This window comes from Rhodoferax sp. GW821-FHT07G04 (assembly GCF_059418585.1).
The window spans coordinates 1,270,959-1,325,839 of the sequence record NZ_JBWKQD010000002.1 but is presented as its reverse complement, the minus strand read 5'-3'; the positions used below and the strand labels follow the sequence as shown (position 1 = coordinate 1,325,839).

General features: G+C 61.9%; 59 protein-coding genes (2 of these 59 cut by a window edge). 43 read left to right on the top strand and 16 right to left on the bottom strand.

Annotated features, from left to right (window positions below):
- On the bottom strand, positions 1-193 hold the 5' portion of the coding sequence (locus tag AC07OO_RS15360) for an exodeoxyribonuclease III (protein WP_495082953.1). Its footprint begins 599 nt before the window's first position; only the first 193 of its 792 coding nucleotides appear in the window; the start codon lies at positions 191-193; the stop codon falls past the left edge of the window.
- A gap of 10 nt (positions 194-203) precedes the next feature.
- Here AC07OO_RS15360 and pyrE point away from each other — a divergent pair, with 10 nt between their 5' ends.
- Positions 204-881, top strand: a complete 678-nt coding sequence (gene pyrE / locus AC07OO_RS15355) for an orotate phosphoribosyltransferase (RefSeq protein ID WP_495082952.1) — start codon at positions 204-206, stop codon at positions 879-881.
- Positions 882-883: 2 nt separating this feature from the next.
- A complete protein-coding gene (locus AC07OO_RS15350; RefSeq protein WP_495082951.1) occupies positions 884-1,546 on the top strand; it encodes a DUF4124 domain-containing protein in 663 nt (220 codons plus the stop codon).
- A 57-nt stretch (positions 1,547-1,603) separates the two neighbouring features.
- Here AC07OO_RS15350 and gatB read toward each other — a convergent pair whose 3' ends face one another.
- Genes gatB through gatC form a run of 3 tightly spaced genes read right to left on the bottom strand, consistent with a single transcriptional unit; the run spans position 1,604 to position 4,966 of the window.
- Positions 1,604-3,112 (bottom strand): Asp-tRNA(Asn)/Glu-tRNA(Gln) amidotransferase subunit GatB, encoded by a 1,509-nt coding sequence (gene gatB / locus AC07OO_RS15345; protein ID WP_495082950.1) that lies wholly within the window; start codon positions 3,110-3,112, stop codon positions 1,604-1,606.
- 2 nt (positions 3,113-3,114) lie between these two features.
- Positions 3,115-4,650 carry an Asp-tRNA(Asn)/Glu-tRNA(Gln) amidotransferase subunit GatA gene (gene gatA / locus AC07OO_RS15340; RefSeq protein ID WP_495082949.1) on the bottom strand — a complete coding sequence of 512 codons (1,536 nt, stop codon included), beginning with the start codon at positions 4,648-4,650 and terminating at the stop codon, positions 3,115-3,117.
- 16 nt (positions 4,651-4,666) lie between these two features.
- Positions 4,667-4,966, bottom strand: coding sequence for an Asp-tRNA(Asn)/Glu-tRNA(Gln) amidotransferase subunit GatC (gene gatC, locus AC07OO_RS15335; RefSeq protein WP_495082948.1), 300 nt, complete (start codon positions 4,964-4,966; stop codon positions 4,667-4,669).
- A gap of 204 nt (positions 4,967-5,170) precedes the next feature.
- On the opposite strand from gatC, the gene AC07OO_RS15330 reads away from it, so the two are divergent.
- The 6 genes from AC07OO_RS15330 to AC07OO_RS15305 all read left to right on the top strand — a co-directional run bounded on the left by AC07OO_RS15330 (position 5,171) and on the right by AC07OO_RS15305 (position 11,223).
- Positions 5,171-6,214, top strand: coding sequence for a rod shape-determining protein (locus AC07OO_RS15330; protein WP_209393263.1), 1,044 nt, complete (start codon positions 5,171-5,173; stop codon positions 6,212-6,214).
- A gap of 15 nt (positions 6,215-6,229) precedes the next feature.
- Entirely contained in the window at positions 6,230-7,153 is a 924-nt protein-coding gene (gene mreC, locus AC07OO_RS15325; RefSeq protein WP_495082947.1) for a rod shape-determining protein MreC, read from the top strand.
- A gap of 46 nt (positions 7,154-7,199) precedes the next feature.
- Positions 7,200-7,730, top strand: coding sequence for a rod shape-determining protein MreD (gene mreD, locus AC07OO_RS15320; RefSeq protein WP_495082946.1), 531 nt, complete (start codon positions 7,200-7,202; stop codon positions 7,728-7,730).
- A gap of 30 nt (positions 7,731-7,760) precedes the next feature.
- On the top strand, positions 7,761-9,830 hold the full coding sequence (gene mrdA, locus AC07OO_RS15315) for a penicillin-binding protein 2 (RefSeq protein WP_495082945.1): 2,070 nt from the start codon (positions 7,761-7,763) through the stop codon (positions 9,828-9,830).
- Between the two features lie 208 nt (positions 9,831-10,038).
- On the top strand, positions 10,039-10,476 hold the full coding sequence (locus AC07OO_RS15310) for a hypothetical protein (protein ID WP_495082944.1): 438 nt from the start codon (positions 10,039-10,041) through the stop codon (positions 10,474-10,476).
- A gap of 30 nt (positions 10,477-10,506) precedes the next feature.
- The gene (locus AC07OO_RS15305) at positions 10,507-11,223 is read left to right on the top strand and encodes a YkgJ family cysteine cluster protein (protein ID WP_495082943.1); all 717 of its coding nucleotides are present in this window, start codon (positions 10,507-10,509) and stop codon (positions 11,221-11,223) included.
- Here AC07OO_RS15305 and AC07OO_RS15300 read toward each other — a convergent pair.
- Positions 11,215-11,973, bottom strand: a complete 759-nt coding sequence (locus AC07OO_RS15300; protein WP_495082942.1) for a sulfite exporter TauE/SafE family protein — start codon at positions 11,971-11,973, stop codon at positions 11,215-11,217. The genes AC07OO_RS15305 and AC07OO_RS15300 overlap by 9 nt on opposite strands.
- A gap of 207 nt (positions 11,974-12,180) precedes the next feature.
- On the opposite strand from AC07OO_RS15300, the gene AC07OO_RS15295 reads away from it, so the two are divergent.
- The gene (locus AC07OO_RS15295) at positions 12,181-14,421 is read left to right on the top strand and encodes a glycoside hydrolase family 99-like domain-containing protein (RefSeq protein ID WP_495082941.1); all 2,241 of its coding nucleotides are present in this window, start codon (positions 12,181-12,183) and stop codon (positions 14,419-14,421) included.
- Positions 14,422-14,439: 18 nt separating this feature from the next.
- Here the strand turns inward: AC07OO_RS15295 and AC07OO_RS15290 are convergent, their stop codons facing one another.
- Both AC07OO_RS15290 and AC07OO_RS15285 read right to left on the bottom strand, forming a co-directional pair.
- Positions 14,440-14,916, bottom strand: coding sequence for a hypothetical protein (locus tag AC07OO_RS15290; protein ID WP_495082940.1), 477 nt, complete (start codon positions 14,914-14,916; stop codon positions 14,440-14,442).
- A gap of 235 nt (positions 14,917-15,151) precedes the next feature.
- Positions 15,152-16,870 carry a GMC family oxidoreductase gene (locus AC07OO_RS15285; protein WP_495082939.1) on the bottom strand — a complete coding sequence of 573 codons (1,719 nt, stop codon included), beginning with the start codon at positions 16,868-16,870 and terminating at the stop codon, positions 15,152-15,154.
- A 183-nt stretch (positions 16,871-17,053) separates the two neighbouring features.
- Here AC07OO_RS15285 and AC07OO_RS15280 point away from each other — a divergent pair, with 183 nt between their 5' ends.
- From AC07OO_RS15280 to AC07OO_RS15265, 4 genes are all read left to right on the top strand, one after another.
- Positions 17,054-19,492 (top strand): HzsA-related protein, encoded by a 2,439-nt coding sequence (locus AC07OO_RS15280; RefSeq protein ID WP_495082938.1) that lies wholly within the window; start codon positions 17,054-17,056, stop codon positions 19,490-19,492.
- 316 nt (positions 19,493-19,808) lie between these two features.
- Entirely contained in the window at positions 19,809-20,882 is a 1,074-nt protein-coding gene (locus tag AC07OO_RS15275; RefSeq protein WP_495082937.1) for an alkene reductase, read from the top strand.
- A gap of 12 nt (positions 20,883-20,894) precedes the next feature.
- Positions 20,895-21,503 (top strand): TetR/AcrR family transcriptional regulator, encoded by a 609-nt coding sequence (locus AC07OO_RS15270; RefSeq protein ID WP_495082936.1) that lies wholly within the window; start codon positions 20,895-20,897, stop codon positions 21,501-21,503.
- Between the two features lie 37 nt (positions 21,504-21,540).
- Positions 21,541-21,828, top strand: coding sequence for a YciI family protein (locus AC07OO_RS15265; protein WP_495082935.1), 288 nt, complete (start codon positions 21,541-21,543; stop codon positions 21,826-21,828).
- 116 nt (positions 21,829-21,944) lie between these two features.
- Here the strand turns inward: AC07OO_RS15265 and AC07OO_RS15260 are convergent, their stop codons facing one another.
- On the bottom strand, positions 21,945-22,739 hold the full coding sequence (locus AC07OO_RS15260; RefSeq protein WP_495082934.1) for an enoyl-CoA hydratase/isomerase family protein: 795 nt from the start codon (positions 22,737-22,739) through the stop codon (positions 21,945-21,947).
- 128 nt (positions 22,740-22,867) lie between these two features.
- Here AC07OO_RS15260 and AC07OO_RS15255 point away from each other — a divergent pair, with 128 nt between their 5' ends.
- The 5 genes from AC07OO_RS15255 to AC07OO_RS15235 are packed head-to-tail and all read left to right on the top strand — an operon-like array spanning position 22,868 to position 28,967.
- A complete protein-coding gene (locus AC07OO_RS15255; RefSeq protein WP_495082933.1) occupies positions 22,868-23,995 on the top strand; it encodes an MlaE family ABC transporter permease in 1,128 nt (375 codons plus the stop codon).
- On the top strand, positions 23,992-24,900 hold the full coding sequence (locus AC07OO_RS15250) for an ABC transporter ATP-binding protein (protein ID WP_495082932.1): 909 nt from the start codon (positions 23,992-23,994) through the stop codon (positions 24,898-24,900). Before AC07OO_RS15255 ends, AC07OO_RS15250 begins: the two co-directional genes overlap by 4 nt.
- A gap of 28 nt (positions 24,901-24,928) precedes the next feature.
- A complete protein-coding gene (locus tag AC07OO_RS15245; RefSeq protein WP_495082931.1) occupies positions 24,929-25,897 on the top strand; it encodes an MlaD family protein in 969 nt (322 codons plus the stop codon).
- Between the two features lie 39 nt (positions 25,898-25,936).
- A complete protein-coding gene (locus AC07OO_RS15240; RefSeq protein ID WP_495082930.1) occupies positions 25,937-26,611 on the top strand; it encodes an ABC-type transport auxiliary lipoprotein family protein in 675 nt (224 codons plus the stop codon).
- A gap of 37 nt (positions 26,612-26,648) precedes the next feature.
- The gene (locus tag AC07OO_RS15235) at positions 26,649-28,967 is read left to right on the top strand and encodes a hypothetical protein (protein WP_495082929.1); all 2,319 of its coding nucleotides are present in this window, start codon (positions 26,649-26,651) and stop codon (positions 28,965-28,967) included.
- A gap of 6 nt (positions 28,968-28,973) precedes the next feature.
- On the opposite strand, the gene AC07OO_RS15230 is transcribed toward AC07OO_RS15235, so the two are convergent.
- The 4 genes from AC07OO_RS15230 to AC07OO_RS15215 are packed head-to-tail and all read right to left on the bottom strand — an operon-like array spanning position 28,974 to position 32,571.
- The gene (locus AC07OO_RS15230) at positions 28,974-29,606 is read right to left on the bottom strand and encodes a MarC family protein (protein WP_495082928.1); all 633 of its coding nucleotides are present in this window, start codon (positions 29,604-29,606) and stop codon (positions 28,974-28,976) included.
- A gap of 42 nt (positions 29,607-29,648) precedes the next feature.
- The gene (locus tag AC07OO_RS15225; RefSeq protein ID WP_495082927.1) at positions 29,649-30,395 is read right to left on the bottom strand and encodes an SDR family oxidoreductase; all 747 of its coding nucleotides are present in this window, start codon (positions 30,393-30,395) and stop codon (positions 29,649-29,651) included.
- Between the two features lie 12 nt (positions 30,396-30,407).
- The gene (locus tag AC07OO_RS15220; RefSeq protein WP_495082926.1) at positions 30,408-31,709 is read right to left on the bottom strand and encodes a M20/M25/M40 family metallo-hydrolase; all 1,302 of its coding nucleotides are present in this window, start codon (positions 31,707-31,709) and stop codon (positions 30,408-30,410) included.
- A 58-nt stretch (positions 31,710-31,767) separates the two neighbouring features.
- Positions 31,768-32,571 (bottom strand): substrate-binding periplasmic protein, encoded by an 804-nt coding sequence (locus AC07OO_RS15215; RefSeq protein ID WP_495082925.1) that lies wholly within the window; start codon positions 32,569-32,571, stop codon positions 31,768-31,770.
- Positions 32,572-32,703: 132 nt separating this feature from the next.
- On the opposite strand from AC07OO_RS15215, the gene AC07OO_RS15210 reads away from it, so the two are divergent.
- From AC07OO_RS15210 to AC07OO_RS15200, 3 genes are all read left to right on the top strand, one after another.
- Positions 32,704-33,393 carry a dienelactone hydrolase family protein gene (locus AC07OO_RS15210; protein ID WP_495082924.1) on the top strand — a complete coding sequence of 230 codons (690 nt, stop codon included), beginning with the start codon at positions 32,704-32,706 and terminating at the stop codon, positions 33,391-33,393.
- 94 nt (positions 33,394-33,487) lie between these two features.
- Entirely contained in the window at positions 33,488-34,372 is an 885-nt protein-coding gene (locus AC07OO_RS15205) for an amidohydrolase family protein (RefSeq protein ID WP_495083363.1), read from the top strand.
- 27 nt (positions 34,373-34,399) lie between these two features.
- The gene (locus tag AC07OO_RS15200; protein WP_495082923.1) at positions 34,400-35,053 is read left to right on the top strand and encodes a glutathione S-transferase family protein; all 654 of its coding nucleotides are present in this window, start codon (positions 34,400-34,402) and stop codon (positions 35,051-35,053) included.
- A 760-nt stretch (positions 35,054-35,813) separates the two neighbouring features.
- Here the strand turns inward: AC07OO_RS15200 and AC07OO_RS15195 are convergent.
- Together AC07OO_RS15195 and hemB are read right to left on the bottom strand one after the other, a co-directional pair.
- On the bottom strand, positions 35,814-36,935 hold the full coding sequence (locus tag AC07OO_RS15195) for a magnesium transporter CorA family protein (RefSeq protein WP_495082922.1): 1,122 nt from the start codon (positions 36,933-36,935) through the stop codon (positions 35,814-35,816).
- A gap of 71 nt (positions 36,936-37,006) precedes the next feature.
- A complete protein-coding gene (gene hemB / locus AC07OO_RS15190; protein ID WP_495082921.1) occupies positions 37,007-38,023 on the bottom strand; it encodes a porphobilinogen synthase in 1,017 nt (338 codons plus the stop codon).
- 578 nt (positions 38,024-38,601) lie between these two features.
- Between hemB and AC07OO_RS15185 the strand changes: the two genes are divergently transcribed.
- The 21 genes from AC07OO_RS15185 (at position 38,602) to AC07OO_RS15085 (ending at position 53,341) form a co-directional block, all read left to right on the top strand.
- On the top strand, positions 38,602-39,030 hold the full coding sequence (locus AC07OO_RS15185; RefSeq protein WP_495082920.1) for a CopD family protein: 429 nt from the start codon (positions 38,602-38,604) through the stop codon (positions 39,028-39,030).
- A gap of 20 nt (positions 39,031-39,050) precedes the next feature.
- Positions 39,051-40,145 (top strand): VanZ family protein, encoded by a 1,095-nt coding sequence (locus AC07OO_RS15180; RefSeq protein WP_495082919.1) that lies wholly within the window; start codon positions 39,051-39,053, stop codon positions 40,143-40,145.
- 10 nt (positions 40,146-40,155) lie between these two features.
- Positions 40,156-40,506, top strand: a complete 351-nt coding sequence (locus AC07OO_RS15175; RefSeq protein ID WP_495082918.1) for a (2Fe-2S) ferredoxin domain-containing protein — start codon at positions 40,156-40,158, stop codon at positions 40,504-40,506.
- A gap of 88 nt (positions 40,507-40,594) precedes the next feature.
- On the top strand, positions 40,595-41,251 hold the full coding sequence (locus AC07OO_RS15170; protein WP_495082917.1) for an alpha/beta hydrolase: 657 nt from the start codon (positions 40,595-40,597) through the stop codon (positions 41,249-41,251).
- Between the two features lie 139 nt (positions 41,252-41,390).
- Positions 41,391-42,584, top strand: a complete 1,194-nt coding sequence (locus AC07OO_RS15165; protein WP_495082916.1) for a D-alanyl-D-alanine carboxypeptidase family protein — start codon at positions 41,391-41,393, stop codon at positions 42,582-42,584.
- 221 nt (positions 42,585-42,805) lie between these two features.
- Complete coding sequence (gene rpsL / locus AC07OO_RS15160; protein ID WP_011466063.1) at positions 42,806-43,183, top strand: 30S ribosomal protein S12; 378 nt, start codon at positions 42,806-42,808, stop codon at positions 43,181-43,183.
- 152 nt (positions 43,184-43,335) lie between these two features.
- Positions 43,336-43,809, top strand: coding sequence for a 30S ribosomal protein S7 (gene rpsG, locus AC07OO_RS15155; protein ID WP_495082915.1), 474 nt, complete (start codon positions 43,336-43,338; stop codon positions 43,807-43,809).
- Positions 43,810-43,919: 110 nt separating this feature from the next.
- Positions 43,920-46,022, top strand: a complete 2,103-nt coding sequence (gene fusA, locus AC07OO_RS15150; protein ID WP_495082914.1) for an elongation factor G — start codon at positions 43,920-43,922, stop codon at positions 46,020-46,022.
- 111 nt (positions 46,023-46,133) lie between these two features.
- Positions 46,134-47,324, top strand: coding sequence for an elongation factor Tu (tuf, locus tag AC07OO_RS15145; RefSeq protein ID WP_495082642.1), 1,191 nt, complete (start codon positions 46,134-46,136; stop codon positions 47,322-47,324).
- Positions 47,325-47,342: 18 nt separating this feature from the next.
- Positions 47,343-47,657: a 30S ribosomal protein S10 gene (rpsJ, locus tag AC07OO_RS15140; RefSeq protein WP_029708110.1), complete on the top strand. Its 315-nt coding sequence runs from the start codon at positions 47,343-47,345 to the stop codon at positions 47,655-47,657.
- Positions 47,658-47,832: 175 nt separating this feature from the next.
- On the top strand, positions 47,833-48,513 hold the full coding sequence (rplC, locus tag AC07OO_RS15135) for a 50S ribosomal protein L3 (RefSeq protein ID WP_495082913.1): 681 nt from the start codon (positions 47,833-47,835) through the stop codon (positions 48,511-48,513).
- Positions 48,513-49,133 (top strand): 50S ribosomal protein L4, encoded by a 621-nt coding sequence (gene rplD / locus AC07OO_RS15130; protein ID WP_495082912.1) that lies wholly within the window; start codon positions 48,513-48,515, stop codon positions 49,131-49,133. The genes rplC and rplD overlap by 1 nt, the downstream gene beginning before the upstream one ends.
- Positions 49,130-49,456: a 50S ribosomal protein L23 gene (gene rplW, locus AC07OO_RS15125; protein ID WP_296698062.1), complete on the top strand. Its 327-nt coding sequence runs from the start codon at positions 49,130-49,132 to the stop codon at positions 49,454-49,456. The genes rplD and rplW overlap by 4 nt, the downstream gene beginning before the upstream one ends.
- Before the next feature lie 2 nt (positions 49,457-49,458).
- Positions 49,459-50,283, top strand: coding sequence for a 50S ribosomal protein L2 (rplB, locus tag AC07OO_RS15120; RefSeq protein WP_495082911.1), 825 nt, complete (start codon positions 49,459-49,461; stop codon positions 50,281-50,283).
- An 11-nt stretch (positions 50,284-50,294) separates the two neighbouring features.
- Entirely contained in the window at positions 50,295-50,573 is a 279-nt protein-coding gene (gene rpsS, locus AC07OO_RS15115) for a 30S ribosomal protein S19 (RefSeq protein WP_094476242.1), read from the top strand.
- A gap of 9 nt (positions 50,574-50,582) precedes the next feature.
- Positions 50,583-50,912 (top strand): 50S ribosomal protein L22, encoded by a 330-nt coding sequence (rplV, locus tag AC07OO_RS15110; RefSeq protein WP_075585605.1) that lies wholly within the window; start codon positions 50,583-50,585, stop codon positions 50,910-50,912.
- A 16-nt stretch (positions 50,913-50,928) separates the two neighbouring features.
- Positions 50,929-51,798 (top strand): 30S ribosomal protein S3, encoded by an 870-nt coding sequence (rpsC, locus tag AC07OO_RS15105; RefSeq protein WP_495082910.1) that lies wholly within the window; start codon positions 50,929-50,931, stop codon positions 51,796-51,798.
- Between the two features lie 2 nt (positions 51,799-51,800).
- Positions 51,801-52,217 (top strand): 50S ribosomal protein L16, encoded by a 417-nt coding sequence (gene rplP / locus AC07OO_RS15100; protein ID WP_029708121.1) that lies wholly within the window; start codon positions 51,801-51,803, stop codon positions 52,215-52,217.
- A gap of 16 nt (positions 52,218-52,233) precedes the next feature.
- On the top strand, positions 52,234-52,443 hold the full coding sequence (gene rpmC / locus AC07OO_RS15095) for a 50S ribosomal protein L29 (RefSeq protein ID WP_315488306.1): 210 nt from the start codon (positions 52,234-52,236) through the stop codon (positions 52,441-52,443).
- 10 nt (positions 52,444-52,453) lie between these two features.
- Entirely contained in the window at positions 52,454-52,723 is a 270-nt protein-coding gene (gene rpsQ / locus AC07OO_RS15090) for a 30S ribosomal protein S17 (protein ID WP_495082909.1), read from the top strand.
- A gap of 111 nt (positions 52,724-52,834) precedes the next feature.
- Entirely contained in the window at positions 52,835-53,341 is a 507-nt protein-coding gene (locus AC07OO_RS15085; RefSeq protein WP_495082908.1) for a peroxiredoxin, read from the top strand.
- A gap of 63 nt (positions 53,342-53,404) precedes the next feature.
- Here the strand turns inward: AC07OO_RS15085 and AC07OO_RS15080 are convergent, their stop codons facing one another.
- A complete protein-coding gene (locus tag AC07OO_RS15080; protein WP_495083362.1) occupies positions 53,405-53,890 on the bottom strand; it encodes a GNAT family N-acetyltransferase in 486 nt (161 codons plus the stop codon).
- A 20-nt stretch (positions 53,891-53,910) separates the two neighbouring features.
- Positions 53,911-54,573 carry a cytochrome b/b6 domain-containing protein gene (locus tag AC07OO_RS15075; protein WP_495082907.1) on the bottom strand — a complete coding sequence of 221 codons (663 nt, stop codon included), beginning with the start codon at positions 54,571-54,573 and terminating at the stop codon, positions 53,911-53,913.
- Positions 54,574-54,764: 191 nt separating this feature from the next.
- Between AC07OO_RS15075 and AC07OO_RS15070 the strand changes: the two genes are divergently transcribed.
- Positions 54,765-54,881 carry the 5' end (the start) of a c-type cytochrome gene (locus tag AC07OO_RS15070; protein ID WP_495082906.1) on the top strand. It continues 339 nt past the right edge of the window, so 117 of the gene's 456 nt are visible here — the first part of the coding sequence; the start codon lies at positions 54,765-54,767; its stop codon lies off the right edge, out of view.

Genomic DNA, 54,881 nt, shown 5'->3' with positions numbered 1-54,881 from the left:
CCTTCTTCTCCGCGTAGTGGAAGTAGCCCTTCAGGCCTGCCAGCGACTCGAATTTGTCGGCCACGTCGGCTGCCTGGGCCTTCACCTCTTGCACACAAATACAATCAGGCGCGGCCTGGTGCAGCCACGCCTCCAGCCCCTTGCTGGTGGCCGAGCGTATGCCATTGAGGTTGAGGCTGGTTAACTTAAACAAGGAATTTTTCATGGCAAATCACGACCCATTGGCCCAAGAGTTTGTGCAGTTTGCAGTGGAGTGCGGGGTGCTGCGCTTTGGCGAATTCAAGACCAAAGCCGGCCGCATGAGCCCCTACTTCTTCAACGCGGGCCTGTTTGACGACGGAGCCAAACTGGGGCGTTTGGCTGGATTCTATGCCCAGCGCCTGCTGGCCAGCGGTATGGAGTTCGACATGGTCTTCGGCCCTGCCTACAAGGGCATTCCCCTCGGGGCCGCACTGTCGGTCGAACTGGCCCGGTTGGGGCGCAACGTGCCCTTTGCCTACAACCGCAAGGAGGCCAAGGACCACGGCGAGGGTGGCACCTTGGTGGGTGCGCCACTCAAGGGCCGCGTGCTGATCGTCGATGACGTGATGTCGGCCGGCACCGCCACCCGTGAGTCTATCGCCATCATCCAGGCCGCCGGTGCCACACCGCATGCGGTACTGATTGCGCTGGACCGCCAAGAGAAAGCCACAGAAAACGGCCAGGACGTGCCCTATAGCGCCGTGCAGTTTGTACAACGCCAGTTGGGGCTACAGGTTTGTTCGATTGCGAAGCTGGGCGATTTGATGCAGTATCTGGAGGCTCACAGCGGCGCAGGTCTGGCCCAGGCGCACCAACAGGTGCAGGCCTACCGCGAGCGCTATGGGGTGAACGAAGGGTAAACATGACAATGGGCAAGTGGGTGCTGTTTGGGGTGGCTGTCGGTGTCGGTGCTGCCACAGGCACCAGTGCTTGGGCGCAGACCCCACCAGCGATTTCGGGGGTCTACACCTGTGTGGATTCCAAAGGCCGCAAACTGACGGCGGACCGCCCCATCCCAGAATGCACCGACCGTGAGCAAAAGGTCCTGAACCCCAGCGGCACGGTTCGAGAAAAAATCGGCCCCACACTGACCGCCAAGGAGCGTGCAGACCTGGAGGCGAAGGAGAAACGTGAGATCGAAGAGCGCAGCCGCACGGCGGACGAAAAACGGCGCGACCGTGCCCTGCTCACGCGCTATCCCACCAAGGCCATACATGACCAGGAGCGGGCCGAGGCGTTGACCCAGATCGGCGTCGTCATCCAGGCGGCCAAGAACCGGCTGGACGAGGTCACCAAGCAGCGCGTGTCGATTGACGACGAGATGGAGTTCTACAAAAAAGACCCCGCCAAGGCGCCCGCCTACTTGCGCCGTCAATTGGACGAGAACATCCAGAGCCAGGCCGTGCAGCGCCGTTTCATCGGTGAGCAGGAGGGGGAGATCAAGCGTGTGAATGCGCGCTTTGATGATGAGCTGGTGCGCTTGCGCCAGCTGTGGGCTTTGAACGCGGCTCCCACTAAGAACTGAGCGTCACGGCCGGCTGTCCGGAGTTGCGGACGCTACTGCCACGCGCCCGCAACAGACCTAGCCCAGCTTGCTGCGCAACAACTCGTTGACCTGTTGCGGGTTGGCCTTGCCCTTGCTGGCCTTCATGATCTGACCGACCAGGGCGTTGAGTGCCTTCTCGTTGCCGGCCTTGAACTCGGCCACGTTCTTGGCGTTGGCGGCGATGACTTCGTCGACGATGGCTTCCAGGGCGCCGGTGTCGTTCATCTGCTTCAAGCCCTTGGCTTCGATGATGGCGTCCACGTCGGAGCCTTCGCCGGACCACAGCGCTTCGAAGACTTGTTTGGCGGCGTTGTTGGAAATGACTTGTTCGTGGATGCGTTTGACAACGGTTCCCAGTTGGAGAGCCGACACCGGGACGTCATCAAAGGCTTTCTCGTCTGCATTGAGTTTGCGCGACACTTCCCCCATGATCCAGTTGCTGGCAAGCTTGGGTTGTTTGCATACCTGGACGGTGTCTTGGAAGTAGACAGCGATTGCATGGCTCTGGGTTAACTGTGTCGCGTCGTATTCCGGCAAGCCATAGTTGTTCACAAAACGCTCTGCCATCACTCGCGGCAATTCAGGCATAAGCCCTCGTATTTCCTCAATCCATTGCTTTGAAATGTATAGCGGTGGCAAATCCGGATCGGGGAAGTAACGGTAGTCTGCAGCGTCTTCCTTGGTGCGCATGGCGCGCGTCTCGCCGGTGTCCGGGTTGAACAGCACGGTGGCCTGTTCGATGGCAATGCCGTCTTCGATCTGCTCAATCTGCCAGCGCACTTCGTAGTCAATGGCCTGCTGCATGAACTTGAAGCTGTTCAGGTTCTTGATCTCACGCCGTGTGCCCAGCGGCTGGCCGGGCTTGCGCACCGACACATTGGCGTCGCAGCGGAATGAGCCCTCTTGCATATTGCCGTCGCAAATGCCGATCCAGGTCACGATCTTGTGCAGTTCCTTGGCATAGGCCACGGCCTCCACACTGGAGCGCATATCGGGCTCGGTGACGATCTCCAGCAGCGGCGTGCCGGCGCGGTTCAGGTCGATGCCGGTCTGGCCAATGAAGTCTTCGTGCAGCGACTTGCCGGCGTCTTCTTCCAGGTGCGCGCGCACCAGGCGCACCGTCTTTTTCTCGGCCACGCCCTTAACCTCTGGCATGAAGAATTCGACTGCACCGCCTTGCACCACCGGGATCTCGAACTGGCTGATCTGGTAGCCCTTGGGCAGGTCGGGGTAGAAGTAATTCTTGCGCGCAAAAATGCTCTTGGGCGCGATGTGCGAGCCAATGGCCAGGCCGAACTCGATGGCGCGCTGTACGGCGCCCTTGTTCATGACCGGCAGCGTGCCGGGCAGGGCCAGATCCACGGCGCAGGCCTGGGTGTTGGGCTCGGCGCCAAAGGCAGTAGCGGCGCGGCTGAAGATCTTGCTGGTGGTCGACAGCTGGGCGTGGGTCTCGAAGCCGATGATGACTTCGTACCCCTGCACCAGAGGGCCGGTGGGGCGGCCCTGTTGTTGTGCTTCAAATGTGTTCACGGTCTCGCTGCTCATATTCAAAATCCTGCGGGGCGGGCAGTATGGAAGTCGGTGGCTTGCTGGAAGCGGTGCGCCGCATTCAGCAGGCGTGCTTCCTGGAAATAATTGCCCAGCAGTTGCATGCCCACCGGCATGCCGCCGGCGCCAAAGCCCACGGGGATGCTCATGCCGGGCAAACCCGCCAGCGAGCCGGGCAGTGTGAAGATGTCGGCCAAGTAGTTGGCCACCGGGTCGTCGGATTTTTCACCGATCTTCCAGGCCACAGTGGGCGCCACCGGGCCGGCGATGAGGTCGCAGTCCTTGAACGCATTCTGGAAATCGTCGGCAATCATGCTGCGGATCTTTTGCGCCTGCAGGTAGTAGGCGTCGTAGTAGCCGTGGGACAGCACGTAGGTACCGATCATGATGCGGCGTTTGACCTCATCGCCAAAACCTTCGGCGCGGGTGTGGCAATACATCTGATCAAGGGCTGGCCGTTTCTTATCGCTCGGGTCATACGGCTTTGCGCTGCGGTGACCAAACTTCACGCCATCAAAGCGGGAGAGATTGGAGCTGGCCTCGGCCGGTGCAATGATGTAGTACACAGGGATCGACAGTTGCGTGCGGGGCAGCGTGATGGGTACCAGCTTGGCGCCCAGCTTCTCGTATTCCTTCAGTGCAGCATCGACTGCGGAACGCACGTCGGCGGACAGGCCTTCGCCAAAAAACTCTTTCGGAATGCCAATGCGCAGGCCTTCAATGGAGTCGTTCAGTTTCAACGAATAGTCTTCGGCCGGCACGTCCAGCGAGGTTGAGTCACGGTCCAGGTCCGGGCCACACATGGTGGACAGCAGCAGTGCGCAGTCCTGTGCCGAGCGCGCCATCGGGCCGGCCTGGTCCAGGCTGGATGCAAACGCCACCATGCCGTAGCGCGAAGCGCGGCCATAGGTGGGCTTGATGCCGGTGATGCCACAAAAGGATGCAGGCTGGCGGATCGATCCACCGGTGTCAGTGCCGGTGGCCGCAGGGGCCAGGCGCGCGGCCACGGCGGTGGCGCTGCCGCCGGACGAGCCGCCCGGAATACGCGTCGTGTCCCAAGGGTTGCGCACCGGTTCGACCTTGGCATGGCCCACGGCGTGGATCGCCGAGTTCTCATTGCTGGAGCCCATCGCAAATTCATCGCAATTGAGCTTGCCCAGTGTGACTACGCCCTGCGCTGCTAGCTTGCTAACCACGGTCGCGTCAAACGGCGAGCGGTAGGTCTTGAGCATGCGCGAACCGGCAGTGGTCACGAAATCCTTGGTCACAAAGATGTCCTTGTGCGCCATGGGCAAGCCCTCCAGCGCGCCGGCCGTGCCATTGGCAAGGCGTACGTCGGCGGCGCGGGCCTGGGCCAGTGTGGTGTCGGCATCCACGGCTACAAAGGCGCCCAGGTCGGTATGGGCGGCGCTGCGGTCCAGGAAATGCTGGGCCAGCTCCACGGCCGACACCTTTTTGTCGCGCAGGGCCTGGGTCAGGGCGTGCACGCTCAGGTCGTGCAGCGCGCTCGAAGCGGGGGATTGGGATTGCGTCATCGTCTGCTCAGAAAAATTATTCGATCACCTTGGGCACCAGGAAGAGCCCGTTCTCGACCGCAGGGGCGCTCTGCTGGTTGGCCTCGCGCTGGTTGGGTTCGCTGGCGATGTCTTCACGTAAACGCAGTGCAAAGTCGGTCAGCGCCACCACCGGGTGTGCCAAGGGCTCGATGCCACTGGTGTCCACAGCGCGCATCTGCTCCACGATGTCGAAAAAGCCATTCATCTGTGTGAGCATGCGCTCACTCTCGGTAGGGTCTAGTTGCAGGCGTGCCAGATTGGCAATGCGTGCGATGTCGGTGGATGTCAGTGACATGGTGCGTAGAGGGGTTGAAACCAAAGGTAATTCAGCGCCGACGGCCCAGTTTAGGGAGGGCTGTTCAAAGGCAATCGGTTATTATCCCGTCTTTGGCGTGGGTGCTGCAAAGTCACCTGAATTGACGCCAAACTTACGACTTTTTAACGATAAAACCGTGGTGATGGGGGGCCGAAGTGCCTCTTGTGCCCGAGAGGATATGTAATGTTTGGATCTTTCCGTCGGTACTTTTCCACCGACCTGGCCATTGACTTGGGCACGGCCAACACCCTGATTTTTGTACGTGGTCAGGGGATTGTTCTAGACGAACCTTCCGTTGTAGCCATCCGCCACGAAGGCGGTCCCCAAGGCAAGAAAACTATCCAAGCCGTCGGCAAGGAAGCCAAGGCCATGCTGGGCAAGGTCCCAGGCAATATCGAAGCCATCCGCCCCATGAAAGACGGCGTGATCGCCGACTTCACGGTCACCGAGCAGATGCTCAAGCAGTTCATCAAGATGGTGCATCCGCGCGGCATTTTCCGCCCCAGCCCTCGCATCATCATTTGCGTACCCTGCGGTTCGACCCAGGTCGAACGCCGCGCCATCCGCGAATCCGCATTGGGTGCCGGTGCCAGCGATGTGTACCTGATCGAAGAACCCATGGCCGCGGCCATCGGTGCCGGCCTGCCCGTGTCGGAAGCCAGCGGCTCCATGGTCGTGGACATTGGTGGCGGTACCACCGAAGTCGGCGTCATCTCGCTGGGCGGCATGGTCTACAAAGGCTCGGTCCGCGTCGGCGGCGACAAGTTCGACGAAGCCATCATCAACTACATCCGCCGCAACTACGGCATGCTGATTGGTGAGCCCACCGCTGAATCCATCAAGAAGCAGATCGGCTCGGCCTTCCCCGGCTCCGAAGTCAAGGAAATGGAAGTGCGCGGACGCAACCTGTCCGAAGGCGTGCCCCGCAGTTTCACGATCTCGTCCAACGAAATCCTGGAAGCCCTGACCGACCCACTGAACAACATCGTCTCCGCCGTCAAGAACGCGCTGGAACAAACCCCTCCCGAACTGGGCGCCGACATCGCCGACCGCGGCATGATGCTGACCGGTGGTGGCGCTCTGCTGCGTGACTTGGATCGCCTGCTGGCCGAAGAAACCGGCCTGCCGGTGCTGGTGGCCGAAGACCCACTGACCTGCGTGGTGCGCGGTTGCGGCATCGCGTTGGAGCAGATGGAGCGTCTGGGCTCCATTTTCACCAGCGAATAAACCGCGGGTGCAGCGATGCCGCTAGGTACGCTGGACAGAGATCCTCCCCCCTTCTTCCGACAGGGCCCATCAGCCCTGTCGAAACTGGCCGTGTTCAGTGCACTGGCCTTTTTCCTCATGGTCGCGGACGCGCGCTTCAAGGTCATGCAGCCCTTGCGCGTGGTGCTGGCCACCGTGCTGTACCCGGCCCAGTGGTTGGCCATGCGCCCCGTACTGCTGTACCAAGGCACCAGCCAGTATTTCTCATCGCTGACTGCGGCGCAAACGGCCCAGCAAGAGGTCATCAAGAAACACAACCTGCAGTCACAGCGGGCCAACCAGGTCGACCAACTGTCGCTGGAGAATACCCGGCTGCGCAAGCTGCTGGGCCTGCGCGAGCGCTTGCAGTCTCCCGCCATTGCCGCGCAGGTCATCTACGATGCAGCCGATCCCTACAGTCGCAAAGTGATCATCGACAAAGGCTTGGCCGACAAGGTGGGCCTGGGGTCACCAGTGCTGGACGAACTGGGTGTGCTGGGCCAGGTCACGCGTGTCTATCCGCTGGTCAGCGAAGTGACGCTGATCACCGACCGCGATCACGCCATCCCCGTGCTGAACACCCGTACCGGCGCGCGAGGCGTGGCCTTTGGTGAGGTGTCTTTGCACGTGGACGCGCTGGAGTTGCGCTTCATGGCGGCCAATGCCGACGTAGCGGAGGGCGACCTGCTGACCACAAGTGGTGTGGACGGTGTTTACCCGCCCGGCCTGCCTGTGGCACGCATTGAGAAGGTTGACCGCCGCGTGGACGCTGCATTTGCCCGTATTTACTGTGTGCCCTTGTCACTGGTGTCTGGCGCGGGTCACGTGGTGGTGTTGGAGCCGGTGACTGCGCAAATCCCATCCCGTCCGGTGCCCGAGGCGCCGCCCGCGCCCACCCGCCGTGGAGGTGGCAATAAATGACGCGCAACCTGCCTTTGCCTGCAACGGGCCATCAGGAGTCGCAGCCATGATCATGCGTCCCGGCCAGCAGTTGCTGTTGCCCGCCAATCCCTTCTTCATCTGGGGCAGCCTGATCGCCGCCATGCTGCTCAATATGCTGCAGAACATGGGTCTGTGGGGGCGCGCCAGTTGGACACCCGATGTGCTGGCTGTGGTGCTGGTGTTCTGGACCGTGCACCAACCGCTGCGCATCAGCATTGGGGGCGCCTTTGTATTTGGCCTGTTGATGGATGTGCACCAGGGCGGCCTGCTGGGCCAGCATGCTCTGGCCTATACCGTGTTGAGCTTCTTTGCCATCACCATCCACCGCCGCTTGCTGTGGTTCTCGGTGCCATCGCAGGCAGCCCAGGTGCTGCCGTTGTTTGTGGCGGCCCACGCGGTGGAATTGGCCCTGGGCATGCTGAGTGGCGGCAGTTTTCCAGGCTTGTCGGCCCTGCTGGCGCCGCTGGTGGAAGCGGTGCTGTGGCCCATCGCCAATGTCGTGCTGCTGGCCCCGCAACGGCGCGCGCCGGACCCGGATGCCAACCGACCTCTATAGCAGCTGGCTTTCCTAGCGGTATCAGCGTTCATGACCGAAATCCGTAACGTCGAAGCAGACTTGGCGCGCTTTCGCACCCGCGTGCTCGTCATCAGCCTGATGGTGCTGCTGTGCTTCATATTGCTGGCCGCGCGCCTGGTCTATCTGCAGGTGGTGCGCCATGACGATCTGCGGGCCCAGGCCGAGAGCAACCGCACGTCCATCGTGCCCATCGTTCCTAACCGCGGGCTCATCGTGGACCGCAATGGCATCGTGCTGGCCAGCAATTACTCGGCCTATACCTTGGAGATCACGCCGTCCAAGACGCTGATTGGTTGGGAGGCCACGGCAGATGAATTGGCCAAGGTGCTGGACATCACTCCCCGCGACCGCCGCCGCTTCAAGAAGCTGCTGGAAGAGTCCAAGAGCTTCGAGTCCCTGCCCATCCGCACCCGCTTGACCGACACCGAGGTTGCGCGCTTTGCGGCCCAACGCTTCCGCTTTCCGGGTGTGGAGATCAAGGCCCGGCTGTTTCGCAACTACCCCTATGGCGAACTGGCCAGCCACGTGATCGGCTACATCGGGCGCATCAACCAGGCGGAGAAAGCCAAGATTGAGGACGATGAAAACCAGGCCAACTACCGGGGTACCGAATACATCGGCAAGTTGGGTGTGGAGCAGAACTTCGAGACCTCGCTGCACGGCACCACCGGCGTGGAGCGGGTCGAGACCTCGGCGGGCGGGCGCGCCATGCGCAAACTTGCCAGCACGCCGTCTACGCCGGGCAACAGGGTGGAGTTATCCATCGACATCAAGCTGCAAAAGCTGGTGGAAGACATGTACGGCGACCGCCGTGGTGCCATGGTGGCGATTGACCCGCGGAACGGCGAGGTGCTGGCTTTTGTGTCCAAGCCAACCTTCGACCCCAACCTCTTTGTCGACGGTATCGATGCCGATAGCTGGGCCGCGTTGAACGAGGACGTGGACAAGCCCTTGTTGAACCGTGCGCTGCGTGGCACCTATCCACCTGGATCGACTTACAAGCCACTGATGGCCATGGCAGCGCTCAATAGCGGCAAGCGCGCGGCCAACGTCGTTATCCAGGACAACTTGACGTATAGCTTCGGCGGCCGCAACTTCGGCAGCCCCGAGACCGACCGCCCCGGCCCCAAGGACATGCGACTGGCCATCGTCAGCTCATCCAACGTCTACTTCTACAGCCTGGCCAACGAGATGGGTGTGGATGTGATCCACGACCAACTGGAGCCCTTTGGTCTGGGCCGCCTCACTGGCATCGACCTGCTGGGTGAGGTTACCGGTGACCTGCCATCGCAAGAGTGGAAGCGCAAGAAATTCCGAAAGCCCGAACAACAGAAGTGGTACGCCGGCGAGACCATTTCCTTGGGTATCGGCCAGGGCTACAACAACTTCACGATGCTGCAAATGGCCACGGCTTACTCGACCATTGCCTCCGGCGGCCTGCGCTTCAAGCCGCATTTGGTGCGCGAGATCCAGGATATCGTTCAGCACACGACCCAGCGCGTTGCCAGTGATGCGCTCGAACCACTGCCACTGAAGCCCGAGCATGTGGACGTGATCCGCAATGCCATGCATGGCGTGACGCTGGAGGGCACGTCGGCCAAGGTGTTTGCCGGGGCCGGGTACACCAGCGGCGGCAAGACCGGCACGGCCCAGGCTATTGGCCTGAGGGCTGGCGAGAAGTACAGCAGCGTCAAGAACGACGAGCACAAGCGCGACCACTCCCTCTACGTCGCCTTTGCACCCATCGACAAGCCGACCATCGCGCTGGCCTTGATTGTTGAGAATGCAGGTTGGGGTTCCGGCTCCGCCGCGCCTATTGCGCGCCGCGTGTTCGACTACTGGCTGCTGGGGCAGTACCCGAATGACGAAGACATGGCCGCCGTCCGCAAGGGGCAGGCCATGGCACCTATCGGCAAGCCGCTGGTGGCCTCTACGGTGCCCTGGCCCCGCACCGCCAGTGTCAGTGTCAGTGCAAATGCCAGTGTGCCTGCGGTACCCGCGTCCGCGGCAAGCGCGCCTGCGACCCTGGTCGCGCCTGCCGCGCCGGTCGTACCGGCGAGCGCCGCCAGCTCCCCCTAGTCGTAACGCCCCTGCTGTGGGCGAACGAAAAAATTCTGCGCAAGCTTGAACCAGGCCGCACGCTGCGCCAGACTCAAGAGGGCTGGGCTAGGTATTTGTTGTTGCCAACTGCGCCCGGCAGTACTATCGGGTCGGCCATTGTCCTCGCGACGTCGGCCGGGCTGGTCTGACCATTGTTCCTGAATTGGCACACAACGAGGAGATATCCATGACCCAGTTGAAGCAAGCCCAATCCCTGTCTGTTTTGAAAAACACGCTTGCCGTGTTGGGCGCCAGCATTGGCGTCGCGATGGCCCCAGTGGCCTTGGCTGCGGACCCACCCGGCGGGCACAACCCGCCTGCGGATCGCACTGGAAATAGCAACGCGGCCAAAGTGACAGGCGACGGTTCGGTCCGCGGCCTGGTGCCGGCGGTCAAGACTGCCCCGCAGGGCGCGGACCAGTACAAAGAAAAGTGCAACGTCAGCGCGCCTGCCGGTGCGGCCCAGCACAAGTGCGAGGGCGGCGATGGTGCGTTGATCGGCTTGCTACGGCCGGTTGGCCCCAACGGCGCCCAACAACTCAAGATTGAGGATGGCAAGTCGACCCCGCAAGGTGCACAGCAGCTGAAGCTGGACGGCGTTGCCAAGCCTAAGACCGGCCAGTAAATCCTTCGCACTGGCGGTAGAGCGTTAGCCATGGCAGACTCTGAAACCACTACGCTGCCATGGCCCAGCCACTGGCGAGCCGATGACACGCTGCAGCGGTCTTCACCTTACTCCTATGCGTGCGGCGCCTGTGGCCGTTGCTGTCGCGACAAACTGATCCAGGTCAACCCCTACGAAGTGGCGCTGCTGGCGCAGCGATTGGGCGTGTCCACCACGGAGTGCATAGCCCAGCATCTGGACGGTGTGTACCTGCGCCGCCAGCCGGACGGCCGGTGCAGCTTCTTCAACGAACAGGGTTGCAGCGTGCACCCTGCGCGTCCACTGGTTTGTCGTTTGTACCCGCTGGGCCGCACGGTGGATGCGGCGGGCACCGAGCGCTTTCGCCATCTCCTACCGCACCCACAAACCCAAGGCAGGTATGGCGAGCAAACCACCGTGCAGGACTGGATTGCGGCGCAGGGCGCACAAGCTTTGATCGATGCGGTGGACGCGTACCTGGCCTTGTTCTACCGGCTCTTCAAAGTGATGGAACAGGCCGAGGGCAGCGACCACGGCGTGCAGGACTGGCCACAGCGACCGCAGGCCATGACGCTGCCCGAACTGCTGGACATCGATGGCGTGTTGCGCAGCGAAGGTGTGGACGCAGCTGCCTTGACATTACCCCAGCGCATGGCCCGCCACATGGCGATTTTGGCGCAGCGGTTTGGCCTGCCGGACGGCGACGGTACCGAGCAGGGCCTAGCGTAAAAATGCGTCGTAGCTGGTCTTCAGAATCAGCGCCGACACCACGGTAATGAAGACCCCGCGCACAAAGCCCGTGCCGTGCTTGAGCGCCAGGTGGGTGCCAGCCACGCTGCCCAGCACATTGGCAACCGCCATCACTACGACGAAGTGCCACCACACATAGCCCTTGATCGCAAACAGCAGGATGGCTGCAAGGTTGGACGCCGTGTTGAGCAATTTGGCGCTGGCCGACGCGTTCAGGAAGTCATAGCCCAGCACCCGCACCATCAGAAACACAAAGAAGCTGCCAGTGCCCGGGCCAAAGAAGCCGTCGTAAAACCCGATCAAGGCGCCAATGCCGCTGGCCACCACCGCCTCGCGCTGGCCCGCAAAGCGCGGCACATGTTCACGGCCCAATTGCTTCTTGGCCAGCGTATAGGCCAGCACCATCACCAGGACCACGGGCAGGGCCTTGCGCAGGTACTGGGGCGACACCACGGTGACCAGCCAGGCACCGCCCAGAGACCCCGCAAAGCAAATGACGGCTGCCGGCGCCAGCGCATGCCAGCGCATCTGCACCCGCTTGCTGTACTGCACCGTGGCAATGGCCGTGCCCCAGACCGACGCGCCCTTGTTGGTGCCAAACAGCGTGGCGGGGTGGGTGTTGGGAAAGGTGGCAAACAGTGCCGGTACCAAGACCAGGCCACCACCACCGACGATCGAATCCACAAAACCGGCCAAGAGCGAGGCCAGCGAGACAATGAGCATTTCCATGCCCCGATTCTCGCATCCCGGTAGTGTGGTGATTTGCTACTAAATAGATAGCAAATGGTGACATTTTTGCGGGGGCTGTTGGTTGATTTGCTTTGCGCTGCTCGGCGCACTTGCATCTCCGCTTGTTGTGGGCCTGCTCGCCTGGCAGCCTGTGGGCAGGCCGTGTCATACTTCCCGCCTCCGTACGTTTCACCTGATGCTCCGCCCATGTCTTTGAGAAAACTTGTCCGCGTTGGCCTGCAAGCATTGCGCAGTCCGGAATATCGGGGGCGGGTGCAAAAGAAGCTATCGGATACCTGGCATGAAAGCGGTTGGCGTGGCATGCGCAAGCTGTTCGCGTCGCGGCTTCCCGCACCATGGCCCATGCGTGTGTCTCAGACGCCGGCAGTCGATGCGGGCGTGGAGCACTTCCTGGCAGCTCTGCGCTTCAACCATGCGCCACACCCACAATGGCATCGTCCGCGCCAATTGCCGGTGAAAGTCTTGGAAACCACGGCCGATGCCCCCAAAGTCATTGCCTACTACTTGCCGCAGTTTCACCCCATCGAAGTAAACAACCAGAACTGGGGACCGGGCTTTACCGAGTGGACCAACACCACCAAAGCGCTGCCCCAATACCACGGGCATTACCAGCCCCACTTGCCAGCCGAGACAGGTTTCTATGATCTGCGCAACCCGGACTCCATGGCTCTGCAAGTGGAGCTGGCCAAGCAATACGGGGTGGGGGGGTTTTGCTTCCACTACTACTGGTTTGATGGTCAGCGTGTACTGGAGATGCCACTCAACCAGTTTGTGGCCAATCGCCAGCTTGATTTGCCTTTTTGTGTGTGTTGGGCCAACGAGAACTGGACACGCCGCTGGGATGGTGCCGAGTCCGAAGTCATCCTGCACCAAGCCTACGCGCCCGAGGGCTGGAAGCAATTCATCGATGACTTGCTGCCGCTGTTCAACGACACGCGTTACATCCGAGTCAACGGCAAGCCCCTGCTGGTGGTATACCGTCCTACGCTAATTCCCGAGATTCAGACGGTGGTTGCGAGGTGGCGGCAGTTGGCCGAAGACGCAGGCCTGCCGGGCCTGTGGTTGGTGTGCGCGCAAACCTTTGGACTGGTAGACCCGCGTCCGCTGGGATTCGACGCAGCGGTGGAGTTTCCGCCCCACAAGATCCACGACCGCATCGACTCGGTGGCTACGCCTCCGCTGTGGAACGCAGGCTTTGAGGGCAAGGTCTGGACGTACTCGGATGCCGCTGGCGAATCCATGACCCGGGCAAAAGAGCCCTATCCGCTGTACCGCACGGCTTTTCCGTCCTGGGACAACGAGGCGCGGCGTACCGCAGCCAGTTTCTCGTTCCTGGATGCCAACCCTGCCGAGTTTGGCGAGTGGCTGAGCACCTGTGCCAGCTACGCCCGCGAAACCCTGCCCAAGGAACAGCAATTCGTTTTCGTGAACGCCTGGAACGAGTGGGCCGAAGGCGCACACATCGAACCCGACCGTCACTTTGGCTGCGCCTGGCTGGAAGAGGTGCAGCGCTTGCACCTTGCCAACAAGCCCATTGCCATGACCCTGCCGTGGGCCGCAAAGGATGCACGCCAGCAAGACGCGTCGGCTACGCGCGCGCACGTTGCAGTCATCATTCACTTGTTCTATCTGGACACCTGGCCGGATTTCGAAGCGGCGCTGCTGGCGAGCGGACTCGATTGCGATGTGCTGGTCACCACTACGGCCGACCAGATCGAGACCGTGTCTGCAATGGTCAAAGCACGGTTTGCGCAGGCGGAAGTCTTCTCAGTGGAAAACCGTGGCCGCGATGTTCGCCCGCTGTTTGTGCTGCTGCCACTGCTGATCGCGCGGGGCTACCACGCGGTGCTCAAGCTGCACTCCAAGAAAACGGTGCACCGCGATGACGGCCATGTGTGGCGCCAGTCGCTGATCAAGAGCCTATTGCCCAACCCGCAGGCGATGCGCGGCTTGCTGGATGGCCTGGGTCAGTATCCGTCGTTGGGTCTGGTCGGGCCGCAAGGCAATATCCTGAACCTGCAGCGCTTCATCTGGCACAACAAGCCTTGGGTGGCGCAACTGGCCGCAGAACTCGGGGAGCGCGAAGACTGGCTGGGCCGCACACGGCCCTGGTTCCCCGCCGGGAGCATGTTCTGGTTCAAACCAATGGCGCTTGCCAAGTTGCTGGCGTGTACCGCCGTGCAAGACGATCTTTTCGAAGGCGAGGCCGGACAGTCCGATGGCACGCTGGCCCACGCGCTGGAGCGTCTGATGGGAGCTGCCGCACTGTCGGCTGGTTACCATCTGGTGGACTCGGAGACGGCGGTCCAGCTGGGGTCGAAAGTTCGTTCCCAGCAGAGCGCGGCGGAAAGGCGATGGCGAGACGACTGGAGTTTGGCTGGACGCCGACGCGTTGTCGACTCGCCCTATGCTGCCCCGTCCGAGTAAACACGACGGGCGCTCGCTTCAGTCGTCGTGGTGGTACTCCGGGCCCTGGCCTGTGCGCCGCACCACATTGTTGTGGTCCAGGTAGACCCAGTAAAACATGTCCTCCACCTCAAACCAGCGGTAGGTCATGATGTCAGCCGGCCAGTTCGCCACATGGTCTATGGAGGCAGGTGGGCCAAAGGCCCGCTCCACGTCCTCGCGCGTCCACTGGTCTACGGCGATGCGGTCCAACTCTTGCGCAACCAACATTTGGCGGACCCGTACGACGCGGCCCGCGGCATCCAGGTCAATATTGAAGACCTGCTGCCCCGCGGGTTGGCGCGAGTACTGCAGGCGGGTGCCGCCCACATCCAGAGCTAGCACCCGACTGGACTGACCCATGCGCGCCAGCACCTCGGCGCGGTCCATGCCCGGCTGCACGAGGCCGGTTGCACATGCACTCAACGCGAGGGCCACGACGGCGGCAGATGCATGGTGCAAGACGGATCTGGACATTGGCATACTCCTGATCGGCTCCATTCTTGCCGCGATCATCCGGGCGTGCTGCAGGCGAAAAAAAAGCACTGACCGGGTCAGTGCTTTTGTGAGCTGCATCTCAAGGTGGATGCAGAAATTGTTGCTTGTTGCTTACCGTCTCCTCGGTCCGCTTCTTCCATCTGGCCCTTCGCAGTTGCCGTCTAACCTTTGAGTGCCCAGACTGTAACAAGCACCATCCAGCCGTGCATCGGGATTAACCCTTCATATGTAAGCAGTTGTCTTCGGCGATCCACTGGGCGGCCTTCTCGGCAATCATCAGTGTCGGCGAGTTGGTGTTGCCGCTGGTGATCAAGGGCATCACGCCGGCATCGACCACGCGCAGCCCGGCCACACCATGCACCTTGAGGCGCGCGTCCACCACGGCCATAGCATCGTCGCTGCGGCCCATCTTGGTCGTGCCCACCGGATGAAAGATGGTGGTCGCAATGTCGCCGGCCAGCTTGGCCAGATCGGCATCCGATTCGAATTGCACGCCGGGCTTGTACTCCTCGGGTTGGTACTTCTGCAGTGCCGGCTGAGCCACGATGCGCCGCGTGATACGCAGCGAATCGGCGGCGATCTGCCGGTCTGCGTCGGTGCTCAGGTAGTTGGGTGCAATGGCCGGCGCATCTTCAAACTTTGCCGAGCGGATATGCACCGTGCCGCGGCTCGTGGGGTTCAGGTTGCAGACGCTGGCGGTGATGGCGTTGAAGCTGTGCAAGGGTTGGCCAAAGGCCTCCAGGCTCAGCGGCTGCACGTGGTATTCCAGATTGGGGTAGGGCTGGGCCGGGTCGCTGCGGGTGAATGCGCCCAACTGGCTCGGGGCCATGCTCATGGGGCCGGTGCGCTTGAAGGCGTACTCCAGGCCGATCTTGGCCTTACCCCACAGCGTGTTGGCCTGGGTGTTCAGCGTCGTTGTGTTCTGCACCTTGAACACGGCGCGTATCTGCAAATGGTCTTGCAGGTTTTCACCCACGCCGGGCAGATCCTTTTGCACCGCAATACCCAAGGACTGCAGGCGTTGGGCCGGCCCCAGGCCGGAGAGCTGCAAGATCTGCGGCGAGCCCACGGCACCGGCGCACAGAATCACTTCCGCCTTGGCGGTGGCCTCCACCATGCTGCTGCCATCCCACACCTGCACACCGGTGCAGCGCAAGGGGCTGGTGGCCGTGGCGGGCTCCAACAGCAGCTTGGCCACCTGGGCGCTGTTCCACAGTTCGAAGTTGGGGCGGCCATAGCAGGTAGGGCGCAAAAAGGCCTTGGCCGTGTTCCAGCGCCAGCCGGCCTTCTGGTTGACTTCGAAATAGCCCACGCCTTCGTTGGTGCCGCGGTTGAAATCGTCGGTGGCGGGTATGCCGGCCTGCACGGCCGCCTGGGCAAAGGCATCCAGCACGTCCCAGCGCAGGCGCTGTTTCTCTACCCGCCATTCGCCGCCGGCCTTGTGGTGGCGCAGCAGCTCGCGGTACTGGCTGCCGTTTTTCTGCAGCAGTGCCGAGGCCGTACCCTTTGCGCCGTGCAGCGCGTTGGCACCCTTGTGGTGGTCTTCGTGCAGCATGAAATAGGGCAGGCAATGTTCCCAGCTCCAGTTGGCATCGCCCACCAGTTGGCCCCAGTGGTCATAGTCGCGGGCCTGGCCGCGCATATAGATCATGCCGTTGATGCTGCTGCAGCCGCCCAGCGTCTTGCCGCGCGGGTAGCGCAGCGAGCGGCCGTTCAGCCCGGCGTCGGGTTCGGTGTTGTAGAGCCAGTCGGTGCGCGGGTTGCCAATGCAGTAGAGGTAGCCCACGGGGATGTGGATCCAGTGGTAGTCGTCCTTGCGGCCCGCCTCGATCAGCAACACCCGCTTCGACGCGTCCGCAGAGAGTCGATTGGCCAGCAGGCAGCCCGCGGTGCCGGCGCCGATGATGATGTAGTCAAACGTGGTTTCGCTCATGCCCCATCCTAATCCACCAAACCACGCACCAAACTGACACCACGAACCGGTGCGACAACGGGGTGCCGCGCCGCAGCTACAGAATGTTGCAGATTCCGCAACGCGCCAGCTGACAACGCAACGATACTCTGCAGAAACTTTTTTTGGTGGGTTGGCAGTATGGAAACGAAGAGCAGATTTGTGTTGAAAACCATCAGTGCCGCCGTGCTGGCGGTGACCGCCCCCTTGGGCGCTCACGCGGTGGATTCGTTCAATGCAGCGTCCAGTTACCTGGCCATGGACCAAGTGGCGGTGCAGGGGCTGGGCAGCTTCAAGAATGTCGCCGTCACCGTGCAGTCGTACACGCTGCTGGGCGTCGATGGCGGCACGGCCAAGGCCAACGCGTTTGATCCCGCCAGCAAACAACTAACATTGGGGTCGGTGGTGTTCGAGGGCAACACCTACACCAATGTACGCGTCACCATCAATGCCTACACCGTGCTGGGGGCGGATGCGGTCGGAGCCCCGGCCTCCGCCAGCGGCATCGTGAACCCGGTGCTGTACGTCACCCAGGTGCCGGTGTCGGGCTTTACCAGCCGCACCTCCACCTTCGGCAACCACCTGGCGAGCGTGCAGTCGGCCCCGCGCGGCGGCGACCTGATGATCCGCTACCCGGACGGCAGTGTGCGCAACCTGACCCAGGAGGCTGGCTACGGTAGCGCGGGCTTCCAGGGCGCGGGTGCCATCGCCGTGCGCGAGCCCTCCGTGCACTGGAGCGGCACCAAGGCCGTGTTCAGCATGGTGGTGGGTTCCCCCGGCACCCGCTACGAGGTCAAGGACTTTGTATGGCAGATGTACGAAGTCAGCGGTCTGGCCAAGGGGCAGGCGGTCACCATCACCAAGGTGGCGGGGCAGCCCACGGCGTTCAACAATGTCTCGCCCTTCTACGGCACCGATGAACGCATCCTGTTCACATCGGACCGACCCCGCAGCGGCGAGGCCCATCTGTACCCGCAGCTCGACGAGTACGAAAGCGCGGCCACGGTCACGGGCATCTGGAGCCTGATGCCCCAGTCGGGTGACTTGCGGTTGCTCAACCACGCCGTCAGCGGCGCGTTCAGCCCCTCCATCGACAGCTTTGGCCGCGTGGTCTTCACGCGCTGGGACCACCTGCAGCAGGACCAGCAGGCTGATGCCGACCGCGCCGGCGGCAGCTATGGTTCCTTCCTCTACGCTAGCGAAGCGGCATCCGCACAGCGCCTGCCGCTGCAGGCCGAGGCCTTCCCTGAGCCCCGGTCGGACACCGACGCGCAAAACGTCGCCAACCAGGTCAATGGCCACACCTTCAATATCTTCATGCCCTGGCAGGTCCGCGAGGACGGTAGCGGCGAAGAGACCTTGAACCACGTGGGCCGCCACGAGATCGCTGGCACCTACATCCCGCCCAGCTTCAAGAACGACCCCAGCCTGAGCTACTACAGCCGCGAGAGTGTCTTTGCCAACCGCACCTACCTGCGCAATGATGGCGGTGTCTTCCACCTGCGTGAAGACCCCAAACGCGCCGGCGTCTTCTACGGCACCCATGCCCGCGAGTTCGGCACCAACAGCGCCAACCAGATCGTGCGCCTGACCGGCAACCCCTCGCTGAATGGCGAGGTCATGGTCGTCACACCAGTCACCAACACCGCGACCGCTGGGTATACGGAGGATGGAAAGACACCGGCGGCAGGCCATACCGGCATGTACCGCAACCCCTTGCCGATGACCGATGGCAGCTTGCTAGCCGTGCACACCAGCGAGACGCGCCTGGACCAGAACGACGGCACCACCGCTGCACCACGTTACCGCTACCAGTTCCGCGTCAAGTCGCTGGTGGCCTCTGGTGACACCTTCACCGCCGACCAAGCCATCACCCCCGGCACCCGCAAGGCGATCTGGTACTGGGACCCCGATACCCGCGTCGACTTCGACGGCGAGCTGTGGGAGATGGACCCGGTCGAGGTGGTTGCCCGCGCCAAGCCCGTGCGCGCGGCCGATGCTTTGGAAAGCCCGGAGAGCGTCGTGTTGCAAGAGGAGGGCGTGGCCGAGTCCCAATTGCGGGCCTGGCTGGTGGCCAATGACCTGGCCCTGATCGTCACCCGCAACAACACCAGCCGCGACCGCGGCGAGCGCCAGCAACCCTTCAACCTGCAGGTGCCTGGCGGTGTCAAGACCGTGGGCGATGGCGGCAAGGTGTATGACGTGGCCCATCTGCAGATGTACCAGGCCGACCAGATTCGCGGCTACGGCGGCACCGCATCGCCACGCGCCGGCCGGCGCGTATTGGCCCAGACCCTGCACGAGCCCAAGGCCCAAAACCCCAGCAACCCCGGCGGTCCCGCCGGTAGCGTGAAACTGGCTGCCGATGGCTCCAGCGCCGCCTTCGTGCCTGCACGCCGGGCCATGACCTGGCAACTGACCGACACCAATGGCAAGGCCGTGGTGCGCGAGCGCAACTGGATCACCTTCCAACCCGGCGAAGTCCGAGTCTGCGCATCCTGCCACGGGCTCAACAGCAAAAATCAGGCGGGGCAGGGGGAGCCCGTCAACAAGCCCGAGGCTTTGCGGACGCTGGTGCGGTATTGGAAGACGTTGCCGAAGTAGTCCTAGGACGTTCCTACATGGTTGGCGAAGGCAGGTGGTCCGGGTATCCGCTTCCGGGCTTGCTCGCGGGCGGCTGTCTGCGGTCGCGGTCGCTACTGCATGAATAGCGTGGCCTCTGTGTCAACCGCGAATGAGGCTCTGCAGCGGACACCCGGACCACCTGCATGGTGCTGGAGAACGACTCGCTCCGCCATCAATACGCTCGCATCCCGAAAGTCGCCCCGGAACGGGAGTTTCGCGATGCTCTGTTGACAGTTCTAGGTCATTTGTCCTAATATCTGCGTAGGACAAACGACCTAATTGAACGAAAACCGTAATGAACGACCTCTTCACACCTTTTCCCTTGGGCGATCTGACGCTGGGCAATCGCCTCGTCATGGCGCCAATGACGCGCAATCGCGCGGATCCGCAAGGCATTCCGACAGACATCATGGCGACCTACTATGGGCAGCGTGCCGATGCTGGGCTCATCGTGTCTGAGTCGGTGCCGATTTCCCGGCAAGCCGTGGGATATCCCTGCACGCCTGGACTGTACAGTGATCCTCAAATCGCGGGCTGGCGTCGTGTCACGGAGGCTGTGCATGCACAGGGTGGCCGCATCTTCGCCCAATTGCAGCACTGTGGTCGGATATCCCATCCCAGTCTGCAGCCCGAAGGTGCGTTACCCATCGCCCCCTCTGCCATACGGCCACGCGGGATGGCAGTGACCCCTGCAGGTATGCAGGACTTTGTGACGCCGAGGGCCCTGGCGACGCACGAAATTTCCCAAGTTGTCGAGCAATTCAAAGCCGCCGCCTTGCAGGCGAGGCTGGCGGGATTTGATGGCGTCGAAGTGCATGGAGCGAACGGCTATTTGATTGACCAGTTCTTGCGCGACGGAAGCAACCATCGAACGGACATTTATGGTGGAACACCCGCACGGCGCCTGGCGTTTCTGATGGACGTGATCGAAGCCGTGGCTCAGGTATGGCCAGACCAACGGATCGGCGTTCGCCTCAGCCCGGAAAACCGCTTCAATGACATGTCGGACAGTGACCCTTCAACCCACTTTGGATACTTTGTCGCAGAACTGGCACGCTCAGGCGTAACCTATCTCCATGTACTGGAAGGTGACATGATGTCCCGAGCGACCACTTTGGATTACAAAGAGTTGCGGCGGCGTTTCGGTGGTGTCTATATCGCCAACAATGGCTATGACAAGGCACGCGCACAGGCCGCTGTTCGCGGCGGTAATGCCGACTTAGTGGCCTTCGGAGCCCCATTTCTTGCCAATCCGGACCTGGTCGCCAGGCTCGCGCACGATTGGCCCTTGAACGCGCCCGACCACGAAAATTACTATGCGGGAGCGGAGCGCGGTTATACCGACTATCCCGCATTTGTACCCAGCTAAATGCACTCAGCCATGAAGACACCATCCGCAGAACCCACTACGCGCGAACTGATCATCCAGGTCGCAGATACCTTGTTTTACCACCGCGGGTTCGAGAAAACTTCGTTTGCAGACATCGCGGACGAGGTGAAGATCTCGCGGGGCAACTTCTACTACCACTTCAAGACGAAAGACGAGATTCTGTCTGGCGTCATTGCCCTGCGAGCAGCGAAAACCCAGGCCATGCTTGATTCGTGGTCCAGTCTAGGGAAGACGCCTCTGGGCCGTTTGCAATGCTTTGCCGAAATGCTGATCCAGAACCGCAAGGACATCCAGCGCTACGGATGCCCGGTCGGAACCTTGTGCGCCGAGTTGGCCAAACTGGAACATCCCGCACAGGGGGATGCCGGGATGATCTTCGGGCAATTCCGCCTGTGGCTGCGCGAGCAATTCGAAGCGCTAGGCCACAAACGCGATGCCGATACGCAGGCCATGCACCTTCTCGCCCGCAGCCAAGGTGTTGCGGCTTTGGCCAACGCTTTCCATGACGAGGCCTTCATCCGCCACGAGGTGAAGCAGATAGCAGAGTGGTTGCGATCACTTGAAGACAAACATACCAGGAAGCCAGCCAAGTCGGCTTAGATTGAACCCATCCCCATAATGCAGTCAGGAACCAAGCATGCACATCATTTTTCTCAAATTCGGACGGAATCGCGCACAGGCCGGGCAATGGATGGCCGGACACGGACAGTGGATACAGCAGGGCATTGACGATGGCGTCTTCCTGGTGGCCGGGTCACTCGACAACGCGCAAGGTGGAGCCATTCTTGCGGTCAGTGCGGACAAGGAGGCGCTGTTGGCCCGGGTACAGCAGGATCCTTTTGTGATCCATGGTGTCGTTGAAGCGGAGGTGCAAACCGTCGCACCATCCCGGGTTGCACCGGGTATGACACAGCTTCTGAAGTGACCCCGTCCGCTACTGGATGTTAGGTGGTGAGGTGGAGAAATGCCTGCAAGAACCAGGCAGTTAGCCCTCGTCAATATTAAGGAAGTGGCTATAAATTAGATAGCAATCCGGGAGAATCAATGTCCCACCCACTGCGGCTTGCGCTTCTCCTGAAACGCCTTTTGCCCTTCCTTGGCGTCCTCGGTCAGTGTGAACAGTGCGATCTGGCTTTCGGTGAAGGACATGCTTTCTTCAAAGGCCATGGCCTCCACCTTCTTCATCGTGTACAGGCCGCGGCGGATGGCGGCGGGGGACTTGTCTAAGAGGCGGTCCAGCAGCCACTGCAGTTTGGCGTCCACATCGTCATCGACATAGTTGACCAAGTCGTACTCGAGAGCCTGGGCGGCCGTGATGGGTTCACCGGTCAGGCACATTTCGGCCAGCTTGCGCCGGGGGATCAAATGTTGCAGCACACTCAGCACCTGGGCCGGGAACACGCCCACTTTGACCTCGGGCAGGCCAAACACGGCGTGGCTGGCGGCAACGGCCATGTCGCACATGCTCATCAGGCCCATGCCACCGGCCATGCAGGCGCCGTTCACGCGGGCAATCAGCGGCACGGTGCTTGCCTTGGCCACGCGCAGCACCTGGGCCAGGTGGCCGTGGGGTTCGGAGTAGTCGGTGGTGAAGGCGTTGGCGGACTGCAGGTCGGCGCCGGCGCAAAAGGCTTTTGTACCCGCACCGGTGATGACGATGGCGCGTACGCTGCGGTCGGTCTGCGCGGCCGTGATGGCTTTGGCCATCGCGGCCAGCACGCCGTGGCTCATGGCGTTGCGGCGCTCTTCGCGGGTGATGGTCAGCCACAGCACGGGGCCGCGTAGCTCGGCGGACAGTTCGGGCGTGGATGTGTAAGGCTGCGCGGTGGTGCTCATAGGGGGTCTCCAGATCGTTGTGCGGTGCTAGGGCATTCTCTCATCGCCTAGGGGCGCGCCAGCCTGTACTATGCGGGGGCCGCCCGCTACAGCTCCCCCAATACACCCACCAGCCCAACCCCCACACCATGCCGGACACCCAGCCCCGCATCGCATTCGAGCAGGCCCCCGACGGGTTGCATGCGCGCTTGTTGGGGCTGTGGACGGCGGAGCACCTGGCTGAGCCCGAGCACTGGGACGCACTGCACGCTGCTCTGGGTAGCCTGCCCCACGATTGGCGCGCCTGGCAGTGGGATCTGCGCCAACTCCAGCGCCTGGACCACACCGGCGCGCAACTGCTGTGGAACGCCTGGTACCGCCAGTGGCCGGACCATCTGCAAACCCACTCGGCCCAGCGCGCCATGCTGGAGCGGGTGGCCAAGTTTTCGTCGGTGCTGCCGCCACGCCGGCCCAACACGGCCTGGGACAACTTCTTGCGCCTGGGCGCCGTTGTCGTGCGGGTCCAAGAGCACGTGGTGGGTGCCGTGCGCCTGTTGGGCCAGTTGCTGTTGGATGCCATGCAGTTGGTGCGTGCGCCGCGTGCCGGCCCCTGGCGCGATGTGTCGGGCCACCTTTACCGCATCGGCGCCACCGCGTTGCCGATTACCGCCTTGGTGGGTTTCTTGATTGGCGTGGTGCTGGCTTATCTGATGTCGCAGCAGTTGCGCCAGTTCGGGGCCGATGCTTTCATCGTCAACATCCTGGGCGTCGCACTGATCCGCGAGCTGGGGCCGGTGCTGGCGGCCATCCTGATCGCCGGTCGCTCGGGCTCGGCCATCACCGCGCAGATCGGCGTGATGCGGGTCACCGAAGAGCTGGATGCGATGAAGGTCATGGGCATTCCCAAAGGTTTCAGATTGGTGCTGCCCCGTGCCATGGCCATGGTGGTGGCCATGCCACTCTTGGCGGTGTGGACCACGCTGGCCGCGCTCTTGGGGGGCATGCTGGCCTCGGATCTGACGATGGGGCTGACCCCGGCCTACTTCGTCAGCGCGCTGGCCCGCGTGGTGCAAGTGGCCAACCTGTGGCTGGCCATCGGCAAGTCGGCCGTCTTTGGCCTGATGATTGCGTTGATCGGTTGCCACTACGGCTTGCGCATCAAGCCCAATACCCAAAGCCTGGGGGAGGGCACCACCGCTTCGGTCGTCACTTCTATCACCATGGTGATCCTGGTAGACGCCTTGTTTGCCGTGGTCTTCAAGAGCGTAGGCATATGACCTTGAACCCCCACGCTCCACCGTTACACGGGTCGCTGCCCCCCGAGGGGGCTGACCTGCCTTGGGGCGGCCCTACGGCAGGTCGTACGACCCCAGACCTGATACTGCCCTTGTCGCCCCCCAAACCCATAGTGGAGATTCAGGGCTTGTGGTCGGGCTTTCGCACCGCGGGTGTCGACACGCTGATCCACAAAGACCTGAACCTGAAGATTGCCCAGGGCGAACTGCTGTCCATCGTCGGTGGCTCGGGCAGCGGCAAGACCGTTCTGCTGCGCCAGATCCTGGGGCTGGAGACGCCGCTGCGTGGCAGCATCTCGGTACTGGGCCGCCCGGCCGCCGAGTTGACGCACAGCGGCGCCGCCAGCCGCGTGGGCATGCTGTTCCAGCACGGCGCGCTGTACTCGGCCTTTACCGTGTTGGAGAACATTGCCTTTCCGCTGCGCGAACTCAAGGCCCTGCCCGAAGACCTGGTGCGTGACGCGGTCATGGTCAAGCTGCAGATGGTGGGGCTGGACCCGGCCCATGCACACAAGATGCCGGCCGACTTGTCCGGCGGCATGATCAAGCGCGTGGCCCTGGCCCGCGCCTTGATCATGGACCCGCCGCTGCTGCTGCTGGACGAGCCCACGGCCGGCCTGGACCCGGACCGCTCGGACGCCTTCTGCGCGCTGGTGCGCTCGCTGCACCAGGAGTTGGGCCTGACCGTGGTCATGGTCACGCACGATCTGGACACCATTTACGAAATCAGCACCCGGGTGGCCGTGGTGGCCGAGAAGCATGTGATCGTGGACGCGCCGCCGCGGGAGGTCATTGCCTTCGACCACCCCTTTGTGCGCGACTTCTTCCTGGGTGGGCGGGGTCTGCGTGCCATGGAGCTGTTGCGCCTGCACCCCCAAGATGTGTAAAAAGAGCGTGTAGAAAGAGAACCGTACTATGGAAAACAAATCCCACGCCCTAGGCGCCGGCGCGTTTGTACTGGTGGTGGCCGCGCTCTTGGTGGCGCTGGCCGCCTGGCTGACGCGCGACACCGGCGAGAACCGCCTGTTCGAAATCTCCAGCCGCGAGGGCGTGACCGGCCTGCAGCGCCAGGCCGGCGTGCGCTACAAAGGCGTCACAGTGGGCCGGGTGCAGGCCATCACGCTGGACCCGGAGACCAGCGGCAATGTGCGCATCCGCATCGCGGTGGACAATACGGCGCCCATCACCCACTCCACCTTTGCCAGCCTGGGCTTCCAGGGCGTCACCGGTCTGGCCTTCATCCAGTTGGACGATGCCGGCGAATCCAAAGAGCCCCTGGTCAGCACCGACGACGGCAAGCTCGCCCGCATCCCCATGCGCCCCGGCCTGATGTCGCGCCTGACCGACCAGGGTGCCGGCCTGCTCACCAAGCTGGACGAGGCCGTGCAGCGCAGCAACCAACTGCTGGCACCCACCAACCAGAAGAAGCTGATGGACGCCGTGGACAACCTGGGCCAGGCCGCCGCCAGTATCAGCAAGCTGGCCGTGCGTGCCGACCAGGCCAACCTGCCCGCGTTGTCGCAAGAGGCCTCCACCACGCTAAAAAACCTGCGTGAAACTTCCGACCGGCTGGGCCGCAGCGCCGATGCCGTGCGCAGCTCGGCCGACGCGTTCAAGGTGATGTCCTCCCGCATGAGCCAGCCTGGCGGCACGCTGGACAACATCGCCCAGGGCAGCGACGCGTTGTTGGCCACCGGCCAGTCGCTGAACACCACGCTGGTGCCGCGCCTGAACCGCACGGTGGATGACGCATCCCGCACCGTGCGCCACATCGGCCGTACCGTAGAGTCCCTCAACGACAACCCCCAGTCGCTGCTGCTGGGCAATGGTGCGGCCGTGCCGGGGCCGGGCGAGCCCGGCTTTGTGGCGCCTGCCGCACGTTGATGTTCACCCGCAGATTTTGCCCATGATTGGATCAATGCTATGAAATCGGTAGCTGTATACGCATATTGCACGAGGGCTAACGTGCTGTTTGGCTTGGTGGCCTTGGCGCTGAGCGCCTGTGCGCAGCTCAAGCCCCAAGCCCGTGCCACGGTGTACGACTTTGGCCCCGGCCCGGTGGCCGCTGCACCCAGCACGCGCATAGCACCCTTGCCCACGCTGGTGCTGGCCGAGGTGGAGGCCCCGGCCGCCATGGACAACTCCGCCGTGCTGTACCGCCTGGCTTATAGCGACGCCCAGCAACTGCGCCCCTATGCCCAAGCGCGCTGGAGCATGGCCCCCACGCAGCTGTTGCGCCAGCGCTTGCGTGAGCAACTGGGCCTGCGCCGCTCGGTGCTCAATGCGGCGACCGGCGTCATCGTCGGCAAGCCCGCGATGATCCTGCACCTGGAGCTGGATGAGTTCAGCCACCTGTTCGAGACCCCCGAGCGCAGCAGCGGCCTGGTGCGCGTGCGCGCCACGCTGGGCCAAGGCGGCCAAGGGGCAGAGCGTCTGCTGGCCCAACGCAGCTTCATCGTGCAACGCTCCGCCACCAGCGCCGACGCAGCCGGTGGCGTGCGGGCGCTGACCGATGCCTCCGATGCAGTGATTGCCGAGATCGAGCAGTGGGTGCAGCAGGTAGAGAGGGCGGGCGCAGAAACCACCGCGACCCGGTAATAGGCTTCCCAACAGGCACTTTCGGAGTCTCGCGCCGATGAAGACCCATGCATTTCGCGTCCTCGTGGGGGCCATAGCCCTGTTCGGCGTCTGGGGCTTGGCGCACGCGCGCGGCGAGACCAGCGACGAATCTGCATTGGCCGTTTTTGAAAGCCGCGCGGCGCCGCTGGCCTTGTCGTCCAATGGGCAGTGGCGGGTGCATGTGGATGCCAACAACGTCTTGCACCGCGTCAACCTGCTGGACAAGAAGCAGGAGCAGCAATTGGTGCTGCCGATGGCTGCGCTGCAAATCGCCGCATCGCGCACGGCGCAAAAAATCGCGTTCACGTCCAGCATCGAATGCGTGGGTCTGGTGGACTTTGGCAACCCGCCCTATCCCACACCCCAATTGGTTTGGATATCCAATGCGCCGGTGGGTGTGGGCGAAAAGGTGCGGATTCTGAACGTCAAACTGCCAACCGAGCATGATTGCAAGCCCCAGGGGCAACGCAGTGTGGTCGCGATGTCCGCTGACGGGCAGTTGGTGGCAAATGCAACGCACGTGTATGACCTGGAGTCGCAAACCGTGATGGCGACCCTGCCCTCCAGTGCAGATGACATCGGCCGCCGCCGCACCCTGGCCATACAGTTCACCGACAACAATACCAAGCTCTTTTTGGCCACGGCCACGCTGGGTGCAGGCTATGAGAGCAGTGACAGCCCTAGCGACATGCTGTTCTCCATCTGGGATTTGCAACGCAAGAGCTTGTTCAACCTGGCAGGCGGCGCACGGCGGACCCAGTTCGTGCCGGAGATGCTGTTGTTCCACTATGCCGTGCAAACCGGTGCCCTGAGTTATGTGCAATCCGACCGCTACTTCCAGGCCCGGGAAAAGACACCCAACACCAGCGAAGAACAGCCCTTGCTGGATGTGCTCCAAACCAACCTACACACCTGCCAGGCCAAGCCCACCGCGCGCCTGGCCCTGACACCGTGGCAGTGGGCGGCCTACGCCGTGGACCCCTGGGGCCGTTGGATTGCTGGCATCAAAAAACTGGATAGCGTGGCCCTGGCAGGCGCGGGCCGCAGTGGGCGCCGCTATGTGGAAGAGCTGACGATTTTGGACATGCGCTCGGGCAAGGTGATGGAGACCATCCCCCTGGTGCAGGCCCTGCACGGCCTGGTGGTGACGCCCGATGGCAGCGCCATTCTGGGCATCACGCCGCTGCCCATGGCCCCTCAGACGGGCGGGGAGGTCGTGCAGATCGCCGTGCCGCCGGCTGTGCTGGGTTTGCCCAAAACCGACAGCGCTGCATTTGCCACTGCACCTTGCAAGATTGAAAACGAAACGCCTTTAGCCAGAAGTGTGGAGGGTACAGCGCGCCGGTTAGCGCCTTTGTGGACCCGCCCGGTGCCTGCCTTGGCAGGCACGCAAAGCCCGTCGTCCGCCCCGCCCTTGGCGTGCAACAGCCTGGGGGCGCATGGTGTGTCGTTCACGATGCCGGACCAGACGCTGTGGCTGGACCAGCATGCCGACATGGCGCAGCTGGATTGGCGCACAGGCCGCACGCTCAAGACCTTGCCCACGCCGCGCAAGCGCCATGTGTGCAGCACGCCGATGCCCGAGGCGGGCGGCTTCATCAACTACCGGGGCGATACCGCCAGCTTCCAGACCTTTGAGAGCCTGTTGTCCTCGGGCAGCCAGCGGCAAATCCTCGACACAAAAAAAGGCTGGTATGTCCATGACGTGACGTGGTCCGACGATGCCGGGCAGGCCACGCGCAGCTTCTCCATCGTCTGGCGGACCAAGCCCGAAACCACGCCGGGCAAGAATGCGCGCGGCGAGGTCATTGACACGCTGATCAGCACGTATGAGGTGGCGGGCAAACAGCGCACCAAGGAAGCGGGCACGCAGGCGGACAGCTACGAGATGGGCGTCTGGGATGGCAGTGGTGTGGCGGATACGGTGAGCACTGCAAGCTGCGCGTCGCAGCCGAGTGCAGGGCAGGGGATCATGCGTTTCGAGCGCAGCTATTTCGACAGCTTCAGGGCCTACCGATGCAGTGCGGACCGCAAGAGCCTGGAGACCGTGTTCTGGGCTGGGCTGGATATTGCGCCCAAGCCTTCTGTTGCAGGACTGGTTGAAGCAGGCAAGGTTCTGGCATTAGGCGCATCCATCGGCGTGGTGGACGATGGTCGGGGCATGGTCCGCATCTATGACATCACCGCCCGCAAAGAACTGGCGCAAATCCCACTCGCCGCAGTGGGCCTGGTGCACCAGATCCGCCTGTCGGAGGAGCAAGGTGTGGTGGTGCTGGAGTCGATAAGTACCGGCGGTAGCAGCGATCGCAGCCTCAGAGGCTACGCCTTTCGGTAGGGGAGTTCAATGCCCCAGCGCGGGGAACAACTTCACCAGCCCGTCCGACATCACCTCCACCGCCAGCGCCGCCAGAATCAGCCCCATCAACCGGGTCATGACGTTGATGCCGGTCTTGCCCAGCACCCGTGCAATGGGTTGGGCCAGCGCAAAGCACAGTGCGGTAGCCAGTGCAATGACCACGCCATAGCCCACCAGCGTACCCAGTTGCAGGATGGTCTTGGCCTTTTCGGCATAGATCACCACGGTGGACATGCTGGCCGGGCCGGTCAAGAGCGGAATGGTCAGCGGCACCACGGCGATGCTGGCACCGCGGGCGGCCTTCTCGGCACCATCTTCCATTTCATGGGTATTGGTCTTGGCCTCGGCGGGTTGGGCGTTGAGCATGTTCAGTGCCGAGGTCAGCAGCAGCATGCCACCACCCACCTGGAAGCTGGCCAGCGAGATGCCAAAGAAATTCAGAATGTCCAGACCGATCAGCGCGCTGGTGGCAATCACCACAAAGGCGCTGAACGACGAGATGGAGATGGTGCGCCGCCGCTGCTCGCGCGAAAAGCCCTGCGTGTAGTGGATGAAGAACGGCACGATGGCCAGCGGGTTCACAATGGCCAGCAGGGTGATGAGGGGTTTGAAATCCATGGGCCTGCGCTCCTGTCGTAATTGTTGTTGATCGGTGTTGTCTCAGCGCCCGCCGCTGACGTCGAGCAGCGCGCCGGTGCTGTAGCTGGACGCATCGCCCATCAGCCATACGATGGCCTGGGCTACCTCTTGCGCGCTGCCGGGGCGCTGCATGGGCACCTGAGGTGCCAGTTGCCGTGCCCGGTCGGGCTGGCCACCGCTGGCGTGGATGTCGGTTTCTATGATGCCGGGGCGCACGGCGTTGACCCGTATGCCCTCTTGCGCCACTTCCTTGGCCAAGCCCAGCGTGAAGGTGTCGATGGCGCCCTTGCTGGCGGCATAGTCCACATACTGGCCGGAGCCACCCAGGCGCGCCGCCGCGCTGGACACGTTGACGATGCTGCCGCCCGTGCCGCCGTAACGCGTGCTCATGCGTTTGACGGCCTCGCGTGCGCAGACAAAGGCGCCGATCACATTGGTGGCAAACATGCGCTGCAGCCGTGCCACATCCATACCATCCACGCGGCTGGTCACGTCCACCACACCAGCGTTGTTGACCAGGCAGGACAGTGGCCCCAGCTTGGCGTCCACCTTGTCGAACATGGCCAGCACCTGGGACTCGACCGCGACGTCGGCCTGCACCGTGATGGCGGTGCCGCCACCGGCACGGATCTGGCGCACCACCTCATCGGCGGCCAGTGAGTTGCTGCTGTAGTTGACCGCCACGGCATAGCCTTGCTGCGCGGCCAATAGCGCCGTGGCCGCGCCTATGCCGCGCGAGCCGCCGGTGATCAGGGCTATGGGTTGCATGGCCAATACGCCTTACAGGCCCTTGCCCCGTGCCACGTCCATGATCAGACGCGCGGCGAGGTAGAGGCGGGGCTCAATGGAGTCCACCAGCACATATTCGTTGCTGGCGGAGTGGGCACCAAAGCCCATGAGTCCGAAGCGCTCGATGACCGGGGCCTTGGTCTGCAGGGCGGCGAAGGCGGCATCGGTGCCACCGCCTTCGGGCTGGTCGTCCACCACCAACGTGCGTCCCAGCTCGGCATAGACAGACCGTGCGTGCTGGGCCAGTTTGCGGCTCGCATCGGTGGCCTCCAGCGGGGGGCGGCGGCGTTCAAAGTTGACGGTCACTTTCGCGTCGGGCAGCAGCTGCTTGGTCACGCGAGACCGCACGGCCGCTTCAATGCCGTCGTAGTCAGCCACACGCACCACGCGCACATCGGCAGCAGCCGTTGCATGGGCCGGTATCACGTTGCGGTTGGTGCCGGCCTGCGCCACGGTCCAGTTGAGCTTGGTGCCGGTGGCGGGGTTGGACAAATCCTTCATCTGCAGAATCTGGAAGGCCAGCTCGTACAGCGCATTGATGCCGCGCTCGGGCGCCCCGCCCGCGTGGGAGGCGCGGCCCTCCACCTTCAGGTCAACCGCCGCAATGCCACTGGTGGCCAGCGCCAGCTTGTCGCTATCGCTGCGGGATGCTTCGAACGACATCACCACGTCGTGCTCGGCGCCCGCCTGCGTCAGCGTGGCGCGCGAGCCGGGTGAGCTGATTTCCTCGTCGCTGTTGACCAGCACGGTCAGCGTGCCGTAGTCGTTGAAGTTGAGCTGCTGGAGCAGGGCCACCGTATGGATGACCATGGCAACGCCTTGCTTGTCATCGGAAATACCCAGGCCGTAGGCGCGGTTGCCGTCGACATGGAAGGCCTGCTTCTCCAGCATGCCCTTGGTGTAGACGGTGTCCATATGGGCAATCAGCAAAATGCGCTTGCTGCCCTTGCCCTTGAAGCTGGCCTTCACCATGCGGCCGATCTTGTCAGGCGTGTCAAACATGCGGTAGGTGCTGCCCTCGTTGGGCTCCACAAACTCCACCTGGCCGCCCAGGGCCTTGAGCCGGGTGGCCAGCAGGGCCGTTGCCTTGTCTATGCCTTCCAGATCGCGGCTGCCGGTTTCGATGGACACAAAGTCCTTCAGCGTATCGAGCAGCGGCTGCTTTTGTTGCGTGGCGGCACCCCATACGGTGGCGTCGGGCTGTGCGGTTTGGGCGAAGGCCGAAGGCACTACCAGGCTGAGGGCCATGGCGGCGCAGATGAGCGGGCGTCGCCCGGTATGCAAATTACCCATTCACGGTCTCCTGAGTCTTTCTTGTTGAAATGTTCATCGTGGGCTGGGGCGCTGTGCACTACAGCGGGCGTATGCTGCCCTTGAGGATGGCCGGGCTGTAATAGCGCTGGAAACCCTTCCACACCTCGCCCGAGCGGGCGGCGCGCTCCAGGGCATCCTGCAAAGCGGCCCGGTCTTGCGGGTTGAGGGCGGCGTTGGAGATATAGACGCCGCTATCGCCCCAGGGCAGTTCGTCCACCGGCTCTACGCGCAGCTTGTCCAGCAGGTCGCGCACCCGCTCGTCGCCTTGCGCGGCGCCGGCCAGTATCGTGGAGGCCATGATGGTCAGGTCGGCGGTGCCTGCCTTCAGTAAGCGGGCTACGGACAGGGCATCCACCTCCAGGATGACACGGCCTTGTTTGGTCAGTGACGCGGCCAGCTCCTGGTAGGCCGGGCCGTAGTCAAAGCCGCGCACCAGTGCCACCTTGAGCTTGGAGTTGTCTTGCAGCTCGCGCAGCGTTTTGATGGTGGGTCGGTTGGGTTGGATCGACATCAGCACGGCCCGGGCGTGAACCAGGGCTACAAAGGTGCCCAACGCGTCGCGCTTGGGGGTCTTGCTGGCGGGTATCAGCAGGTCGGCGCGGCCGGTTTCATACAGCACCTCCAGCCGGGCGCGGGGCACGTGGCTGAAGGCAAAGGTGCAGCCCTCTTTGTCGGACAGGCCGCGCAGCAGCTCGGGGTAGATGCCGCTGATGGTGTCGCCCTCGATCAGCACGCTTTGGCCAATGGGCGCCACCGGTACCTGGATCACCCGCGAGCAGCCAGCGTGGGCCGCCGTCGCACCAAGCGCAGCCAGGCCCAGGCTCACCAGCCATGTGCGCACATGAGAGCGTGACCACCGATGCATAGAGTCAAAGCTTCGCTTGGTTGGATGGGCCGCAGAGCCCGGGGTTGCAAGCAGTTTATCCGCGAAACACCATAATCGCTGCTACTGTTTGATGAGTACTGGAGCGCTATGACATCCACCGTGCAACTGACCGCCACCGACGGCTTCCACCTGCCCGCCTATGTGGCGCGACCCGCCGGCAAGCCCAAGGGCGCTGTTGTCGTGCTGCAGGAGATCTTTGGCGTCAACGCCCATATCCGCAGCGTGGCCGACGGCTATGCCGCGCAAGGCTATGTGGCCATCGCGCCCGCCACCTTCCACCGTCTGCAGGCCGATGTGCAGTTGGGCTACACGCCCGATGACGTGTCGGCCGGCGTGGCGCTCAAGGCCACCGCCGAGGCCCTGCCGCCACCCGGCGTGCTGCAGGATGTGGCCGCCGCTGTGGCCTATGGCGCGCAGTTTGGCAAGGTGGGTGTGGTCGGCTACTGCTGGGGCGGACTCCTGACCTGGCGCGCCGCCTGCGCGCTGGACGGCATCGCCGCCGCTGTGCCCTACTATGGCGGCGGCATGACCAAGGAGCCCGAAGCGGCGCGCCAACCCCGTTGCCCGGTGATGGTCCACTTTGGCGACAACGACCACTCCATCCCGCTGGACGGGGCGCTGGCCTTCCAGCAGGCCCATGCGGCCGATGGTGTGCAGGTCCACATCTACGCCGCCCAGCACGGCTTCAACTGCGACCAGCGCGGCGCCTACAACCCCGCCGCTGCAGACCTGGCCCACCAGCGCACGCAGGCTTTCTTTGCCGAGCATCTGGGTTGACGTCAAAATACCTAAATTGGGGTGGTTTATGGTCGCACACCCAAATTATTTGAAAAATCGGGCTCTAGCCCTCGTCAAATGGGCTTATGCTACTCTGTTTTTGATAGCGGGTGTATGGACGACGGCCCAGGCGACGGACTACACCGGCCCGCTGCTGGACGCCCACCTGCACTACAACGTGGAAGCCTGGGACGGCCACGCCGGCCCCCACCCGCCAGCCGACGTGCTGGCGCGCATGCAGCGCAATGGCGTGCGCGCCATCGTCGCCAACTCCCGCCCCAACGATGGCACCGTGCTGCTGGCCGGCAGCCCGCTGGCGCGCCAGGCGGGTGTGGCGGTCGTGCCCTTTATCCGCCTGTACCGCAACCGCGCAGACTACGAGACCTGGTTCAAAGACGAGACCATCTACACCATGGTGCAGGCCGAGTTGGCAAAGGGCACGCCTGGCGGACCGTTCAAAGGCATTGGCGAATTCCACTTGTACGACAGCGCCAATGCCAATGGCCCCGTCGCCCAAAAGCTGATGGCCTTTGCGGAAACCAAGGGCCTGGCCGTGCTGGCCCATGTGGACGATGCGGCCATAGCCCTGTTGATGGCCCACACGCCGTCCAAGGGCCAGAAGCTCAAGTTCATCTGGGCCCATACCGGCATAGGCGGCGCGCCCATAGAGCGGGTCGATGCACTGATGGCCCAATACCCGCTGCTGATGGGTGAGCTGTCCTACCGCCCCGGCCTGACCTGTGCCGCCGAGTCCAATGGCCCCGAGCGCCTGTGCCCAGAATGGCGCGCGCTGTTGCTCAAGTACCCCACGCGCTTTGTGATCGGCTCCGACACCTGGATCAACCCGCGCTGGCAGGCGTACGACGGCACCATGCAGGGCTACCGCGCCTGGCTGGGCGACCTGCCGCCCGACGTGGCGCGCAACATTGCGTGGAACAATGGTGCGCGCCTGTTTGACATCCCCACCCCTTCCAACTGATCAACTGACCGACCGACCCTCACCACCATGATCCGACTGCACTACGCCCCCGCCACCGCCAGCATGATCCCGCACCTGTTGCTGGAAGAACTGGGCACACCCTTTGAATTGGTCTTGGTCGACAACACCATAGGCGCCCACCGCCAGCCCGCCTACACCGCACTCAACCCCAATGGCCTGCTGCCCACGCTGACCGACGACAAGGGGCTGGTGCTGTACGAGACCGCCGCCATCTGCCTGCACCTGTGCGACACCCACCCCCAGGCCGGCCTGGCACCGGCCGTAGGCACCGTGCAGCGCGCCCACTTCTACAAATGGCTGATGTGGCTGACCAACACGTTGCAAAGCGCGCTGATCGTCTACTTCTACCCCCACCGCTGGGCCAACGAGGGCAATGAAGCGGGTGTGGCGGAGATCAAGGACCACGCCCAAAGCAAGATCGATGGCCTGCTGGACCAATTGGACGCCGAGCTGGCTCGCAACGGCGGGCCGTGGTTCATGGGCGAGGCCTTCAGTGCGCTGGACCCCTATGTGTTCACCCTCTGCCGCTGGACCCGCAACTTCAACGGCCGCAAGGCGCGGGATCTGCCGCATCTGGGGCCGTATCTGCAACGGGTGCTGGAACGGCCGGCGAGTCAGAGGGTGATGGCTACGGAGAAGTTGAGTGCACCGTTTTATTGAAACGCTGCGACGTGTGTCAGAGGATGGACTGCTTTTTCAATTACTCCGGAATCCGCAGTTATTAAGAAAGTAGTCGTCCATCACCCGACGACGCTTTGCACTTACATCCAGACATCCGAGGGAAGTTCTCGGCGCAGTTCGTCACATCTGCGATCTACTTCTTTCATCAACTTGATGATGATGCGCTGCATGTCTCTCAACTCGTTGCGCAAAAAAGGCGCGCGCGCTACGCGGAAGATTGCGCCGTGTCCGTCCCTATAAAGCTTCAAGTAGATTTCCGACCGGTCCGCATCCGAATGCGCAACCTCCCGATTCCGCACATTTATTAGGTGGTTGTGAGCCGCTCGCTGCCTCGCTGTAAGAACCCTAAGAAGCGACCCTGGTACTGAACGCTCAGCAAACGTTGATTCGCCGCGAGTACTTACGAATGGTCTGGCGTACGTCACTACCAGAGCGGTCGTGAGGGCCATAAGCAATGCGCTTGGCGGGTCCTGACGAGGTATGGGCAAGCGAGCACGCAGCAGTTCTTCGACGGTCGCGTTGGCCTCGTCAAGGTCGTTGTACGAAAGGTAGAGTCTACGGTACAGCCTGAGTGCAGGCTGTAATTCAGGAGATACCGCGACGCGATCCAATTCGTCCGATGCTTCAGCGTTGGTCATTCGGGTAAGCCAAACTTCAAACTTTCAGAAAACTTCCTTCTCCTTCTATTGGGAGACATGCCGGCCCTGAGTTCTGCGACCACAGCTCATTCACAGGCCGTTTACCGCCCCGTTCTTGCCAAATACCGCTTGCGGTAAAAGAACACCACCAGCACCACCGCAATCACCACCATCGTCCCCATGGCCCACAGCACGCCGGTCTGGTTGTGGATCAGGGGCAGGGCGTCGAAATTCATGCCGAAGAAGCCCGTAATGAGGTTCAGCGGCAGGAAGACGGCAGTCAGCACGGTCAGGGTGCGCATGATGTCGTTGGTGCGGCTGCCTTGCACGCTGAAGTGCATCTGCACGGCCGTCTCGACGCTTTGCTCCAGGCGGCGCACGTGGTGCACGACACGCTCGATGTGCTCCAGCACGTCGCGGCTGCGCACCTGCAGCAGGTCGCGCTCGCGCTGGCCGGCGGGGGTGTCGGCCTCGGGCCAGGTTTTGACGGCCTCGATCCAATCTTGCAGGGCGGCGCGCTGGTCTTCGCACACCTCGTCCAGGTAGTGCAGCGTCAGGCGGGCGTCCAGGAGCGCGCTCCAGTTGGTGAAGCGGTTGCGGGGGTTTAGCAGATCGTTCTGCCAGTGGTCCAACTGGTGTGTCAGTTCGCGGCGCAGTTCCAGGAAACCGTCGACCATCTGGTTGATGACGCGCAGCATCAAGTCGGCTGGGCTGGTCGGCAGCCGGGCGCCGGCCGCGCGGGATTCGCTGCTGGCGGCCTGCAGCAGCTTGCTGGCATAGGCGTCGCGCACTGCGCAGTCGGTGGGGTGCACGGTCAGCAGCACACGGTCGAAAACCGCAAAGCCAACGGGGCTGGTGTCGATGCGTTTCAGGATGGGCGGGCCACTGCGGGCAGGTTCGTGGCCCAGGGGCTGGCCGGGGTGGGCCAGGTCGGTAGAGCTGTTGCCCGCGGCCAACCGGCGGAACACCAGCACGTCGTACTGCGAGGTGTAGTCGTAGTGCGAGGGCAGGTGGTTGTTGATCAGGTCGGAGATGTGCAGGTCCACCAGTTGCTGGCCGCATAGGGCCTGCAGCATGGCCTGGATGGGGCCTTGCGTCACTTCGAACTCGCGCCGCGCGCAGGCCACCCACACAAAGCCCTGGGCCGGAAGGCCCGCCGCTGTCAGCGCCGCCAGGTCCTGGCTCTCAGTGATGCTGGTGTTCTGGATGTGGAAGATGCGCATGGGCGAGGCGTTCCGGGCTGGGGTGCTTAAGTAAAATTGGGCGCTAGCCCTCGTGAAATATGCCTATAACGCTACCGTTTATGTAGCAACCGGGCAGCATCCAGCGCAAAGTAGGTCAGCACGCCATCGGCACCGGCGCGCTTGAAGGCCAATAGACTTTCCATCATCACGGCCTCGCCGTCCAGCCAGCCGTTGGCCGCTGCGGCCTTGAGCATGGCGTATTCGCCGCTGACCTGGTAGGCGAAGGTGGGCACGCGAAATTCGTCCTTGACGCGGCGGACCACGTCCAGATACGGCATGCCGGGTTTGACCATGACCATGTCGGCGCCTTCGGCAATGTCCAGCGCCACTTCGCGCAAGGCCTCGTCGCTGTTGCCGGGGTCCATCTGGTAGCTCTTTTTGTTGCTTTTGCCCAGGTTGCTGGCCGAGCCCAGCGCGTCGCGGAAGGGGCCGTAGAAGGCGCTGGCGTATTTGGCGCTATAGGCCATGATGCGGGTGTGGATGTGGCCCTCGGCCTCCAGCGCGGCGCGGATGGCGCCAATGCGGCCGTCCATCATGTCGCTGGGGGCAACGATGTCGGTGCCGGCGCGGGCCTGGGTCAGCGCCTGCTGCACCAGTTGGGCGATGGTGGTCTCGTTGACGATGTAGCCGTTTTCCTCGGGCCGGGTGTCGGGGATGCCGTCTTGGCCGTGCGTGGTGAAGGGGTCCAGCGCCACGTCGGTCATCAGGCCGAGGTCGGGGAATTCTTTTTTGAGCGCCTGGACGACGCGGGGGATCAAACCTGTGGGGTTCAGGGCTTCGCCGCCGTCATAGGTTTTCAGCGACTGGTCCACGACCGGGAACAAGGCCATCACCGGGATGCCGAGCTTGACGCATTCCTCGGCCACCGGCAACAGCAGGTCCAGGCTCAGGCGCTCCACGCCGGGCATGGAGGCGATGGGCACGCGCTGCTGTTTGCCATCGACCACGAACACGGGGTAGATCAGGTCGTGGGGGGTGAGGGTGTTTTCACGCACCAGGTTGCGGGTGAAGGCATCGCGGCGCAGGCGGCGCGGGCGGCCGTTGGGGTAGGGGGCAAAGGCGGTCATGGGGAAAATTGTGCCCGATTCTGAAAGGCCTTCCGTAAGACTGGTGTCAGGCTGACGGCGGGGCGTGAACTTCTCCACACCTGGCGTGTGAATTATTCGTAAAGCTGCTTGCAAAGCCGGCCCAACTTTGTTAAATTTGGCCCCGGGTAGCTTGCTACCTCCCGCTTTTCCTCCCTGAGCGGGGCCTTGATGTGTGACAGCTAATAGGCTTACCACCCCAGCCCATGTGCTGGGGTTTTTTTTGCCCGTCGCTTTTTGTTGAGGCGTTCTGTGCGTGGCTCGTTGGTGGGGGCTGGCTCGGGTGGGGTGCGTGTTTTGCTCCGTGTCCTCCGCCCTGCGGGCTCCCCCTTTACCTACGCAAAACACGCACCCCACCCGCGCCCGGCATCGTGTCACTCGGTATTCCGAATGCAAGCCACCCGAGCACAAGGGGCAGGGTGAGCGCCAGAGCGAAGTAAAGGGGGAGCGGAAGGCGTAGCCTTCTGCGGAGGACATGAGCGGCGGCGCTCTCCCTGACTCTTGTGCGGGCACCTGCCGAACATGCTGCCTGGCTGACCCCTAGCGACTACACTGCCGCCATGCTCTGGATCAAAGCTCTCCACATCGTGTTCGTGGCCAGTTGGTTTGCTGGTCTCTTTTATCTCCCCCGCATTTTTGTGAACCTGGCCATGGTGCCGGTTGACTCGCCAGCCGAGCGCGCGCGTCTGCTGCTGATGGCGCGCAAGCTGCTGCGCTTCACCACCATACTGGCCGTGCCCGCACTGGTCTTTGGCGCGTGGATGTGGCTGGGCTATGGCATAGGCCGCGGACCGGGCAATGGCTGGATGCACGCCAAGCTGGGCGTGGTCGTGCTGGTTATTGGCTACCACCATGCCTGTGCCAGCCTGCTCAAGAAATTCGAGGCCAACACCATGCGGCGCAGCCATGTGTGGTTCCGCTGGTTCAACGAGGTGCCAGTGCTGCTGCTGCTGGCGGCGGTCATCCTGGTCGTGGTGAAACCTTTCTAGGCTGCGGGACTCAGACCTGCATGCACAAATCGGCGGCCTGGCCCCTGGCCCTGGTCTACATAGGCCTGGTGGTGTATGCCAGCCTCTACCCTTTTGCCGATTGGCGTGACCAGGGTATTGCGCCCTGGGTCTTTCTGGCCGCGCCGCTGCCCAAATACTGGACCGGGTTTGACGTCGCCATCAACATGCTGGGCTATGCGCCGCTGGGTGGCTTGCTGGCGCTGAGCGCCGTGCGCACCGGGCGCGCCAAGCACACCGTATTGATGCCGATTCTGGCTGCGTCGCTGCTGGCTTTGAGCATGGAAACCTTGCAAAGTTACCTGCCGGCCCGCGTGCCCTCGCGTGAGGACTGGTTGCTGGACACCTTTGGCGCGGCCGTGGGCGCCAGCAGCACGGTGCTCTTGGTCAAGTGGGGCCTCATAGAGCGCTGGAGCCTGATCCGCAACCGCTGGTTTGGCCCCGAGTCGCGCGGCGGCATCGTGCTGCTGGCGCTGTGGCCACTGGCCTTGCTGTTTCCTCCGGCTGTGCCCTTTGGCTTGGGTCAGGTCTTGGAGCGGGTGGAAGAAGCCCTGGGCGCGCAGTTGGTGGATACCCCGTTTCTGGACTGGCTGCCTGTGCGCGAGACCGAGCTGCAACCCCTGGTGCCAGGCGCCGAGATGGTGTGTGTGACGCTAGGCTTGCTGATTCCTTGCCTGCTGGCCTTTTGCGTCATCCGCAACCGGTTTCGCCGAGCCGGTTTTGCGGTGATGACGGTGGCTGCGGGTGTGGCGGTGACGGCGCTATCGGCGGCCTTGAGTTGGGGGCCATCCCACGCCTGGGCCTGGCTGAGCCTGCCGGTGCAGGCCGGCATGGGGCTGGCGGGCATCATGGCCCTGATGCTCGCCCTGGTGCCATGGCGAGCCAGCGCAGCCCTGCTGCTGCTGAGCCTGGGCATTTATCTGAGCCTGCTGAACCAGGCACCCGAGAGCGCCTATTTTGCGCAGACGCTGCACGACTGGGAGCAGGGGCGCTTCATCCGTTTCCATGGCCTAGCCCAGTGGCTGGGCTGGCTGTGGCCCTACGCCACGCTGCTGTATGTGCTGTCGCTGATCTGGCGGCGCGACCCGAAAAACTAGAATTAAGCCTATGACCGAACCCACCGCCCCCGCCAAGCCCTATTACGCCCACCACATCTTCTTCTGCCTCAACGAGCGCACCAATGGGGAAGCCAGTTGCTCCCAGCACAATGCGCAAGCCGGGTTTGACCGCTGCAAGCAGCAGGTCAAGGCTGCCGGGCTGGCTGGAGCTGGCAAAGTCCGTGTCAACAAGGCCGGCTGCCTGGACCGCTGTGCTGGCGGCCCGGTGGCTGTGGTGTATCCCGAGGGCGTGTGGTACTCGTATGTGGATGAGCACGACATCGACGAGATCGTCGAATCCCATCTGAAGAATGGCAAGGTCGTGGAGCGCCTGGTGACGCCGGCCCACCTGGGGCGCTGAGGCGGTTTCAACCAAGGCGGCATATACAAAATAGCACGCAAGCCCCCGTAAAACAAGCGCATAACGCTACCAAAACAATAGCATTCTTGTGAACTCCCAAACACGCCGCTTTGTCATCCAGGGCCCCGTTGGCGCCATTGAGGCCTTGGAAGACCTGCCCACCCTGGCCGAGGGCGCGGTGAGCCGCGGGGTGGCCGTCGTCGCCCACCCGCACCCGCTGTTCGGCGGCACCATGGACAACAAGGTCGTGCAGACCCTGGCTCGCGCCTTGGTGCAGTGTGGTTGGCGCACGTTGCGCTTCAATTTCCGCGGTGTCGGTGCCACAGAGGGTGTGTACGACGAGGGCCGGGGCGAGTTGCAAGACCTGTTGGCCGTCATCGCCCATGGCCTGGAGGGTGCCTCGGACCAACCGCTGGCGCTGGCCGGGTTTTCGTTTGGTTCCTTTGTCACCAGCCATGCCGTGCAAGCCCTGGGCCTGGAGCGCGCGCCCCAGCAATTGGTGCTGGTGGGCACTGCGGCCAGCCGTTTCACGGTGGCGCCCATCGCGTCTGAGTTGCATGGCCGCACCTTGGTGGTGCATGGCGAGCAAGACGACACGGTGCCCCTGGCCGACGTCATGAACTGGGCCCGCCCGCAATCCCTGCCCGTGACCGTGGTTCCGGGGGGCGGTCACTTCTTTCATGGACAATTGCCGCTGTTGCGCGGTCTGGTGGTGCGGCATTTGCTGTCCCCGGCTGCTGCATAGAACTTCTGCCCATCCTTCTATCTCTCTTTATATAGCTGCATCGTTGCGGGTTCGCCCGCTCCCTGGCCCCCTTTCTTAATCCATCCCGCTTTTCCTTTCCAAGCCGCCGGCCCTGTTCGGGCCGCGTCCACCGATACCCATGCGCCCCATCCAATCCCTCTTCGCCGCCCTTGTGGCCTTTCTTTGTCTGTCTGCCGCGGCCCAGACGCCGCAGCCGCCCGAGGTAGCCGCCCGGGCCTACCTGCTGCTGGACGTGACGGCCAACCAGATCCTGGCGTCCAAGGACATCGACATGCCGGTAGAGCCCGCGTCGCTGACCAAGCTGATGTCGGCTTACCTCGTGTTTGACGCGCTGCGCAACAAGAAGCTGGATTTGCGCCAGACGCTGCCCGTCAGCGAGCGTGCCTGGAAGATGCCCGGCTCGCGCATGTTCATCGACCCCAAGATGCAGGTGCCGGTGGAAGACCTGCTCAAGGGCCTGATCGTGCAGTCCGGTAACGACGCCACGATGGCGCTAGCAGAAGGCGTGGGCGGTACGGCCGAACACTTCGTGCAGATGATGAACGACCAGGCCCGCGTGCTGGGCATGAAGAACACCACCTACAAGAACCCAGAGGGCCTGACCGAGGCTGGACATATCACGACGGCGCGCGACCTGAGCATCCTGGCAACCCGCTTGATGGCCGATTTCCCGGATTACGTGGGTTTCTACGCCATTAAGAAATACCGCTACCCCGGCACCCCGGCCGCCAATGACACCAACCGCAACCTGTTGCTGTTCCGCGACCCCACGGTGGACGGCCTGAAAACCGGCTTCACCGATGCCGCCGGTTACTGCATGGTGGCGACTGCCCGCCGCGACTTCACCAACCTGGCCAACCCGAGCGCGCCCGCCGGCACACCCGGCACCGCCGGAAGCCGCCGTCTGCTGTCTATCGTGCTGGGAACGGCCAGCGAAAACGCCCGCGCCAACGAATCGCAAAAGTTGCTGAACTGGGGTTACACCGCGTATGAAGCGGTCAAATTGTTCGAAGCAGATCAAGCGGTAGTGAGCGCTAACCTTTGGAAGGGTGCCCAACCTACCGTCAAACTGGGTCGTTCGCAAGCCATCGTAGTCGCTGTCCCCATGGGCAGCGGAGCCAAGCTGAAGACCCAGGTCGTGCGCACTGACCCCCTGATCGCCCCAGTCACCAAAGGCCAGCAAGTTGGCGTCGTCAAGGTGCTGGCCGGCGAACAAACGGTGGCCGAAGTGCCCTTGCTGGCGCTGGAATCGGTGGAGCAATCCGGCATTTTTGGCCGTGCCTGGGACTCCATCCGCCTCTGGATTCGCTAGCAAAACAGCGACCTTTCGTCGGCGAGAAGGTCAATTCGGCGCAGGGCCGCCCCAAGCCGAATTAGCCCCCTTGGGGGGCAGCGACCCGCATAGCGGCGGAGCGTGGGGGTCAAATGCCCCTTGCAGGGAAACCCCTAACCTGATACATTAGAAGGCTTTTCGGAAATTCCGAAGGGATTCACGTTTTCAATTAGTTTCAAACGTTTAGGGACGTTTTTTAAATGCCAACCATTAACCAACTCGTGCGTCAAGGCCGTGAGGTCGAGACCATCAAGTCGAAGAGCCCTGCTATGCAGAACTCTCCGCAGCGTCGCGGTGTGTGCACCCGTGTGTACACCACAACGCCTAAAAAGCCTAATTCCGCTCTGCGTAAAGTTGCCAAAGTGCGCTTGACCAACGGTTTTGAGGTGATCTCCTACATCGGCGGTGAAGGCCACAACCTGCAGGAACACAGCGTGGTGCTGGTTCGCGGCGGTCGTGTCAAGGATTTGCCCGGTGTGCGTTACCACATCGTCCGCGGTTCGCTCGATTTGCAAGGCGTGAAAGACCGCAAGCAGTCACGCTCCAAGTACGGTGCCAAGAAGCCAAAGGCTAAATAAGCCCTGTTTTCTGCAAATTAAAAGGTGTTTGTTTGCCGCGTGGCGCGGTGGATGAACGAAGTGACCCGCTGTTTGGGTCGAGTAAGTGAGAGTCTTATTGAATAACTCTCGCGGTGTCTGCAAAGGCGCCAACTGAAGCAAAGAGGTGAAAAATGCCACGTCGTCGCGAAGTCCCTAAACGTGAAATTCTGCCGGATCCCAAGTTCGGCAATGTAGAGCTGTCCAAATTCATGAACGTGATCATGGAAGGCGGCAAGAAGGCGATCGCTGAGCGCATCATTTATGGCGCGCTGGAACTGATCGAAAAGAAGCACCCCGATAAAGACCCGCTCGAGGCTTTCACGGTTGCCATCAACAATGTGAAACCCATGGTGGAAGTGAAATCCCGCCGCGTGGGTGGTGCCAACTACCAGGTGCCTGTTGAAGTGCGCCCTGTCCGCCGCCTGGCTTTGTCCATGCGCTGGATCAAGGAAGCTGCTCGCAAGCGCGGTGAAAAGTCCATGGCCCAACGCCTGGCCAACGAGCTGCTGGAGGCCACCGAAGGCCGCGGCGGCGCCATGAAAAAGCGTGACGAAGTTCACCGCATGGCTGAAGCCAACAAGGCTTTCTCGCACTTCCGCTTCTAAAAACCGGAATCGGCGCCAGGCCCGCAAAGCCTGCGCCCGCCAGGCTGCAGTGCCCCTTTGGGGTCTGCAGCCTGTCCTACTGATTACATCGAATAACCCAAGGATCCATCATGGCCCGCACTACCCCCATTGAGCGCTACCGCAACATCGGTATCTCGGCTCACATCGACGCTGGTAAAACCACAACCACCGAGCGTATTCTTTTTTACACCGGCGTGAACCACAAGATTGGTGAAGTGCACGATGGCGCGGCTACCATGGACTGGATGGAGCAAGAGCAAGAGCGTGGTATCACGATCACCTCTGCTGCAACAACCTGCTTCTGGAAGGGTATGGACACCTCCTTCCCCGAGCACCGCATCAACATCATTGACACCCCCGGACACGTGGACTTCACGATTGAAGTGGAGCGTTCCATGCGCGTGCTGGACGGCGCTTGCATGGTTTACTGCGCCGTGGGCGGCGTGCAGCCCCAGTCTGAAACCGTGTGGCGTCAGGCTAACAAGTACAAGGTGCCCCGTCTGGCATTTGTGAACAAGATGGACCGTACCGGTGCCAACTTCTTCAAGGTCGTGGACCAGATGAAGCTGCGCCTGAAGGCCAACCCCGTGCCCATCGTGATCCCCATCGGCGCTGAAGAAAACTTCACCGGCGTGGTCGATCTGCGCAAGATGAAGGCCATCATCTGGGACGAAGCCTCCCAAGGCATGAAGTTCACCTTTGGTGACATTCCCGCTGACCTGGTGGAAACCGCCAAAGAGTGGCGCGAAAAGATGGTGGAAGCCGCTGCTGAAGCCTCTGAAGAGTTGATGAACAAGTACCTGGAAGAAGGTGACTTGACCGAAGAAGAAATCACTTCCGGTCTGCGTAGTCGTACCATTGCTGGCGAAATCCAGCCCATGCTGTGCGGTACTGCATTCAAGAACAAGGGCGTGCAGCGCATGCTGGACGCCGTGATTGAACTGATGCCCTCTCCTCTGGACGTGAAGGCCATCAAGGGCTTTGACGAAGACGAAAAGGAAATCACCCGCAAGGCCGACGACAACGAAAAGTTTGCTGCCTTGGCATTCAAGTTGATGACCGATCCGTTCGTGGGTCAGCTGACGTTCGTGCGCGTGTACGCCGGCGTGCTGAAGAAGGGCGACACTGTTTACAACGCGGTCCGTGGCAAGAAAGAGCGTATCGGCCGTATCGTGCAGATGCACGCCAACAACCGTGAAGAAGTCGACGAAATCCGCGCCGGCGACATCGCTGCTTGTGTGGGTCTGAAGGACGTGACCACCGGTGAAACCCTGTGCGATCCCAATGCCGTGATCACCTTGGAGCGCATGGTGTTCCCTGACTCCGTGATCCGCCAGGCTGTGGAACCCAAGTCCAAGGCCGACCAGGAAAAGATGGGTCTGGCTTTGTCGCGTCTGGCAGCAGAAGATCCATCCTTCCGCGTGCAGACCGACGAAGAATCTGGCCAGACCATCATTGGCGGCCAGGGCGAGTTGCACCTGGAAATTATTGTTGACCGCATGAAGCGCGAATTCGGCGTCGAAGCCAACGTGGGCAAGCCCCAGGTTGCCTACCGCGAAACGATCCGCAAGCAAGTCACCGAAGTCGAAGGCAAGTTCGTTCGCCAGTCCGGTGGTAAGGGTCAATACGGTCACGTCGTGTTGACCGTCGAACCCAACGAAGCTGGCAAAGGCTTTGAGTTCGTTGACGCCATCAAGGGCGGTGTGGTTCCTCGCGAATACATCCCCGCAGTTGAGAAGGGTGTGATTGAAGCCCTGAACCAAGGCGTGCTGGCGGGTTACCCCGTGGTGGACGTCAAGGTTACGCTGACTTTCGGTTCGTACCACGACGTGGACTCGAACGAAAACGCGTTCAAGATGGCCGCCATCTTCGGTTTCAAGGAAGGCTGCCGCAAGGCCAACCCTGTGATTCTGGAACCCATGATGGCCGTGGAAGTGGAAACACCCGAAGACTACGCCGGTAACGTGATGGGCGATCTGTCCTCCCGCCGCGGTATGGTCCAAGGTATGGACGACATGCAGGGTGGCGGCAAGGCCATCAAGGCCGAAGTGCCGCTGTCCGAAATGTTCGGCTACTCCACGACTCTGCGCTCCATGTCGCAAGGCCGCGCCACCTACACGATGGAATTCAAGCACTACGCAGAAGCACCGCGTAACGTGTCTGAAGCCATCATGGCAGCACGCGCTAAATAACAAGTTCTTGTCTGCGATCCGGTGCCGCCCTGTTCCCGTGCGGGGCGAATCAGCAATCGGATGCAGACGTAAAACCAATACACGGGAATTTGCTCTTTGGAGAATTGAAAAATGGCAAAAGAAAAATTCACACGTACCAAGCCCCACGTGAACGTGGGAACCATTGGCCACGTTGACCACGGCAAGACCACCCTGACAGCCGCCATCACCACCGTGCTGGCAGCCAAGTTCGGCGGCCAAGCCAAGGCCTATGACCAGATCGACGCGGCTCCTGAAGAAAAAGCGCGCGGTATTACCATCAACACCGCCCACGTCGAATACGAAACGGCCAACCGCCACTACGCCCACGTGGACTGCCCTGGCCACGCCGACTATGTGAAGAACATGATCACCGGCGCTGCCCAGATGGATGGCGCTATCCTGGTCTGCTCCGCAGCGGACGGTCCCATGCCCCAGACCCGCGAACACATCCTGTTGGCTCGCCAGGTTGGCGTGCCCTACATCCTCGTGTTCCTGAACAAATGCGACATGGTCGACGACAAGGAACTGCTGGAATTGGTCGAAATGGAAGTGCGCGAACTGCTCTCCAAGTACGACTTCCCCGGTGATGACACCCCCATCATCCACGGCTCCGCCAAGCTCGCCATGGAAGGCGACAAGGGTGCTTTGGGTGAAGAAGCCATCATGAAACTGGCCGACGCCCTGGACAGCTACATCCCCACCCCCGAGCGCGCAGTCGACGGCACCTTCCTGATGCCCGTGGAAGACGTGTTCTCCATCTCCGGCCGTGGTACCGTGGTGACTGGCCGTGTCGAGCGCGGCGTGGTCAAGGTCGGCGAAGAAATCGAAATCGTCGGTATCGCTGACACCCAAAAGACAACCTGCACCGGCGTGGAAATGTTCCGCAAGCTGCTGGACCAAGGCCAGGCTGGCGACAACGTCGGTATCCTGTTGCGTGGTACCAAGCGTGAAGACGTGCAGCGCGGCCAAGTGCTGTGCAAGCCCGGCTCCATCAAGCCCCACACCCACTTCACCGGCGAAATCTACGTTTTGTCCAAGGACGAAGGCGGCCGCCACACACCTTTCTTCAACAACTACCGTCCCCAGTTCTACTTCCGTACAACGGACGTGACCGGTGCGATCGAGTTGCCCGAAGGCAAGGAAATGGTGATGCCTGGCGACAACGTCTCCATCACCGTCAAGCTGATCAACCCCATCGCCATGGAAGAAGGCCTGCGCTTCGCGATCCGCGAAGGCGGTCGTACCGTGGGCGCCGGTGTGGTTGCCAAGATCTTCGCTTAAGCACAAGGAATCAACACCATGGCTACCAAGCAAAAGATCCGTATCCGCCTGAAGGCGTTTGACTACAAGCTCATCGACCAATCGGCCGCTGAGATTGTGGATACCGCCAAGCGTACCGGCGCGATTGTCAAGGGCCCCGTGCCCCTGCCAACCCGCATGAAGCGTTTCGACATCCTGCGTTCGCCCCACGTGAACAAGGCCAGCCGCGACCAGTTCGAAATCCGCACGCACCAGCGTCTGATGGACATCGTTGATCCCACAGACAAGACGGTTGACGCGCTGATGAAGCTCGACCTGCCCGCCGGCGTGGACGTCGAAATCAAGTTGCAATAATTTGACCCCCAAGCCCGGGCGTTTGCCTGGGCTTGCGTCAAAATCGGATGCGGGTTATACTCGCAGGCTCTCTTGGAGAGGCATATGCCTTTCTGAGTGGGTTTTATTAACAGTCTCCCACGCAAAAACGTTGTAGCCAATTGAAGTTGCAACGGTGGGGGTTACGGAGAAAACAATGAGTCTTAGCAATCACTTAGGGTTGCTGGGTCGCAAGGTTGGCATGATGCGCCTATTCACCGACGACGGGGACGCTGTTCCTGTTACGGTGGTAGATGTGTCCAACAACCGTGTGACACAGGTGAAAACCCAGGAGAACGACGGCTACGTTGCCTTGCAGGTAACGTTCGGTGCACGCAAAGCTTCGCGTGTGACCAAGCCCATCGCTGGCCACCTTGCCAAAGCAGGTGTTGAAGCCGGTGAAATCATCCAGGAATTCCGTGTAACCGCTGACGCAGCGGCCAAATACGCTGCAGGCGCAACCGTGCCTGTTGCTGACGTGTTTGCCGTCGGTCAAAAGGTGGACGTGCAAGGCACGACCATCGGTAAGGGCTACGCCGGTACCATCAAGCGCCACCACATGGCTTCGCAGCGCGCGTCGCACGGTAACAGCCGTTCGCACAACGTGCCCGGCTCCATTGGTATGGCCCAAGATCCCGGTCGCGTGTTTCCTGGTAAGCGCATGACAGGTCATCTGGGTGATGATTTGGTTACTACGCAAAACCTCGATATTTTCCGCATTGACGAAGCACGCCAGCTGTTGTTGATCAAGGGTGCTATCCCTGGATCTGCTGGTGGATTTGTCTCTGTGCGTCCTGCTGTCAAAGCAAAATCTGAAGCCGCGAAGGGAGCGAACTGATGCAGCTCGAACTCCTAAACGACCAAGGCCAGGCTACGTCCAAGTACGAAGCCCCTGAGACTGTGTTTGGCCGCGCTTACAACGAAGATCTGGTGCACCAGGTCGTGGTTGCTTTCCAGGCCAATGCCCGTCAAGGCACACGCGCCCAGAAGGACCGCGAGCAGGTCAAGCACTCGACCAAGAAGCCGTTCAAGCAAAAGGGAACGGGCCGCGCCCGTGCCGGTATGACTTCCTCGCCACTGTGGCGCGGAGGCGGCCGCATATTCCCGAATATGCCCGACGAAAACTTCGCGCAAAAAATCAACAAGAAGATGTACCGCGCCGGTATGGCCTCCATCTTCTCCCAGCTGGCCCGTGAAGGCCGTCTGGCTGTGGTTGATTCGCTGAAGGTTGACTCCCCCAAGACCAAGGCCCTGGCTGCAAAGTTCAAGGCCATGAACCTGGAATCCGTGCTGGTGATCGCCGACGAAGTCGACGAAAACCTGTACCTGGCATCGCGCAATCTGGTCAACATCCTGGTGGTGGAACCCCGTTACGCTGATCCGCTGTCGCTGGTCCACTACCGCAAGGTGCTGGTGACCAAGGCCGCCATGGACAAACTCAAGGAGATGTTCGCATGAGCCACGGTCCCAATCTGAGCAAATTCGACGAAGGCCGTCTGATGCAAGTGCTCGTCGCTCCCATCGTGTCTGAAAAGGCAACCATGGTGGCTGAGAAGAGCAATGCGGTGACCTTCAAAGTGCTGCAAGACGCTACCAAGTATGAAATCAAGGCCGCTGTGGAATTGATGTTCAAAGTCGAGGTTAAAGGCGTTTCTGTGGTGAACACCAAAGGCAAGACCAAGCGTTTTGGCAAGTCTGTCGGCCGTCGCGACAATGTTCGCAAAGCCTATGTGACCCTGAAACCCGGTCAAGAGCTGAACCTCGGCGGGGAGGCTGCGTAATCATGGCTGTTATCAAAATGAAACCAACTTCTCCAGGCCGTCGTGGCGTGGTGAAGATTTCGCGTGACCACCTGTACAAGGGTGCGCCCCACGCTGCCTTGCTGGAACCACAATTCCAGCAAGCCGGTCGTAACAACAACGGCCACATTACGACTCGCCACAAGGGCGGTGGTCATAAGCACCACTACCGCGTTGTCGATTTCGTTCGCAACAAGGACGCTATTCCTGCCAAGGTTGAGCGCATCGAGTACGACCCTAACCGTTCCGCGCACATCGCTCTGGTGTGCTACGCCGACGGCGAGCGCAAGTACATCATCGCTCCCCGCGGTCTGGAAGTCGGCGCGACCATCATGAATGGTTCCGAGGCTCCCATCCGTGTGGGCAACACGCTGCCTATCCGCAACATCCCCGTGGGTTCCATCATCCACTGTGTCGAGTTGCAAGTCGGCAAGGGCGCTCAGATCATCCGCTCTGCGGGTACATCTGCCACGCTGCTGGCCCGTGAAGGCACCTACGCCCAGGTTCGCGTCCGCTCCGGTGAAGTTCGCAAGATCCACATCGACTGCCGCGCAACCATTGGCCAAGTGGCCAATGAAGAGCACAGCCTGCGTCAACTGGGTAAAGCCGGTGTCAAGCGCTGGATGGGTATTCGCCCGACCGTTCGCGGTGTGGTGATGAACCCGGTCGACCACCCGCACGGTGGTGGTGAAGGCAAGACTGGCGAAGGCCGTCACGCAGTCGATCCTTGGGGTAATCTGACCAAGGGCTACCGTACCCGTAACAACAAGCGCACGCAGGTCATGATCGTGTCGCGTCGCAAGAAGTAAGGGGTAGGTAAATGACTCGTTCTCTGAAAAAAGGTCCCTTTGTTGACCACCACCTGGTAGCCAAGACCGAAAAGGCCGTGGCAACCAAGGACAAGAAGCCGATCAAGACCTGGTCGCGTCGCTCCATGATCCTGCCCGATTTCATCGGCTTGACCATTGCTGTGCACAACGGCAAGCAGCACGTGCCCGTCTATATCACTGACCAAATGGTTGGCCACAAGTTGGGTGAGTTCGCGCTCACACGTACTTTCAAGGGTCACCCTGCGGACAAAAAAGTCCAGAAGAAATAAGGAGTGACCATGGAAACACGTGCAACCCTCCGCGGCGTGCGTTTGTCTGTGGACAAAGGCCGTCTGGTCGCGGATCTGATCCGCGGCAAGAAAGTGGACCAAGCCCTGAACATCTTGCAATTCACACAGAAAAAAGCTGCTGTGATCATCAAGAAGGTTCTGGAGTCCGCCATTGCCAATGCTGAGCACAATGACGGTGCCGATATCGACGAGTTGAAGGTCAAGACCATCTACGTCGAGCAAGGTGCTTCGTTGCGTCGCTTCACGGCCCGCGCCAAAGGCCGCGGTAACCAAATTCGCAAACCCACGTGCCACGTGTACGTGACGGTTGGTAACTGATAGAGGCCTGGAAGATATGGGACAAAAAATCCACCCAACCGGCTTTCGCTTGGCGATTAGCCGCAACTGGTCTTCACGCTGGTACGCCAGCAACCGTGATTTCGCCGGCATGCTGGCCGAAGACATCAAGGTCCGTGAATACCTCAAGGCCAAGCTGAAGAACGCTTCGGTTTCGCGCATCTTGATCGAGCGTCCTGCCAAGAACGCACGCATCACCATTTTCTCGGCACGTCCGGGCGTGGTGATCGGCAAGAAGGGCGAAGACATCGAAAACCTCAAGCGCGATCTGGGCAAGCAGCTCGGCGTGCCTGTGGCCGTGAACATCGAAGAAGTGCGCAAGCCCGAAATCGATGCCAAGCTGATCGCCGACAGCATTACGCAGCAATTGGAAAAGCGGATCATGTTCCGCCGTGCCATGAAGCGCGCCATGCAAAACGCCATGCGTCTGGGTGCCCTGGGCATCAAGATCATGTCGTCCGGTCGTCTGAACGGCATTGAAATCGCCCGTACCGAGTGGTACCGCGAAGGCCGCGTGCCACTGCACACACTGCGTGCTGACATCGACTACGGTACTTCCGAAGCCAAGACCACCTACGGCATCATTGGTGTCAAGGTCTGGGTCTACAAGGGTGATACGTTGGGTCGTAACGACCTGCCGGCCGCCGTTGAGCCCCGCGCTGAAGAAGAGCGTCGTCCACGTGGTCCACGCCGCGATGGTGACCGCCCCGCTCCCCGCGGTGCACGTCGCCCGGCCGGTAGCAATGCCGCGCCTGCCGATGGCAGCGACAAACCCGCTGAAGGCTCTGGAGCCGAAGCTAAACCCGCCGTTAAGCGCGTTCGCAAAGTCGCCGCGCCTGCTGCAGCAGCAGACGGTAAAGGAGAATAACTATGTTGCAACCCGCTCGCCGGAAATACCGCAAAGAGCAGAAGGGCCGTAACACCGGCATCGCGACACGAGGCAGCTCGGTCGCATTCGGTGACTTTGGTCTGAAATGTACTGACCGCGGCCGTCTGACGGCTCGCCAGATCGAAGCGGCACGCCGTGCCATTTCGCGTCACGTCAAGCGTGGTGGTCGTATCTGGATTCGCGTGTTCCCTGACAAGCCGATCTCCCAAAAGCCTGCTGAAGTGCGTATGGGTAACGGTAAAGGTAACCCCGAGTACTACGTGGCTGAAATCCAGCCCGGTAAGATCGTTTTTGAAATCGTCGGTGTGCCTGAAGAGCTGGCACGCGAGGCATTCCGTTTGGCTGCGGCCAAGCTGCCTTTGCGTACCACCTTCGTGGCCCGCATGATTGGCCAGTAATTCAGGAGAAATCGAAATGACGAAAGCTACTGAACTGCGCAAAAAAGACGTTGATGGTCTGAAGACGGAAGTCAAAGCGCTGCAAAAAGCCCACTTTGGCCTGCGTATGCAAAAAGCCACGCAACAACTCACCAACACAGCCACGATCCGCACTGCGCGCCGTGACATTGCTCGCGCCAAGACCATTCTTGTCGAGAAGCAAGCCGCTGACAAGTCCGCCAAATAAGGAGCGATAAATGACGGAAGCTAAAAAATCCCTCAAGCGCACCTTGATTGGCAAGGTGGTCAGCGACAAGCGTGCCAAGACAGTGACCGTGCTGATCGAGCGCCGTGTCAAGCACGAGCTCTATGGCAAGATCGTTGGCAAGTCCAGCAAGTATCACGCCCACGACGAAAAGGGTGAGTACCACATGGGTGACGTGATCGAGATCACGGAAAGCAAGCCTATCTCCAAGACCAAGAACTGGGTTGCGACCCGCTTGGTGCAAAAGGCCATCGAAGTCTAAAGGGCTTGCTCTTTAGGCCAACAGGCTACCCCGCAACGGCCCACAATCGTGGGCCGTTTGCATTTGTGCAAACCATTTCCAACAACCCCAACTAGCTAGGAGCAAACAAGCATGATCAAAGTAGGCGACACCCTTCCCGCAACCACCCTGATGGAGTTCTCGGAAGTCGAGGGCGAAGGCTGCAGCATCGGCCCCAACCCCGTAGACGTGACCAAGGCCACCGCGGGCAAGACCATTGCGCTGTTTGCGCTGCCAGGTGCCTTCACGCCGACCTGCTCGGCCAAGCATGTTCCCGGCTATGTGGAAAATGTGGATGCCTTCAAGGCCGCTGGCGTCGATGAAATCTGGTGCCTGAGCGTCAACGACGCCTTCGTCATGGGTGCATGGGCACGCGACCAGAAGACAGCTGGCAAGGTCCGCATGCTGGCCGATGGCAGCGCCGCGTTTGCACAGGCCACGGGCCTGACGCTGGACCTGACATCCAAGGGCATGGGCCTGCGCAGCAACCGCTACTCCATGCTGGTCAAGGATGGCAAGGTGGCTTCGCTGAACATCGAAGGCCCCGGAAAATTTGAAGTCAGCGACGCAGCGACACTGCTCGCGCAAGCCAAGGCCTGATCCTCAGCCCCAGCTTTGTAAAACCCGGCCATCGGTTCATACCGGTGGCCGGGTTTTTGGCTTCTACAAATCGGCCTTCAGGTAGTGGGCGCCGGCGATGGGGCTGAAGTAATAGGGCGGGACCTCCTCAAAGCCCAACTCCTGGTACAGCGCGCGTGCCGCCTCCATGTCGTCCAGCGTATCCAGCAGGATGCAGTCATAGGCCGCCAGGCGCGCAGCCTCCAGTGTGGTTTCGACCAGCATGCGGCCCAGCCCCAAGCCCCGGTAGGCCGGGCGCACATAGAGGCGCTTCATCTCGCAGGCATTGGGGTAGTCCACGGCATCCAGCGGACGCATCGCGCAACAGCCCGCCCATTCGCCATCCACCGTGGCCACCAGCAGGGTGCCGCGCGGTGCCGCGTACTCGCCTGGCAGATTCTGCAGTTCCAAATCAAAATTCTGGAAACACAAGTCCACGTTCAGCGAACGTGCGTACTCCTGGAAGAGCTGGCGCGCGGCCTGCAATTGGTCCGGGGCGTTGGCGGGGGTGATGGCCGACACGGGCGTCATCAAGCCGGCCGGCGTTGTGTTCAACCCGCCCATTGCACCAATCCCGTAACCAGTGCGGCGCATACCGCGAACACCACCAGAGCCAGGCCCCGAGAGCGGCCATCGTCGCGGGCGCTTTCAAAAGCCTGGTCCATGTCTTTGTCCCCCAGCACCATGGCCTGCACCAGCTTCTTTTTGTGGCGCAGGCGGTAGAAAATCAGTGCTGCAATGTGCAGCAGCACCAGTGTGATCAGTACATACTTGCCAATCGTGGCGTGGTAGTAAGTGGCGCGCCCCACCCACAGGCCGGGCGCCATCTTGGCCAGCGGGCCGGTCGTTGCGATTTCGTCATCGCTGAACAGGCCGGTGGCCACTTGCAGCAGTGCAAAGCCCAGCATGGCCAGCACCGACAAAGCGCCCAAGGGGTTGTGCCCCACGGACTGTGCGGCCGTACCCTGTCCCCGCAGGTAGCGCAGAACGCCAGCAGGCCCCACCACAAAGTGTCCGAAGCGCGACCAGCGCCCGCCGATGAAACCCCAGACCATGCGGAACAACAGTAGGCTCAGCACGACGTACCCCATGCGGAAGTGCCACACCATGGCTGAATCGCCGATCTGGCCGGTGACGATCAAGCCGATGATGCATGCCGCCAAACTCCAATGGAAAAGCCGTGTCGGCAAATCCCAAACCCTGACCTTGCTCACCCCGTATCTCCTCGTGCACAGTGCTGCCACGGCCTTGCGCCATGGCGGATGCCCAATTTAGCACCCGGCGCTGCCCCGGGCGGCCCCAGCCTATGGGTGAATACCCTAATCGCCTAAGATAGCCTAAACCTTTCGCCCCGCATAGACTCTATTGGCGGTTTCGTTTCAACTCTTCTTTACAGGCATACACCATGAAGATTTTTGCTTCCCTCGCCCTTGCTGGCGCAGCCACCCTGGTCGCGATTCCCGCTTCCGCGCAATTCGCCAAGCCCGATGACGCGATCAAATACCGCCAAAGTGCCTTGTTC

Excerpts from the sequence above, each read along its gene's own strand:
- pyrE (WP_495082952.1), top strand. The coding sequence starts at position 204 with ATGGCAAATCACGACCCATTGGCCCAAGAGTTTGTGCAGTTTGCAGTG.
- AC07OO_RS15350 (WP_495082951.1), top strand. The coding sequence starts at position 884 with ATGACAATGGGCAAGTGGGTGCTGTTTGGGGTGGCTGTCGGTGTCGGT.
- gatB (WP_495082950.1), bottom strand. The coding sequence starts at position 3,112 with ATGAGCAGCGAGACCGTGAACACATTTGAAGCACAACAACAGGGCCGC.
- gatA (WP_495082949.1), bottom strand. The coding sequence starts at position 4,650 with ATGACGCAATCCCAATCCCCCGCTTCGAGCGCGCTGCACGACCTGAGC.
- gatC (WP_495082948.1), bottom strand. The coding sequence starts at position 4,966 with ATGTCACTGACATCCACCGACATCGCACGCATTGCCAATCTGGCACGC.
- AC07OO_RS15330 (WP_209393263.1), top strand. The coding sequence starts at position 5,171 with ATGTTTGGATCTTTCCGTCGGTACTTTTCCACCGACCTGGCCATTGAC.
- mreC (WP_495082947.1), top strand. The coding sequence starts at position 6,230 with ATGCCGCTAGGTACGCTGGACAGAGATCCTCCCCCCTTCTTCCGACAG.
- mreD (WP_495082946.1), top strand. The coding sequence starts at position 7,200 with ATGATCATGCGTCCCGGCCAGCAGTTGCTGTTGCCCGCCAATCCCTTC.
- mrdA (WP_495082945.1), top strand. The coding sequence starts at position 7,761 with ATGACCGAAATCCGTAACGTCGAAGCAGACTTGGCGCGCTTTCGCACC.
- AC07OO_RS15310 (WP_495082944.1), top strand. The coding sequence starts at position 10,039 with ATGACCCAGTTGAAGCAAGCCCAATCCCTGTCTGTTTTGAAAAACACG.
- AC07OO_RS15305 (WP_495082943.1), top strand. The coding sequence starts at position 10,507 with ATGGCAGACTCTGAAACCACTACGCTGCCATGGCCCAGCCACTGGCGA.
- AC07OO_RS15300 (WP_495082942.1), bottom strand. The coding sequence starts at position 11,973 with ATGGAAATGCTCATTGTCTCGCTGGCCTCGCTCTTGGCCGGTTTTGTG.
- AC07OO_RS15295 (WP_495082941.1), top strand. The coding sequence starts at position 12,181 with ATGTCTTTGAGAAAACTTGTCCGCGTTGGCCTGCAAGCATTGCGCAGT.
- AC07OO_RS15290 (WP_495082940.1), bottom strand. The coding sequence starts at position 14,916 with ATGTCCAGATCCGTCTTGCACCATGCATCTGCCGCCGTCGTGGCCCTC.
- AC07OO_RS15285 (WP_495082939.1), bottom strand. The coding sequence starts at position 16,870 with ATGAGCGAAACCACGTTTGACTACATCATCATCGGCGCCGGCACCGCG.
- AC07OO_RS15275 (WP_495082937.1), top strand. The coding sequence starts at position 19,809 with ATGAACGACCTCTTCACACCTTTTCCCTTGGGCGATCTGACGCTGGGC.
- AC07OO_RS15270 (WP_495082936.1), top strand. The coding sequence starts at position 20,895 with ATGAAGACACCATCCGCAGAACCCACTACGCGCGAACTGATCATCCAG.
- AC07OO_RS15265 (WP_495082935.1), top strand. The coding sequence starts at position 21,541 with ATGCACATCATTTTTCTCAAATTCGGACGGAATCGCGCACAGGCCGGG.
- AC07OO_RS15260 (WP_495082934.1), bottom strand. The coding sequence starts at position 22,739 with ATGAGCACCACCGCGCAGCCTTACACATCCACGCCCGAACTGTCCGCC.
- AC07OO_RS15255 (WP_495082933.1), top strand. The coding sequence starts at position 22,868 with ATGCCGGACACCCAGCCCCGCATCGCATTCGAGCAGGCCCCCGACGGG.
- AC07OO_RS15250 (WP_495082932.1), top strand. The coding sequence starts at position 23,992 with ATGACCTTGAACCCCCACGCTCCACCGTTACACGGGTCGCTGCCCCCC.
- AC07OO_RS15245 (WP_495082931.1), top strand. The coding sequence starts at position 24,929 with ATGGAAAACAAATCCCACGCCCTAGGCGCCGGCGCGTTTGTACTGGTG.
- AC07OO_RS15240 (WP_495082930.1), top strand. The coding sequence starts at position 25,937 with ATGAAATCGGTAGCTGTATACGCATATTGCACGAGGGCTAACGTGCTG.
- AC07OO_RS15235 (WP_495082929.1), top strand. The coding sequence starts at position 26,649 with ATGAAGACCCATGCATTTCGCGTCCTCGTGGGGGCCATAGCCCTGTTC.
- AC07OO_RS15230 (WP_495082928.1), bottom strand. The coding sequence starts at position 29,606 with ATGGATTTCAAACCCCTCATCACCCTGCTGGCCATTGTGAACCCGCTG.
- AC07OO_RS15225 (WP_495082927.1), bottom strand. The coding sequence starts at position 30,395 with ATGCAACCCATAGCCCTGATCACCGGCGGCTCGCGCGGCATAGGCGCG.
- AC07OO_RS15220 (WP_495082926.1), bottom strand. The coding sequence starts at position 31,709 with ATGGGTAATTTGCATACCGGGCGACGCCCGCTCATCTGCGCCGCCATG.
- AC07OO_RS15210 (WP_495082924.1), top strand. The coding sequence starts at position 32,704 with ATGACATCCACCGTGCAACTGACCGCCACCGACGGCTTCCACCTGCCC.
- AC07OO_RS15200 (WP_495082923.1), top strand. The coding sequence starts at position 34,400 with ATGATCCGACTGCACTACGCCCCCGCCACCGCCAGCATGATCCCGCAC.
- AC07OO_RS15195 (WP_495082922.1), bottom strand. The coding sequence starts at position 36,935 with ATGCGCATCTTCCACATCCAGAACACCAGCATCACTGAGAGCCAGGAC.
- hemB (WP_495082921.1), bottom strand. The coding sequence starts at position 38,023 with ATGACCGCCTTTGCCCCCTACCCCAACGGCCGCCCGCGCCGCCTGCGC.
- AC07OO_RS15185 (WP_495082920.1), top strand. The coding sequence starts at position 38,602 with ATGCTCTGGATCAAAGCTCTCCACATCGTGTTCGTGGCCAGTTGGTTT.
- AC07OO_RS15180 (WP_495082919.1), top strand. The coding sequence starts at position 39,051 with ATGCACAAATCGGCGGCCTGGCCCCTGGCCCTGGTCTACATAGGCCTG.
- AC07OO_RS15175 (WP_495082918.1), top strand. The coding sequence starts at position 40,156 with ATGACCGAACCCACCGCCCCCGCCAAGCCCTATTACGCCCACCACATC.
- AC07OO_RS15165 (WP_495082916.1), top strand. The coding sequence starts at position 41,391 with ATGCGCCCCATCCAATCCCTCTTCGCCGCCCTTGTGGCCTTTCTTTGT.
- rpsL (WP_011466063.1), top strand. The coding sequence starts at position 42,806 with ATGCCAACCATTAACCAACTCGTGCGTCAAGGCCGTGAGGTCGAGACC.
- rpsG (WP_495082915.1), top strand. The coding sequence starts at position 43,336 with ATGCCACGTCGTCGCGAAGTCCCTAAACGTGAAATTCTGCCGGATCCC.
- fusA (WP_495082914.1), top strand. The coding sequence starts at position 43,920 with ATGGCCCGCACTACCCCCATTGAGCGCTACCGCAACATCGGTATCTCG.
- tuf (WP_495082642.1), top strand. The coding sequence starts at position 46,134 with ATGGCAAAAGAAAAATTCACACGTACCAAGCCCCACGTGAACGTGGGA.
- rpsJ (WP_029708110.1), top strand. The coding sequence starts at position 47,343 with ATGGCTACCAAGCAAAAGATCCGTATCCGCCTGAAGGCGTTTGACTAC.
- rplC (WP_495082913.1), top strand. The coding sequence starts at position 47,833 with ATGAGTCTTAGCAATCACTTAGGGTTGCTGGGTCGCAAGGTTGGCATG.
- rplD (WP_495082912.1), top strand. The coding sequence starts at position 48,513 with ATGCAGCTCGAACTCCTAAACGACCAAGGCCAGGCTACGTCCAAGTAC.
- rplW (WP_296698062.1), top strand. The coding sequence starts at position 49,130 with ATGAGCCACGGTCCCAATCTGAGCAAATTCGACGAAGGCCGTCTGATG.
- rplB (WP_495082911.1), top strand. The coding sequence starts at position 49,459 with ATGGCTGTTATCAAAATGAAACCAACTTCTCCAGGCCGTCGTGGCGTG.
- rpsS (WP_094476242.1), top strand. The coding sequence starts at position 50,295 with ATGACTCGTTCTCTGAAAAAAGGTCCCTTTGTTGACCACCACCTGGTA.
- rplV (WP_075585605.1), top strand. The coding sequence starts at position 50,583 with ATGGAAACACGTGCAACCCTCCGCGGCGTGCGTTTGTCTGTGGACAAA.
- rpsC (WP_495082910.1), top strand. The coding sequence starts at position 50,929 with ATGGGACAAAAAATCCACCCAACCGGCTTTCGCTTGGCGATTAGCCGC.
- rplP (WP_029708121.1), top strand. The coding sequence starts at position 51,801 with ATGTTGCAACCCGCTCGCCGGAAATACCGCAAAGAGCAGAAGGGCCGT.
- rpmC (WP_315488306.1), top strand. The coding sequence starts at position 52,234 with ATGACGAAAGCTACTGAACTGCGCAAAAAAGACGTTGATGGTCTGAAG.
- rpsQ (WP_495082909.1), top strand. The coding sequence starts at position 52,454 with ATGACGGAAGCTAAAAAATCCCTCAAGCGCACCTTGATTGGCAAGGTG.
- AC07OO_RS15085 (WP_495082908.1), top strand. The coding sequence starts at position 52,835 with ATGATCAAAGTAGGCGACACCCTTCCCGCAACCACCCTGATGGAGTTC.
- AC07OO_RS15080 (WP_495083362.1), bottom strand. The coding sequence starts at position 53,890 with ATGACGCCCGTGTCGGCCATCACCCCCGCCAACGCCCCGGACCAATTG.